General features: G+C 69.5%; 61 protein-coding genes and 1 tRNA gene (1 of these 62 only partly in view). 25 read left to right on the forward strand and 37 right to left on the reverse strand.

Going from position 1 to position 55860, the window contains the following annotated elements:
• Positions 1-629: 629 nt before the first annotated feature.
• Together CIB93_RS15940 and CIB93_RS15945 are read left to right on the forward strand one after the other, a co-directional pair.
• A tRNA-Lys gene (locus CIB93_RS15940) sits at positions 630-703 on the forward strand.
• 155 nt (positions 704-858) lie between these two features.
• A complete protein-coding gene (locus tag CIB93_RS15945) occupies positions 859-2373 on the forward strand; it encodes a gamma-glutamyltransferase (RefSeq protein ID WP_257002213.1) in 1515 nt (504 codons plus the stop codon).
• An 86-nt stretch (positions 2374-2459) separates the two neighbouring features.
• On the opposite strand, the gene CIB93_RS15950 is transcribed toward CIB93_RS15945, so the two are convergent.
• The 3 genes from CIB93_RS15950 to CIB93_RS15960 all read right to left on the reverse strand — a co-directional run bounded on the left by CIB93_RS15950 (position 2460) and on the right by CIB93_RS15960 (position 5137).
• Complete coding sequence (locus CIB93_RS15950) at positions 2460-2786, reverse strand: hypothetical protein (RefSeq protein ID WP_096627500.1); 327 nt, start codon at positions 2784-2786, stop codon at positions 2460-2462.
• A 138-nt stretch (positions 2787-2924) separates the two neighbouring features.
• A complete protein-coding gene (locus CIB93_RS15955; RefSeq protein ID WP_096627501.1) occupies positions 2925-4502 on the reverse strand; it encodes a site-specific integrase in 1578 nt (525 codons plus the stop codon).
• Positions 4503-4504: 2 nt separating this feature from the next.
• Positions 4505-5137: a helix-turn-helix domain-containing protein gene (locus CIB93_RS15960; protein ID WP_096627502.1), complete on the reverse strand. Its 633-nt coding sequence runs from the start codon at positions 5135-5137 to the stop codon at positions 4505-4507.
• Between the two features lie 116 nt (positions 5138-5253).
• On the opposite strand from CIB93_RS15960, the gene CIB93_RS15965 reads away from it, so the two are divergent.
• The 3 genes from CIB93_RS15965 (at position 5254) to CIB93_RS15975 (ending at position 7086) form a co-directional block, all read left to right on the forward strand.
• Positions 5254-5481, forward strand: a complete 228-nt coding sequence (locus CIB93_RS15965; RefSeq protein ID WP_179500131.1) for an integrase — start codon at positions 5254-5256, stop codon at positions 5479-5481.
• A 115-nt stretch (positions 5482-5596) separates the two neighbouring features.
• Positions 5597-6304: a nucleotidyltransferase domain-containing protein gene (locus tag CIB93_RS15970; RefSeq protein WP_096627504.1), complete on the forward strand. Its 708-nt coding sequence runs from the start codon at positions 5597-5599 to the stop codon at positions 6302-6304.
• Between the two features lie 152 nt (positions 6305-6456).
• Entirely contained in the window at positions 6457-7086 is a 630-nt protein-coding gene (locus CIB93_RS15975; RefSeq protein WP_096627505.1) for a hypothetical protein, read from the forward strand.
• Between the two features lie 177 nt (positions 7087-7263).
• Here the strand turns inward: CIB93_RS15975 and tyrS are convergent, their stop codons facing one another.
• From tyrS to CIB93_RS16020, 9 genes are all read right to left on the reverse strand, one after another.
• Positions 7264-8667, reverse strand: a complete 1404-nt coding sequence (gene tyrS, locus CIB93_RS15980) for a tyrosine--tRNA ligase (protein ID WP_096627506.1) — start codon at positions 8665-8667, stop codon at positions 7264-7266.
• A gap of 98 nt (positions 8668-8765) precedes the next feature.
• On the reverse strand, positions 8766-9683 hold the full coding sequence (locus CIB93_RS15985; protein WP_096627507.1) for a glycosyltransferase family 2 protein: 918 nt from the start codon (positions 9681-9683) through the stop codon (positions 8766-8768).
• A complete protein-coding gene (locus CIB93_RS15990) occupies positions 9680-10768 on the reverse strand; it encodes a hypothetical protein (RefSeq protein ID WP_257002214.1) in 1089 nt (362 codons plus the stop codon). Before CIB93_RS15990 ends, CIB93_RS15985 begins: the two co-directional genes overlap by 4 nt.
• Complete coding sequence (locus tag CIB93_RS15995; RefSeq protein WP_096627509.1) at positions 10765-11475, reverse strand: bifunctional 2-polyprenyl-6-hydroxyphenol methylase/3-demethylubiquinol 3-O-methyltransferase UbiG; 711 nt, start codon at positions 11473-11475, stop codon at positions 10765-10767. The genes CIB93_RS15990 and CIB93_RS15995 overlap by 4 nt, the downstream gene beginning before the upstream one ends.
• Before the next feature lie 14 nt (positions 11476-11489).
• Entirely contained in the window at positions 11490-12506 is a 1017-nt protein-coding gene (locus tag CIB93_RS16000; RefSeq protein WP_096627510.1) for a hypothetical protein, read from the reverse strand.
• A complete protein-coding gene (locus CIB93_RS16005) occupies positions 12503-13399 on the reverse strand; it encodes a radical SAM protein (RefSeq protein ID WP_096627511.1) in 897 nt (298 codons plus the stop codon). The genes CIB93_RS16000 and CIB93_RS16005 overlap by 4 nt, the downstream gene beginning before the upstream one ends.
• Positions 13393-14544 carry a hypothetical protein gene (locus CIB93_RS16010; RefSeq protein ID WP_143660057.1) on the reverse strand — a complete coding sequence of 384 codons (1152 nt, stop codon included), beginning with the start codon at positions 14542-14544 and terminating at the stop codon, positions 13393-13395. Before CIB93_RS16010 ends, CIB93_RS16005 begins: the two co-directional genes overlap by 7 nt.
• Before the next feature lie 17 nt (positions 14545-14561).
• Positions 14562-15563, reverse strand: a complete 1002-nt coding sequence (locus CIB93_RS16015; protein WP_096627513.1) for a zinc-binding dehydrogenase — start codon at positions 15561-15563, stop codon at positions 14562-14564.
• Positions 15560-16369 carry an HAD family hydrolase gene (locus CIB93_RS16020; protein WP_096627514.1) on the reverse strand — a complete coding sequence of 270 codons (810 nt, stop codon included), beginning with the start codon at positions 16367-16369 and terminating at the stop codon, positions 15560-15562. Before CIB93_RS16020 ends, CIB93_RS16015 begins: the two co-directional genes overlap by 4 nt.
• Before the next feature lie 451 nt (positions 16370-16820).
• Here CIB93_RS16020 and CIB93_RS16025 point away from each other — a divergent pair, with 451 nt between their 5' ends.
• From CIB93_RS16025 to CIB93_RS16040, 4 genes are all read left to right on the forward strand, one after another.
• Entirely contained in the window at positions 16821-18059 is a 1239-nt protein-coding gene (locus tag CIB93_RS16025) for a helix-turn-helix domain-containing protein (protein WP_096627515.1), read from the forward strand.
• A gap of 108 nt (positions 18060-18167) precedes the next feature.
• Positions 18168-18608, forward strand: coding sequence for a hypothetical protein (locus CIB93_RS16030; protein ID WP_039649455.1), 441 nt, complete (start codon positions 18168-18170; stop codon positions 18606-18608).
• On the forward strand, positions 18608-18802 hold the full coding sequence (locus tag CIB93_RS16035) for a hypothetical protein (protein ID WP_096627516.1): 195 nt from the start codon (positions 18608-18610) through the stop codon (positions 18800-18802). Before CIB93_RS16030 ends, CIB93_RS16035 begins: the two co-directional genes overlap by 1 nt.
• 54 nt (positions 18803-18856) lie before the next feature.
• Positions 18857-19735, forward strand: coding sequence for a GNAT family N-acetyltransferase (locus CIB93_RS16040; protein ID WP_096627517.1), 879 nt, complete (start codon positions 18857-18859; stop codon positions 19733-19735).
• A gap of 128 nt (positions 19736-19863) precedes the next feature.
• Here CIB93_RS16040 and CIB93_RS16045 read toward each other — a convergent pair whose 3' ends face one another.
• Positions 19864-20304, reverse strand: coding sequence for a pyridoxamine 5'-phosphate oxidase family protein (locus CIB93_RS16045; RefSeq protein ID WP_096627518.1), 441 nt, complete (start codon positions 20302-20304; stop codon positions 19864-19866).
• A gap of 701 nt (positions 20305-21005) precedes the next feature.
• On the opposite strand from CIB93_RS16045, the gene CIB93_RS16050 reads away from it, so the two are divergent.
• The 3 genes from CIB93_RS16050 to CIB93_RS16060 are packed head-to-tail and all read left to right on the forward strand — an operon-like array spanning position 21006 to position 23879.
• Entirely contained in the window at positions 21006-21539 is a 534-nt protein-coding gene (locus tag CIB93_RS16050) for a hypothetical protein (protein ID WP_096627519.1), read from the forward strand.
• A 3-nt stretch (positions 21540-21542) separates the two neighbouring features.
• Positions 21543-22658: an MAB_1171c family putative transporter gene (locus CIB93_RS16055; RefSeq protein WP_096627520.1), complete on the forward strand. Its 1116-nt coding sequence runs from the start codon at positions 21543-21545 to the stop codon at positions 22656-22658.
• Positions 22659-22682: 24 nt separating this feature from the next.
• Complete coding sequence (locus tag CIB93_RS16060; RefSeq protein WP_096627521.1) at positions 22683-23879, forward strand: amidohydrolase family protein; 1197 nt, start codon at positions 22683-22685, stop codon at positions 23877-23879.
• Between the two features lie 39 nt (positions 23880-23918).
• On the opposite strand, the gene CIB93_RS16065 is transcribed toward CIB93_RS16060, so the two are convergent.
• The gene (locus tag CIB93_RS16065) at positions 23919-24821 is read right to left on the reverse strand and encodes a helix-turn-helix transcriptional regulator (RefSeq protein WP_096627522.1); all 903 of its coding nucleotides are present in this window, start codon (positions 24819-24821) and stop codon (positions 23919-23921) included.
• A 498-nt stretch (positions 24822-25319) separates the two neighbouring features.
• Here CIB93_RS16065 and CIB93_RS16070 point away from each other — a divergent pair, with 498 nt between their 5' ends.
• The 12 genes from CIB93_RS16070 to CIB93_RS37945 all read left to right on the forward strand — a co-directional run bounded on the left by CIB93_RS16070 (position 25320) and on the right by CIB93_RS37945 (position 39625).
• Positions 25320-25676, forward strand: coding sequence for a hypothetical protein (locus CIB93_RS16070; RefSeq protein ID WP_257002215.1), 357 nt, complete (start codon positions 25320-25322; stop codon positions 25674-25676).
• 2 nt (positions 25677-25678) lie between these two features.
• Positions 25679-26620, forward strand: a complete 942-nt coding sequence (locus tag CIB93_RS16075) for a hypothetical protein (protein WP_096627524.1) — start codon at positions 25679-25681, stop codon at positions 26618-26620.
• On the forward strand, positions 26620-27333 hold the full coding sequence (locus CIB93_RS16080) for an ATP-binding protein (RefSeq protein ID WP_096627525.1): 714 nt from the start codon (positions 26620-26622) through the stop codon (positions 27331-27333). Before CIB93_RS16075 ends, CIB93_RS16080 begins: the two co-directional genes overlap by 1 nt.
• 102 nt (positions 27334-27435) lie before the next feature.
• Positions 27436-28029 carry a WhiB family transcriptional regulator gene (locus tag CIB93_RS16085; RefSeq protein WP_096627526.1) on the forward strand — a complete coding sequence of 198 codons (594 nt, stop codon included), beginning with the start codon at positions 27436-27438 and terminating at the stop codon, positions 28027-28029.
• Complete coding sequence (locus CIB93_RS16090; RefSeq protein ID WP_096627527.1) at positions 28026-29054, forward strand: DUF2637 domain-containing protein; 1029 nt, start codon at positions 28026-28028, stop codon at positions 29052-29054. Before CIB93_RS16085 ends, CIB93_RS16090 begins: the two co-directional genes overlap by 4 nt.
• Before the next feature lie 102 nt (positions 29055-29156).
• Positions 29157-29381 (forward strand): hypothetical protein, encoded by a 225-nt coding sequence (locus CIB93_RS16095; protein WP_096627528.1) that lies wholly within the window; start codon positions 29157-29159, stop codon positions 29379-29381.
• A 227-nt stretch (positions 29382-29608) separates the two neighbouring features.
• Positions 29609-30001, forward strand: a complete 393-nt coding sequence (locus tag CIB93_RS38860; RefSeq protein ID WP_257002216.1) for a MobC family plasmid mobilization relaxosome protein — start codon at positions 29609-29611, stop codon at positions 29999-30001.
• Positions 30002-30005: 4 nt separating this feature from the next.
• Positions 30006-31754 (forward strand): relaxase/mobilization nuclease domain-containing protein, encoded by a 1749-nt coding sequence (locus CIB93_RS16105; protein WP_257002217.1) that lies wholly within the window; start codon positions 30006-30008, stop codon positions 31752-31754.
• A gap of 77 nt (positions 31755-31831) precedes the next feature.
• Positions 31832-32230 carry a hypothetical protein gene (locus CIB93_RS16110; protein WP_096627530.1) on the forward strand — a complete coding sequence of 133 codons (399 nt, stop codon included), beginning with the start codon at positions 31832-31834 and terminating at the stop codon, positions 32228-32230.
• A gap of 287 nt (positions 32231-32517) precedes the next feature.
• Positions 32518-33687 (forward strand): hypothetical protein, encoded by a 1170-nt coding sequence (locus CIB93_RS16115; RefSeq protein WP_143660058.1) that lies wholly within the window; start codon positions 32518-32520, stop codon positions 33685-33687.
• Positions 33684-37046: a hypothetical protein gene (locus CIB93_RS16120; protein ID WP_096627532.1), complete on the forward strand. Its 3363-nt coding sequence runs from the start codon at positions 33684-33686 to the stop codon at positions 37044-37046. The genes CIB93_RS16115 and CIB93_RS16120 overlap by 4 nt, the downstream gene beginning before the upstream one ends.
• Positions 37043-39625: an RNaseH domain-containing protein gene (locus CIB93_RS37945; RefSeq protein WP_179500132.1), complete on the forward strand. Its 2583-nt coding sequence runs from the start codon at positions 37043-37045 to the stop codon at positions 39623-39625. Before CIB93_RS16120 ends, CIB93_RS37945 begins: the two co-directional genes overlap by 4 nt.
• A 207-nt stretch (positions 39626-39832) precedes the next feature.
• On the opposite strand, the gene CIB93_RS16130 is transcribed toward CIB93_RS37945, so the two are convergent.
• The 3 genes from CIB93_RS16130 to CIB93_RS16140 all read right to left on the reverse strand — a co-directional run bounded on the left by CIB93_RS16130 (position 39833) and on the right by CIB93_RS16140 (position 40893).
• Positions 39833-40084 (reverse strand): esterase, encoded by a 252-nt coding sequence (locus CIB93_RS16130; protein ID WP_257002218.1) that lies wholly within the window; start codon positions 40082-40084, stop codon positions 39833-39835.
• Between the two features lie 167 nt (positions 40085-40251).
• Positions 40252-40476, reverse strand: coding sequence for a hypothetical protein (locus tag CIB93_RS16135; RefSeq protein ID WP_096627533.1), 225 nt, complete (start codon positions 40474-40476; stop codon positions 40252-40254).
• Between the two features lie 42 nt (positions 40477-40518).
• On the reverse strand, positions 40519-40893 hold the full coding sequence (locus CIB93_RS16140; RefSeq protein ID WP_096627534.1) for a DUF317 domain-containing protein: 375 nt from the start codon (positions 40891-40893) through the stop codon (positions 40519-40521).
• 206 nt (positions 40894-41099) lie between these two features.
• On the opposite strand from CIB93_RS16140, the gene CIB93_RS16145 reads away from it, so the two are divergent.
• Positions 41100-41264 carry a hypothetical protein gene (locus CIB93_RS16145; protein ID WP_257002219.1) on the forward strand — a complete coding sequence of 55 codons (165 nt, stop codon included), beginning with the start codon at positions 41100-41102 and terminating at the stop codon, positions 41262-41264.
• A 14-nt stretch (positions 41265-41278) separates the two neighbouring features.
• Here the strand turns inward: CIB93_RS16145 and CIB93_RS16150 are convergent, their stop codons facing one another.
• The 20 genes from CIB93_RS16150 to CIB93_RS16235 form a co-directional block, all read right to left on the reverse strand.
• Complete coding sequence (locus CIB93_RS16150) at positions 41279-41779, reverse strand: hypothetical protein (protein WP_096627536.1); 501 nt, start codon at positions 41777-41779, stop codon at positions 41279-41281.
• A 360-nt stretch (positions 41780-42139) separates the two neighbouring features.
• On the reverse strand, positions 42140-42805 hold the full coding sequence (locus CIB93_RS16155) for a DUF317 domain-containing protein (protein ID WP_096627537.1): 666 nt from the start codon (positions 42803-42805) through the stop codon (positions 42140-42142).
• A gap of 15 nt (positions 42806-42820) precedes the next feature.
• Positions 42821-43006 carry a hypothetical protein gene (locus tag CIB93_RS16160; protein WP_096627538.1) on the reverse strand — a complete coding sequence of 62 codons (186 nt, stop codon included), beginning with the start codon at positions 43004-43006 and terminating at the stop codon, positions 42821-42823.
• 31 nt (positions 43007-43037) lie between these two features.
• Entirely contained in the window at positions 43038-43898 is an 861-nt protein-coding gene (locus tag CIB93_RS16165; RefSeq protein WP_179500133.1) for a DUF317 domain-containing protein, read from the reverse strand.
• Between the two features lie 41 nt (positions 43899-43939).
• The gene (locus tag CIB93_RS16170; protein WP_096627540.1) at positions 43940-44416 is read right to left on the reverse strand and encodes a hypothetical protein; all 477 of its coding nucleotides are present in this window, start codon (positions 44414-44416) and stop codon (positions 43940-43942) included.
• On the reverse strand, positions 44413-45222 hold the full coding sequence (locus tag CIB93_RS16175) for a hypothetical protein (RefSeq protein ID WP_096627541.1): 810 nt from the start codon (positions 45220-45222) through the stop codon (positions 44413-44415). The genes CIB93_RS16170 and CIB93_RS16175 overlap by 4 nt, the downstream gene beginning before the upstream one ends.
• A gap of 1 nt (position 45223) precedes the next feature.
• A complete protein-coding gene (locus CIB93_RS16180; RefSeq protein WP_096627542.1) occupies positions 45224-45832 on the reverse strand; it encodes a DUF4913 domain-containing protein in 609 nt (202 codons plus the stop codon).
• 93 nt (positions 45833-45925) lie between these two features.
• On the reverse strand, positions 45926-46846 hold the full coding sequence (locus tag CIB93_RS16185; protein WP_257002221.1) for a DNA cytosine methyltransferase: 921 nt from the start codon (positions 46844-46846) through the stop codon (positions 45926-45928).
• Positions 46839-47129 carry a DNA cytosine methyltransferase gene (locus tag CIB93_RS38440; protein WP_218839784.1) on the reverse strand — a complete coding sequence of 97 codons (291 nt, stop codon included), beginning with the start codon at positions 47127-47129 and terminating at the stop codon, positions 46839-46841. Before CIB93_RS38440 ends, CIB93_RS16185 begins: the two co-directional genes overlap by 8 nt.
• Positions 47119-47721, reverse strand: a complete 603-nt coding sequence (locus CIB93_RS16190; RefSeq protein ID WP_096627543.1) for a hypothetical protein — start codon at positions 47719-47721, stop codon at positions 47119-47121. Before CIB93_RS16190 ends, CIB93_RS38440 begins: the two co-directional genes overlap by 11 nt.
• Positions 47718-48896 carry a DnaB-like helicase N-terminal domain-containing protein gene (locus CIB93_RS16195; RefSeq protein ID WP_179500134.1) on the reverse strand — a complete coding sequence of 393 codons (1179 nt, stop codon included), beginning with the start codon at positions 48894-48896 and terminating at the stop codon, positions 47718-47720. Before CIB93_RS16195 ends, CIB93_RS16190 begins: the two co-directional genes overlap by 4 nt.
• Positions 48893-49129, reverse strand: a complete 237-nt coding sequence (locus CIB93_RS37950) for a hypothetical protein (protein ID WP_179500135.1) — start codon at positions 49127-49129, stop codon at positions 48893-48895. The genes CIB93_RS16195 and CIB93_RS37950 overlap by 4 nt, the downstream gene beginning before the upstream one ends.
• Positions 49130-49232: 103 nt before the next feature.
• Entirely contained in the window at positions 49233-51026 is a 1794-nt protein-coding gene (locus CIB93_RS16200; protein ID WP_096627544.1) for a type IV secretory system conjugative DNA transfer family protein, read from the reverse strand.
• A gap of 77 nt (positions 51027-51103) precedes the next feature.
• Positions 51104-51541 (reverse strand): hypothetical protein, encoded by a 438-nt coding sequence (locus CIB93_RS16205; protein WP_096627545.1) that lies wholly within the window; start codon positions 51539-51541, stop codon positions 51104-51106.
• Between the two features lie 29 nt (positions 51542-51570).
• A complete protein-coding gene (locus CIB93_RS16210; RefSeq protein ID WP_096627546.1) occupies positions 51571-52278 on the reverse strand; it encodes a hypothetical protein in 708 nt (235 codons plus the stop codon).
• A gap of 16 nt (positions 52279-52294) precedes the next feature.
• Positions 52295-52792 carry a hypothetical protein gene (locus tag CIB93_RS16215; RefSeq protein WP_096627547.1) on the reverse strand — a complete coding sequence of 166 codons (498 nt, stop codon included), beginning with the start codon at positions 52790-52792 and terminating at the stop codon, positions 52295-52297.
• Positions 52793-52826: 34 nt separating this feature from the next.
• Positions 52827-53600: a hypothetical protein gene (locus CIB93_RS16220; RefSeq protein ID WP_096627548.1), complete on the reverse strand. Its 774-nt coding sequence runs from the start codon at positions 53598-53600 to the stop codon at positions 52827-52829.
• A 26-nt stretch (positions 53601-53626) separates the two neighbouring features.
• On the reverse strand, positions 53627-54085 hold the full coding sequence (locus CIB93_RS16225; protein ID WP_096627549.1) for a hypothetical protein: 459 nt from the start codon (positions 54083-54085) through the stop codon (positions 53627-53629).
• 88 nt (positions 54086-54173) lie between these two features.
• Positions 54174-55538, reverse strand: a complete 1365-nt coding sequence (locus CIB93_RS16230) for a hypothetical protein (protein ID WP_096627550.1) — start codon at positions 55536-55538, stop codon at positions 54174-54176.
• A 287-nt stretch (positions 55539-55825) separates the two neighbouring features.
• Positions 55826-55860 carry the 3' portion of an ATP-binding protein gene (locus CIB93_RS16235; RefSeq protein ID WP_096627551.1) on the reverse strand. Its footprint extends 1471 nt past the window's final position, so the window shows 35 of its 1506 coding nt (coding positions 1472-1506); the start codon falls outside the window, past its right edge — the gene reads right to left on this strand; its stop codon occupies positions 55826-55828.

Consider the following 55860-nt stretch of genomic DNA (forward strand, 5'->3'; position numbering starts at 1 on the left):
CCCCCGCCCGGCCGACTCCCGGCCGAGCAGGTCCGCCTGACAGACCGGCAGGGCCCGTACGCCACCGAACCGACTCGGTGACGTACGGGCCCTGTTGCTGTCCTTCATGTTCCTCACTGTTCCTCCGGAGCACACAACCCGGAGCGAAACGGACACGGCGCGGGGCGTGACAGGGCCCGACACCGATACCGAATCGGCTGCCGGGACCGGGCGGGCTATGCTCGTGTGTGATGTGACCGGGGCCGTTAGCTCAATTGGTCAGAGCAGCGGACTTTTAAATCATTGGGTGGACCTGGCTGCCGGGGTGCCGGGGCGCCGTCGAGTAGCGCTGAAACCCCTCTGACCTGCTGCTAAGCGGGAATGTCGCCGCACTGTCCGATCGCTCTGCCGGGCGCCCGAAGGCCAGGGGAGCGCGAGGGGAGCGCATTCGGACAGGGGGCGCGCAGAGGGAGCGCGCGGCCGCATGACCGAGCGCCCTCGCTCCCGGTAGCCGCTCAAGACACCCGCTTACGTCTCCGTTGTGGAGCCCCAACAACAGCTGATCGCGGCGAGGAGCGGGACTCGACTCGCGTGATCGTGGATAAGGCTGTGAGAGCGGCCCGACCATGCAGCTATGCTGGGGGCCGCGCGGGCCGCTAGCTCAATTGGTCAGAGCAGCAGACTTTTAATCTGTTGGTTGTGGGTTCGAGTCCCACGCGGCCTACCTCGTAAGCCCCCTGGATCCGGTGATTGGACCGGATCCAGGGGGCTTCGGCGTTCGGCGAGAGGGAAGACGGGGCTCTCCCGCAGGACGCGCAGGGTTGATGTGAGGCGACTCAAGTTGGGGTCGTACGGACGGCCACTGCGACAGTGAGCTGCGTGATTTCCGATGACGTGACCGACGCCGTACCCCTGGTCTATGCCGACAGCGTGGACATACCCGTGCTGTTCCGTGACGGGCCGGCCAAGCGACCGTTCAAGCAGTGGCGGACGGCCAAGCACCGGGCGTGGACCACACCGGGAGCGTTTCCAGACAAGGACGGCTGGTACGCGCCGACGACGACATGGCGGGAGATCGTCAAGGCCGCCACCGAGGTAGGCCGAGACGTCACACCCTGGCTGCACCAAGCTCCGCAGCTGGCGCGGGGAGAACTGGTCGCCCGCGTCTCCCCTCTGTACGCCTATCTCGGCATCCACGACGTCACCCCCAAGCATCCGCTCCCGCACACGTCGGGTCGGCGCCTGACGGTCAACGCCGTCTACGAGCACGGCACCGAACGCTCCGCCAAGAGCATGCTCGGATACCGGCTGGGCATGACGATGGCGGAGTGGGCATGCCGCTCGTTGATGGGGCTGGGCCAGACCTGGCACATCGAGGATGGCGGCCCCGTACCCGCCCTGGAGAGTGCCTTCAAGGACCCCGTCCGCACCCTTCCGGACCTGTGGGGGCTGCACGAGGCGGAGAACACGTACTGGTTGATCGAGGCCAAGGGCGGCAACGTCCGCAAGAACCGGCTCACCGAAGGGTGGGAGCAGCTCGAGGAAGGGACCAAGGTCCTCCACGCATATGATCACCGCCGCATCCTGTGCGGTGCCTCCGTCCAGCCCCAGGGCGACCTGTTCGTGACCATCGACCACGACCACCACCCCGGACAGCCGGCGCTCCCGGTCAATGGGAAGCCCGCTCCAGCGCCCAGCAGCCCCGAGGACCACCTCGGTGAGAGCGACGACGCGCTATTGGCAACTGCTCGCGCACAGATGCTGACCTGCCTCGCCCTGCGCTCCGCGCCCCCTTCCCGCCTTCGGACTGTCGCCCTGACCGCGGACCGCTCCACCCGCCGCCGGTCTGCTGACGGGTTGACGACCCCGCTGGAACGCGACCCGATATCCCGTGCCATGCGCGCAGCCGTTCGCGCCGAATCGCCATCGGACGACGAACAGGCCCGCCGTACCATCACCCGCGCGATCGGCCTGGACGACTTCCTCACCTACCGCATCCCCGGAACCGAGTTGCACCTGGGGATGTCACGCCGTCTGTTCGCCGCCTGCGACCAACTTCACTACGAGGACCAGGCCATCGCCGCGCGCACCCCCGGCCTTCGCGCCGAGGACCAGCGCATCGCCGACGAGCCCGCCGACGAAGAAGTCGAGGAACAGCGCCGCCGTACCCAGCGGCGCGTCTTTCGTGAAGCACAGGAGCAGGAACGCGAGCTCATCCAGGAACGCCTCCGCGACGCGTACGTGGACGGCGGCGACCGCCAGTGGCGTGACCTCCTGCCCGGTCAGCAAGAACCGAGACTTGACCTCGACGACCAGCCGGACCTGCTGGAGGCGGCAACCCCGGAGACCTACCTTGCGCTGCGCCGAGACGACGTGCCTCACCACCGCCGCTGAGCGGAGAGCCGACCACCTCCGACGATTTATGTGTCGTCCACGCAGCGACGCTAGAGCGCCATCCGGTGGCCTGACGGTGAGGGCGCTTATACTCGGCCGTTCGTGTCGGGGGCTGCCTGCAGGGCCTGCTGGATCTGGTTGACCTCGGGCGCACCGGCCAGCCCGCCCGGGGTGCGGTAGATCCGGCAGGCGACCGAAGGTGAGGCGCCCGGCTCGGCGAACGGGTCGCGACCGTCGATCAGGATCGTCGGGGAGCCGGTGAAGCCCGACCGCTCGGCCTCGCCCTGGTCGGAGATCACCCGCGTGGTGAAGGTGGTGACGGGCAGCCCGGCGTCGTCCAGCGCCTGCCGCAATCGCTCCTCCACGAGCTTCTGGTTCGGGCAACCCGGGACCACCAAGACCTCGATCTCCATATCTCCAGGATCGCGCGCCCGGCACTGTAGGGGCCGAAGGGCCCGGTCCGCTGGTGCGAGTCCACCTGCCTTGCGGTGCAGCCCTCTGCCTCGGCTATGAGACCGAGACAGAGGGCTTCGTGGTGGTCAGGTGTGACGTCAGGCTGTTCGCCCGGCCGCTTCGTGCGGCGGCTCGCCTTTCTGCGTTGTACGGGTGCGTCGTTGGCGGGGGACGAGCTTCACGACCGCCTCGGCGGCCTCGCGGGCGAGGTCGTCCAGGACGGACTGGTAGATGTCCCGGGTGATGTGGGTGTCAGAGTGGCCGAGCATCTCCGACACGATCTTGATGTCCACTCCGGCGGCGAGCGCGAGCGTCGCGGCACCATGCCGTAGGTCGTGAAGGCGGACCGGAGGCAGGCCGGCGGCTTCGAGCTCACGCGTGAACATGAGCGAGACCTTGGCGGGGTGGAGGAGGGCGCCGTCCTCGTCGGTGAAGACACGGCCGGTCGTCTTCCAGGCAGCACCCCAGCGAGCCTGCTCTTTACGCTGGCGCTGCTGGTGCTCGCGGAGCGAGTCGACCGACTCGGCGTCCAGAGCGACCAGGCGTTCCCCGCTGTCGGTCTTCGGGGCCGCCTCGTGCACCTGCCAGCCTGACTGGACGAGTTGGGTGGCGACGGTCATCGAGTGGTGGGCCAGATCGATGTCCATCCACCGAAGCCCGCAGGCTTCACCACGGCGCAGCCCTCGGAAGGCGATCAGGTGCCAGAGGGTGTAGAGGCGGTGCGTGGCGACCTGGTCGAGGAAGGCGCCGGTCTGCTCCGGCGTCCAGACCATGACGGGGCTGGGCTTTTCCCCGGTCCGCTTCCAGTGGCGTACCCGCTCGGCGGTCCAGACCATGGCCTTCGCGCGCGCGGCCGGGTTCAGTTCAACATGCTCGGCGGGGTTGAAAGGCGGGATGATCTGCTGGGCGATCGCGGTGTTGAGGGCGGCACGCAGGGTGCGCTTGATCGTGTGCTGGCTGTTGGTACGGGTGGGCTTGCGGAAGGGCGGCATCTCGTCGATGGATGCCTTGAGCCACTTGCGGCGGGCTCGGTTCTCCGCGCCCTTCCAGGGGATGGTCTTCAGCTCGTTCAGGGCCGCCCGCCGTAGGGCGTTCTGCTCGATGATCTCGACGTTCGCGTCGTTGATGGCCTCGAACATCCTGTCCAGGTCGGCGACGCGGAGCCGGTCGAGCCGCAGGTGCCCCAGGTGGGGCTTGAGGTGTACCCGTACGTCGCTCTCGTAGCGCTTGAGGGACGTGGAACGCAGCCGCTTCTTGCCCGCCAGCCACTCGTCGAGCCAGTCCCCGACAGTGATCTTGGAATGGAGGCTCTGGCCTGTGGCGTAGCGCCTCCGCGTCTCGTCGTAGTCGGGCAGCGGCTCCTTGTTCTTGGCGCAGGTCTCCAGCATGTCGCTGACCGCGAGATGACCGGCGGGGTCGTCCTCGTCGGGGATGGCGAGCAGCGCCCGGACCTTGTTCAGCTCCTTGGTGGCCTCGGCGGAGGACTCAAAGCCGCTGCGGCGGAACTCCCGGCGGGTGCCGTCGGGGCGGTTGACCAGCTCGTGGCGTATGGACCAGGTGCCGTGGCGCCGGTTGGTGAGCTTGGGGCACGACTTGCCGTAGTTCTTGCCGGTCTCGGGGTTGCGGCAGGAGCAGCGGCGCGTGACGGCGCCGCCGGACGTGGTGGTGCTCGGCAACGCTAGTCCTCGGGGTTGTCGACGAACGTGAGGTCGGCGGGCAGAGCAGGGGGAACCAGCCCGCGCTCACGCATCGCGCTGCGGAACTCGCGGAGTTCTCTGCAGTCGTCGAACGCGAGGTGCTCGTACGAGGTCGCGGTTTCGAGGAGGGCGTCGCGGCGGACGGCGTCGAGGGTGATGCTGGCCTTCCGCCGCCGTTCCTTAGCCAGGCGGGTGGACGTCAGGGCGGTGGTCACGGCGTCGCTGTGGGCGCGGTAGGTGTCGAGCACGTCCCGGGCGGACCCCTCGGGGGCGGGCTTGTCGAGGGGAGTCTCGCCCGTGAACCAGGACACCGCCTCCCATGTCGGGACCTCCCTGCCGGGGAGTACGGCCACCGAGGCGTCGGTGCCCAGCGGGAACAGCAGACTGATCGGCGGAACCTTGTAGACCTCGGCCAGGACGAGGAACTCCGCCAGGTCGATTGAGCTGCGTCGTCCGGTCTCCAGGTTCGTGATCGTCGTCTTCGGGACCGCAAGGCCCAGGGAGGCGCACGCCTCGGCGGCCTCCGCCACGGTGAGGCCGGCGGCCTTGCGCGCCCAGCGCATCTGCTCTGCGACGCGGGCGGTGAAGTTCGGAGACCAATCGGTGTTCGTCATGACTGCAACTTACGTCGCAAAAATATGTGGCCGCAACATCCGTGGTACTCATTCTGCTGTCAGAACAACTTTTGATGATGGGATGCATCATGGCTGCGTGCAAGGTTGTCAGGGGGATGACCCGCGAGGAACTGCTCGCTCTGCCTGTCGCCGTCGACCTCGACACGGCGAACAAGGCGCTGACGATCGGCCGCAGCACGGGCTACGCGCTGGCGAAGCGGGGCCAGTACCCCGTCACGGTCCTCAAGCTCGGTAACGCGTACCGCGTGGTCACGGCGGACCTGCACCGGCTCCTCGGGATTGACCTGGCACACGCTGTCGGGAGTGTTGAGCTCTGCTCGTAGCTGGGACGCCCCGGTATCCGCCTCTTCCGGGGTGCCGGGATCCCGTTCCAGGGTTACCAGTGTGCTGACGAAGAAACCCCGTGCATGCTGCTCACTCGGTGTGGATAGTGACTGCATGGATGCGATTGGCGCCGCACGCGCTGTTGTCGAGGAGCACCACCCTGACGCTCGGGCAGCGTTCTTGGGAGGCAGCGTCCTGACGGGGCGCCGCACGGCGACGTCGGATCTCGACATCGTGGTGCTCCTGCATGGGGCCCCAGCCCCGTACCGTGCAAGCCTCCGGCACGACGACTGGCCGGTGGAGCTGTTCGTGCACACCGAGGCGAGTTGGCACGCGTACGTCGAGCGGGAAGTGAGCAGGCGCCGGTCACCGTTGCTCTGGATGTGTGCAGACGGGCTGCTGCTCTTCGACGCCGATGGAGTCGGTGCCCGCCTCGCCGCTGAAGCCGAGAGGCTGGCTGCCGCGGGACCGCCGACCGTTTCGGCCGAAGAGATCGATGACTACCGCTACGCGATCACCGACCTCCTAGACGATCTCTCGGGGAGCGTGGACGGGGGCGAGCGGCTGTTCATTGCGGCTGAACTGGCGCGGCGAACCGGAGAGTTGGCACTTGCCGCTGGTGGGTCTTGGGTCGGAGGCGGGAAGTGGCTGGCACGTCGTCTCGAGACCACGGCGCCAGGGCTGAGCATGCGCCTTCACCACGCGGTCCGTGAGGTGCTGGAGGGTCAGGTCGAGCCGCTCGTCGGTGTGGTGGACGAAGTGCTGGAGCAGACTGGCGGCCGGTTGTGGGAGGGCTACAAGCGCGGCGGCAGAACGCCATGAGAGGCCCGGCTACCCGTGCCTGCTGGTATTCGTGACTGCGAGCGGGCTCGGCTCTGGCTGGGTACCCTGCAGCCTCGCTCGGTACACGGCGGAGGCTGCAGGGGGCGCAAAACGGGTCGAGAGAGGTACTGAGGCGCTGGCACCCTGGGGCGATGTTGTTGAAGCTCACCGGGTCCAGCTGCTCGGGCAAGACGACGCTCGCCTACGCCGCAGCCGACAGGCTCCGGCAGATCGCCGTGCACGACTTCGATGAGCTCGGTGTGCCGGAAGGCGCCGACCTGCACTGGCGCCACCGCATGACCGAGATGTGGGTGCGACGCGCGCTGGAGTACCAGGATCGCGGAATCGACCTTCTGCTCACCGGGCAGTCCCCCTTGGGCGAAGTTCTCGCCGTGCCCTCCGCCCCACTGCTGGACGGCATCGCCGTGTGCCTGGTTGACGTCGCCGACGAGGTCCGGTGCGTTCGCCTCGCCGAGCGCGACCCCGGTCGGTGGGACGCCCCGGCGGTCGATGCTTTCCTCGGCTGGGCCGCGTGGCACCGGAAGCACGCTCTCGACCCCCGTCACCGGCCCGACGTCGTCATCGACAACAGCTGGCCTGAGATGGTCTGGCACCGCTGGATCGGGTGGCACGCCGGTGATCCCCGATGGCGCACTCAACTGCTCGACACCACGGATCAGCCCGTCACGAAATCCGTGGACCAAGTCGAAAGGTGGATCACCGCGCAGCGCGACGCGTATCAGGCCGGCCAACTCGCCCTGAGCCGAGGCTGGGCTTCTTGATCCGTTCGCGCAGTCCGGACGGGTCATCGACGATCCTGCTCCGGGTCGACGCCGAGCGAGGGTGCTGTCCCGTCCCATGACCACCGATTACGGACGTGGCAGCGCGCCTACCAGTTGCGCCGAGGCAAAACAGAACGGCGCCGACCCGGACGGGTGGGTCGGCGCCGGGTCTGAGTCTCAGGCGTCGATGCGGGCGACCTTGCGACCCACCTTGAGGTAGAGCTCGGCACCGTCGAGTGCCCCGACCTCGCTCACGACCGCGCTGAGCGCCTGCTGTACGGAAGCCTCCGTGAGCTGCGTGGTCTGCTGCTCTCCATCCGACTCAAGGATGAGGCGGAGGCCGTTCTGCTGGGCCACGCGGCGCACGGCGGAGATGCTGGGAGCGAAGTCCAGCGTGTGGCTGATCAGCGCCCCGAGCGTGTCCTCGGCGTGGTCCTTCAGGGAGACGACGGGGAGGTTCTGGGTGTCCCCGAAGGAGCGCTTGGAGAAGCGCGCCGTGAACTCCGCGCGGGCGGCGGCAGCGGCATCCAGGCCGTGGAGAGCGGCCACCACCTCGCCGGCGAGGATCCGCTTGATCGCCATCGGGTGCGCGGTTCCCTCCTCCAGGCGCTTGGTGACCACGCGGATCTCGTCGTCCGTCCACTCGGTGAGCAGCTGGAGGTACGGCTCGGTGAGGTGGTCGGGGATGGACATCAGTCGGCCGTAGACGTCATCGGGCGACGCCGTCAGGCCCACGTAGTTGCCCTTGCTCTTACTCATCTTGGTGCCCGAGCCGTCGGTGCCCTCGATGAGCGGGGTGGTGATGACGACCTCGGGGGACTGGTCCGAGATCTCCATGACCTTGCGGCACATCTGGAGGTTCAGCAGCTGGTCCACGCCGCCGAGCTCTACGTCGGCGTCGATGGCCACCGAGTCCCACGCCATGACCACGGAGTAGACGAACTCGGCGACCGACAGCCCGTGGCCCTCGGCGAGCCGGGTACGGAAGTCCTCGCGCTGGAGCGACATGGAGACCGGCACCCGGGCGAGGACCCCGACGAGCTCCGGCAGGGTGACCTTGTTCAGCCACTCGCCGTTGAAGCGCAGGTCGGCACGCTCGAAGTCGATGAACGGCGTGACCTGCTGCTGGTAGCCGCTCAGGTTGCGGGCGATGTCCTCGTCGGTGAGGGCCGGCCGCTCCGAGGAGCGGCCCGACGGGTCGCCGATCTTGGCAGTGACGTCGCCGATGATGAAGACGACGTGGTGGCCCATCCGCTGGAAACGGCTGGCGATGATGATCGGCACCGCATGGCCGAGGTGGACGTCGGGCGAGGTCGGGTCGATGCCGTACTTGACGACGAACGGCCGTCCCGCCGCCTGCGCGGCCTCGATCTTCTCGGCGAGCACCGCTGCCGAGGGGATCAGGTGATTCGTGCGCCCCTCGACCAGGGCGGCCTGCTCCTGGGGGGAGAGGTCGGAGAGGTCGAGGGAGCGCCGCGCTGTTGTCTCGCTAAGCAGCTGAGCGGCCGTATAGTCCGCGCCCAGGTCCGCTCCATCGAGGATGTGCATGACACGGGTGACGGACTCACTCAAACGGCTCATGGCGCCTATACGCTCCTGCGTCGGACAACTGGCCTGACCAGTATGGGATTGGAAGCCGCGATCTTATCATCGCCGCCCTCGGCGCACTGCTGGATTGATCATGAATGCCCCGGTTGTTCCGGGCTCGGCGTCAACCGCACCAGCGGCCGTCCCGCGACCGTGCTGCAGAGGGACCGGAGCCACGGCGCTATTGCGTCACGGGAACGGAGCGTGCCCATGAGCATTCCTGGAATCAGGAGCATCGCGGACAGACGCTTCTCCCGCTGCATGGCCGATTCCACCTTGTGGCCGAAGGCGAGCGTGCGGAAGTGCCAGGAGATCCTTCGTAGCCGGCGCCCGCTCGCCCACGCGGGAGGATTCCAATACATCGCGCGGAGACGGTCCGAGAGCGCGACGCAGACCTCGGACCGGTAGTCCTGTGAGACGCCGGGCGTACCGCGGTCGGTCATGCTGCGGGGGTGGACCCGGTAGAAGGTCAACGGGTCCCCGAGGGCGATGCCTCGGCCCGCCTCGCGCAACGCGTGGAAGAAGATCTCGTTGCTTACCGGAAGGAGACTCAGGGCGGCATCGCGGTGGACCACCAGGGTGCTCGTGTTTCCGCCTGGATGCGGCTCCTCCAGCATCGGGTCTCCGTCGGAGTCGACCACGTGCTCCCAGTGCTCGATGAACAGCGTCTCACCTGTCATCGCCTCGGCGCATGTACGCAGCTTCGACGGGTGGAACCAGTCGTCGGCGTCGAGCGGAGCCACCCAGTCACCGCTGCTGACGAGAAAGGCGTCGGTCAGGGTCTGTCCGAAACCCTGCTGGTCCCTCCGAATGACCTTGACCTTGTCGTTTCCCTCGTGGCGCAGGCACACCTCTTCGGTCTCGTCAGCGGAACCGTCGTCGATGACGATTACCTCGTGCAGGACGAAGTCTCCGGGTTCCTGCTCCAGGCAGCTGGTTATGGCCCGGTCGAGATACCGGCCGTAGTTGTGGCACAGGATCACGCACGAAACACGAGGCGGGCCGTTCATCGGTCACCTCCGTACACGCGGGCGTATTGCCGCAGAATCACCTGATGTTCCTGACCCCTGTAGTCGAGGAACTCACGATCCAGACGGCGTGGCCTGGAGTCGAGTCGAGCCGCCGCGTTCTCCAGTGCGGTCAGGAACTTCTCTCCGAAGAGATTGGGGTGCCCCTGCGACCAGTCGAACCATTCGGGCTCCTCGACCAGCCCCTTGTGCTGCTCGTACTGCTCGGCCAGGTGCCCCGTGAGGGAGCAGACCGGGAGCAGGTTCAGGTCAAAGGCCAGTTCCAGCTGGCCGGAGTGACTGCCCCAGAGATAGGGGAGCAGCAGCGCGTCCGAAGCAAGGCCGGCTCTCACCACTTCCTCGTCGGTGGGATACGGGCGCATCGTCAGGCGGATACGGGGATCGCGTCGGGCCGTCTCCAGAAGCAGCGGGGCACGGCCCCCGTCGGCGAAGTCGGCGGGGCTGAACGCGCGCAGAAGGACGTGGAGGGTGCTGTCGGGGTCGGTGATCCCAAGGCTCCAGTTGGTCATGGTGGACAGCTGGTCCCGGCTGGCGCGTGAGGCCCCGAACATGAGGTACCGGGACGAGACGCCGGGCTCGCGCTCCAGGCCGGCCAGTTCCTCCGGGGCCGCGACGTACCCGTGGGGGATGACGGCCGCGTCGGGACGCTCGCCGAGGACCTCGGTCAGCTTGGTGACCGAGCCTTCCGTGAGGCAGACCCAGCCCACCTCGGCCGAGTGGAGCATCCGCAGCCGCGTGGTGAAGTCCTCGGCGCCGCCGACCATGGGCCGCGTGTCGTGGGCGGTGAACACCACGTGGACTCCGTCGCCTAAGCACGCGTCGAGCAGGCGTTCCAGAGTGGCAGGGTCCTCGAAGTCGATGTGGTGCAGGTGCAGGACGTCGAGCCATGTGAGAGGGCCGTGTTCGAGAAGCCAGCTGGCATCGACCGCCGCCGGCACCGTGTGGCCGCCGGGGATCTCGGTTCCGTTCAGGATGTGGAAGTCGCGGCTCCGCAGTTTCCACGCGTACGGGGTACGAGCCGGGAGGTGGACGACACGCATACCCTCGGGCCGGGGGGCCGCTGTCACCGCTGTTCCCCCTCCGCCTCTTCCGCGCCGACGAGGATCAGCTGGGTGGACATGCCGTTGGAGGCGTCGTCGCTTCGCGTGAGCCCGGCGTGGTGGATCTTGAATCCCGACGCCTTCAACAGCGCCTGGAACTCGTCGCTTGCCCACTCCCGGACGTGGCTGGGGTTGCGGGGCGGTCCGGGAGTGTCGTAACCGCTGCGGCACTCGCGGGCCGGCGTGGACAGTACCGCGGCGGCGCTGCCCTCCACGAGGAGGCCACGGATCAGGGACAGGGCCGGCGTCGGGTTCACGAGGTGCTCGATCACGTCGGAGCAGACGACTATGGATCGGCGTACGAGGGCGGGGGCGATGGGCAGCCGCTCGGCCGACTCGAGGTCGACCTCGATCCACTCGCCGAAGGGGTGGTTGTCGCGGCACCACACGAGGTTGTCTCCGAAGTCCACACCGATGTAGGACCAGGCCGGGTACTCGTAGGCCAGCGAGGCCAGCTTGCCCGCCCGTCCGCAGCCGATGTCGATCACGACGTCGCGGCCGAGTTCCAGGGCGCGGGCGGCGGCGTAGGGGTAGACGTCGGGCTGCCAGGTCACGGTGTCGTCCGTCTCGTCGAGGAAGTACTCCACCCGGTCCCGGCTGCGGTAGCCGCTCCTGATGAAGTAGGTCTCGGCGCCGCCGATGGGCTGGCGGGAGGTCGTGGTGTCTGCGTGCACGAGAGGCTCCTTGCTTACTTCGGCCAGTGGGAGAACAGCGAGAGCATCCGCTCGACCAGCTGCTCGCGTACGGTCTGCCATTCGGGGCCGCCGGCGCGGCGCACGGCCGAGGCTCGGTCGTACTCCCGACCATCGACCTCGGGCAGGCACGCGTACATCTGGAGGAGTGCCGAGCCGTCGTCGGTGGGCGCGGTGTCGGTGTCCGCCCTGAGAAGGGCGCGGATGTCCTCGGCGCACATGGAGGCGTCGATCCCCGAGCCGGGGATGCTCTTGCTCATCTTCGGGAGGCCGCCGAGGCCCGGGATCATCTTGGTGTAGATGCCGGACAGGCGATCCGCGGGCAGGCCCCAGCGTTCCGCTCCGCGCCGGGCGAGTGCGACGTACTTGTGCTCGTCGACCCCGAGGGAGACCAGGACGTGACGTCCTTCGCGGAGGAGATGGACGAAGTCCGCGGCCATGAGCAGGGTGGCCTGCTTCATCCCGTAGTTGAGATGGTCGAAGACACCGTGGTTGCGGTAGAGCCCGGCGAGGTCCTCCTCCGCCCAATGGAAGTCGTCATCGTCCAGGTGGCGTGACAGCAGGAACGCGGTGGCCAGGACATCGGTCTCGCCCTCCTGCCTGCGCAGCACACCCCGCTCGGCGTCGAATCCGAGACGCAGGACGAACTCCTCGTACTGGTCGGCGAGTTTCCGCACGGAGTCGAGGGGCGTACGGCGCGCGTTGTAGGAGTCGAGATCGCCCAGCACGATCTGCACGTCGAGCCCGCACTGCTGCAGCTTGACCGCGCGCAGCAGCTGGAAGAGGGTGCCGGCGTGGGGCGGCCCGCCGAGTCCGACCCCGGTCGTGACGATCGCGGGCTGACCGTCCGCGACGGCCTCCGCGAACTGGCGCGCTCCGGTGTGGCACACCCATTTGGTGTGCAGGTCGTCGGGGCTCATCCCCGCGAGGCCGAAGTCGATGGCGCCGAGCCCCAGGCGTTCGTAGCTGTGCTGGTCGATGACGCTCTCGTAGTACGCCGTGTCGAACTTCATGCGATTCCTTCCAGCTGAGTCTGCTCACGAAGGGCGAAGGCATTGCGGACCAGTGGCTCGAAGCCGTCGGTCAGGAGGTTGCCGAGTTCCGCGTTGCGGGGCGCCGCGACGCTGCCGAGGTCCGCGGTGACCGTTCCGTCGGCGAGGACCCAGACACGGAACGGGTACGGGTCCTCAGGGGCTCGCGTCGGCTGGGCGTAGATCGTCACTCCGTCGACATCGCCGCGTATGTCGTCCACGGCCCGTACGAAGTCGTCCCGCTCGAAGCCGTAGATCTCCGCCTTGCGCGTGTTCGCGCGGCCGATGGGACGGTACTGGGAGATCAGCCAGTACTCGACGTCCGTCCGCTGGTCCACTCCGGCGATGAGCCGTGCGAGGCGCGGCAGCTCCTTCACGGAGCCGGCCGTGGTGAACGTGTTGAACGCCAGCCGCCGCTGGTCGGCGGTGAGGAGTTCGACGTTGGACAGGAACCGCTCGAAGTACCCCTGCCCGCGGAACCAGTCGGCCGTCCCGGAGTCCGGGCCGTCGACCGCCAGGGAGTACACGGTCACGTAATTGCGGACGCCGGCGTAGCGATCGCTCAGCAGTAGCCCGTTCGTGTGCAGGTTCGTCTCGAAGCCGACCTCGGTGGCGTGCCGCAGGGCGACCTCAAGGTGGTTGTCGTACGGCATCACCGGGTCGCCGCCGGTGAAGACGCACCGATGGGCCTCGGACTCCGAACGGACGCGGTCGATGACGCGCCGGACCGTGTCCGCGTCGGTCTCGACCCGGTTGCGCTCGCGGTAGCAGAAGCGGCACACGCCCGGTGAGGTGCTGGTCGGTGCCAGGTCCCAGGCGTTGCAGTCGGTGTTGAGGACCAGGTGGACGATCGCGAGTTCTTCGTGCGTCAGCATGGTGCTGTCTCCTTGACGCCCTGGCTCACCAGGAGGGCCGTCGGGGCGATGGGCCGCAGAAGCGAGCGAAGCTGATGTGGGGCGCCGCCCGTGAGCCGTACGAACTGCTGGAGCGTGTCCAGAGCCGCGCCGGAGTCGATGATGGTGAGTGCCTTGTCGATGCCGGACCGGATGGTGGGGGCTGCCTCGGACATCACCATGAGCAGGGCCGCGTTGAGGGCGACCGCGTTCCGCGCCTGACTGGTGTCCCGGCCGGCAAGCACGCGGACCGCAGCGGCGACGTTCTCCCGAGGGTCCTCGCGCTGGGTGACGGACGTCAGGTCCTGCGGCATCGAGGCCGCACTCCCGCGCACAGCGTCTTTGAAGGCGAGGTCCTCTCCGCTGGCGCTGACGCGGCAGGCCCGCACCGTGCTTCCGGGGATCAGCTCGTCGACCTGGACCGCCTGGCCGACGCTGGAGTTGATGACCGTCACGTCCGGCAGGCCGAGCCGGGACAGCAGGCGGGCGGAAGCGCCGACCGCGGGGTGCGAGAGGCCGTACACGTAGGCGGGGCAGGTGACCGGGCTCAGGAGGGCGGGGAACGCCAGGCTGAGGGCGTGCACGGCCTGGAACCTGCCTCCGTAGCGGCGGTCGAACTCGGGTACGCGGTTCTCGATGGAGAAGAACCCGAAGCCGACCTCCGCGGTGATGTCCACCATCTCCTGGTGCGGCACCGTGTCGCTCGTCGCCCCCACGAGGTCGACGAAGTCGCGGGATCCGGTCCTCGACGACGCACTGCGCGACCCGAGTTTCGCGACGTGTGCTCCCCCGGTGGCCGCCACCAGGGCGGCGGCGGTGCTGAGGTTGATCGTCTTGAAGGTCTTCTTCCCGCTACCGGTGTAGCCGACGAACCGCGTGCCCGCGGGCGGCTGGTGGAAGTCCCAGCCACTTCGGTCGAGGGCCGTCGCGGCCCGGATCGCGGCCTCGACCTCCTCTAGCCGCGGTCCCCGCAGGAGCAGCCCGGTGAGGACGCTTCCGAGCATCACGTCGCGGGTGTGGCCCTCCGGTAACGCGAGGATGCTCGCGATGCCGTCGTGGACGTCCTGGGGTGCGATGTCGGCGGGCGAATTGATCTTCTGGGCCAGCAATGGCGTTGTCACCGCCACGGTGTTGGCTCCTTCCTTCAGATGTCGGACGTGAGCAGGACCTTGAACGGACGATGGCGGGTGCCGCTCCGCAGCGCCGCCAGCCCTTGTGGCAGGTCGCTCAGAGGGAATCGGTCCCGGGTCATCAGGGCAGCCCAGTCGCCGCCCTTGGCGAGCAAGTCGATGGCGTCACGGAAGTCGTCATGGCCTTCCGCGCGGCAGTACGAGAAGGAGCCGCACAGAGTGATGGAGCGCCGGAAGACGTCCCGTAGGGGGACCGAGAGGTGCACCCGGGGCGCGTAGGCGTTCTGGACGAGAACCGTTCCACCGTCACGAACGGCGCTCAGTGCCTGACGTATGGGGGAGTCGCAGTCGCCGGACGCGGCGTCCACGACGACGTCGCACGGCGGCAGGTCGGCGGAGTGGAGCTTGATGCGCGAGTCGAGGACGTAGCTGAGCTGATGCGACCGCGAAGGCTCCCTGACCAGCATATGGACGTCCCACCCCGCCTCCGCCGCGCAGATCGCCGTGCACACCCCGATGACGCCGCCCCCGATGACGCCGAGCCGTCCCAGGGGCATCCGGAGGCCGCAGCGGATCCCGTGCAGGGCCACCGCCATCGGATCCGCGAGGACTCCTTGTACGGGGTCTTGCAAATGGGGCAGTGGGACGACGTTGTCCCGGGGCACCCTCACGGCGTCGGCGAGACCCCCGGGCAGGTCCCATCCGATGCGGCGCAGCTCCGCGCAGAGGTGGACGTGGCCGCGGTCGCAGTAGTGGCAGGAGCGGCAGGGCACCAGCGGGTCGACCGCGACCCAGTCACCCGTCTCCGTGTCGACCCCGACGATCTCGTGCCCGGGGTACCAGGGCTCCGGAAGCTGTCCCTGCCATGGCTGGTTGAGCTTCGCGACGTCGCTCCCACAGACGCCCGTGCAGCGGATCTCGACGAGCGTCGTGTCGCCCATCGGAGGCATGTCGGTCGGCATGGGGAGCTGGCGGAGGGCACCACGCTCAACCGCCCAGGCGTACGGGACCTTCATCGATCCCTCCACGTGCTCAGTAAGGACGGGAGAGCCTCTACCTCGGGTATCGCCCGGCCGGGCCAGGCGGTCTCGCCGAACACAAGCCCCTGCGGCCCGCCCCGGCGTTCCACCCGAACCGCACGCATCCCGGCGCGCTCGGCGCCGGCCAGCTCGTCACCGCCGCCGTCACCGCAGTAAAGGGCCTGCTTCGGACCGACACCGAGGGCTTCGAGTGCCGAGCCGAAGAGCTGAGGAGCGGGCTTAACCGCGCCCACCCCGCAGCTGAACACGGCGGCGTCGAAGTGCGGCGCGAGATCGCTGTGGCTCCAGGCCTCTTCGATGTCAGGGGACGCGTCGCTGAGAACCGCCAGCCTGACCCCGCCGTGTCGAAGCTCCTTCAGGGCCCGCAGGAGAGAGGCGTCGGCCTGGAGCCGGTCGCGGGCGAGTTCCGCCAGGAGCTGCTCCACCTTGTTGATGTGGGACGCGGGAGCGTCGCAGCGTGCGACGAGGTGTGCCGCGACCTCGGTTGTCGACCTCAGCTTCCCGTCGTGCCTCGCCCGCCAGCTGCCGGACAGCGCGGACTCGGCGACCGCCGGCGACACGCGCATGGCTCCGGCGAACCGGGTGACGGCGACGCTCCGTTCAACCGCGCTCGGGGCCGCGACGAGTGTGCCGAAGAGATCGAGTATCACCGCGGTCAGCCTGGGAGCCCGAGACGCGGAGGTCTGCCGGAGGGAGCCACCAAGCAGGACGTCGCTCACGGGGTGTGCGTTGATCGCGGACAGGCTCGTCGATAAGGCGGTGCTCTTCGGCGGATATCGCATGGCGAGGCTCCATCAGTAGATCGGCGATCTCGTGCAGACCCCAGTCCTCCGGCCGATTGGGTATCTGCGACCCGTCGACGAGCTGGTCGTCGAGCGACGGAAGGGCGGGTGCCTTCCTGGGAACTGGCCCACGGGCTACGTGCGTTGTGTACAGAACAATCCCACCGGGAAGGACACGCGAGCGGACAGACTGTCCGCCCCTTCTTGGTGCACGGGTCTTGACTCACGTACTGGACATCGGTAATGCGCGCGGAGCCGGTGAGAGGGTGGCAGGGGAGGGGATTCGCGCGATTTGCATCGAATTAGACGCACTTGCGTGCAGGGTCCGCCGGGTGTCCGAGCGTGCACCGGCCGACGACGTTGCTGTTAACACTTGGCGAGCAGCTCTGTGGGACTGGACATTGTCCGTACGCTGAGCGCAGTGCTCCGTCGCGAAGGGATCGATCCACCGATGAGTGAAAACCTGACGCTGGGAGATCGTCTCCGTATAGCCCGCCGGACACGGAAGCTGTCTGCCGCTCAACTGGCACAGAAGGTCGCGATATCGCCCAGCTACGTCCAGAAGCTGGAGTCCGGCGCGCGCAAGGCTTCGCCTTCACTGGTCCTGGCGCTCGCCAAGGCACTCCACTTCGGCCCCGAGGTTCTCACCGGCCAGCCGTACTACGGCGAGCCGGAGGCCGAGGACGGGGTGCACGCGGTGATCCCGGATCTCCGCAGGATCATGCTGTGCTACGACACTCCGGACGAACTCGAGATCGCCCCCCGGCCGCTGTCGGTCCTGGCGTCCGAGGTCGACCAGGTGGCCGCTCTCCGACGGGACGCGCGCTACGCCCCCATGGGGCCGCTCCTGCCGGCCGTCATCACGGAGCTGACGCATCTCGCCCTCACCAGCCGCAACGGCGACCAGGCCAAGGCGTTCTGGCACCTTGCCCGCGCCTACCGAGCGGTGAACTCCCTCGCCCACAAGATGGGGCATCACGACCTGTCCAACACGGCGCTGGAGAGGGTGCGGTGGGCGGCGGACCAGTCCGGTGACCAGCTGATGAAGTTCACCGCCGGATATCTGGTCGCCGGTGCGATGCTCCGCCAGGGGGCCTACTCATCCGCTCGCCGCAAGCTCCAGGCGCTGCGCCAGGAGCTCGAACGGCTCCAGCCGGAACGCTCCTTCACCAACGACGCGCTCGCCGTCGACGGCGCGCTGCTGCTGAAGCTGGCCGTACTGGAGGCCAGGGAGAACAACCCGGACCGAGCGGACGACTACCTGCGCGAGGCCGAGGCCGTGGCCAGGATGGCCGGCAACCGTGACTCCCTCGCCTACGAGATGTCCTTCGGGCCGACGAACATCCGCATCCACGAAGTGCACGCCATGATCGACATGGGGGACACGGAGCAGGCTCTCGCCCGCCTCACGGAGTGGTCCGCCGTGGCGGGTGAGGAGTGGGCGCCCCCGGTCTCGACGGTGGGCGAGCGATCGAGCCACCACTTCATCGACGTGGCCTCGGCGAAGCTGGCCGTGGGGGACAGGGCAGGTGCGTTCGGGGACCTGCGTCGTGCGCGTAAGGTCGCCCCCAACCACACGCGATTCCACCCCTCGGCCCGCGAGACGGTCGCGGCGCTCCTGCGGATGGACGCGCACCCTTCCAACGAGCTGTCCGCCTTCGGCAGTTGGGCTGGGGTTATCACAACCTGACGTCAGGTCAAGGTACTTCGCGAAGAAATCCCACGGACAGACTGTCCGTGCACGGAGCCAGCAGAGTGGAAAGGTCTCCTCACAGATGGTTCTGAGGAGGCCGTTTCCATGTCTGACGTCACCCCGCGCGTTCCCGCGCTGCCGCCTCGGTGGATGCCGATAGGCGACGATCCCGAGCTGTGCTCAGCGGGCCAATGGTGGGATGCCATACGCGCTGTGGAGCTCACCGGCCGGCGCGCGATCGAGCTTCTCCGCGAGGACCGCGCGGCGGTCGGTCCGGTCATCCTTGACCCCGGAGGGCCGGAGCCTCGCCTGTACTTCCTCGTGCCGCCCGGCACGGCCGCCGACTGGGAGGAACCGGGGACGGTTCCCCTCGGCCAGAAGTGCCACGTCGTCGTGCCGCCGGCCGGGGCCACGGAGCCGCCCGGCCTGCACTGGCACGTCCTCCCTCGAGGCCCGAGGTCCCTGACACAGCCCGGTCCGCTGCGCAAAGCCCTTGGTCAGGCGCGCAGGGAGCGGAGCGGACCGGCGGAGGCCGCGGATTCCTGATGTTCCTGAACATCTCCCTCGTCCTGCTGCTCGGGATCCTCCTGGTCGTCTTGGTCCGGCGCGGCTCTCTGAAGGCCGGGCCCGCGGTCGTGAGCGTCCTCTTCGGGTTCTTCCTGGCCAGCACATCGATGGCACCGGAGATCAATCGGTTAGTTTCCGGTGTTGTGGACATGATCGGACAGATTCGGTTCTAACGCCCCAGCGGGAAAGCCGCGGGCGCACTCCGACAGCACGGGGGATCACGAGGCATGCGTCCGGATGACTGGCACGTCACCGAAGACCTCGACGGCTTTCTCGCTCACGCCGAGGACTTCCTGCACTCGCGCCCTGCCCTGCACACCGTCCCGCTGACGGTGACCGAGGCGTTGCGTACGCGTGGGGCGGACGCGTACGGCGCCGAAGCCCCCATCTTCGGCTGGTTGGATCGAGCGGGTGAGATTTGCGCGGCCTTCTTCCGTACCCCGCCGCGCCGTCTGTACCTCACCCCGCTTACCCCTGAGGAGGCCGATACCCTCGCCGCCCACTTGGTCGGCCTCGGCCGCTCCCTTCCAGGCGTCAGTGCGGACCACGACACCGCCACCGCCTTCTCCGAGGCTTGGCAGCGGCACACGGGGGCGACGCCGACGCTCCATGAGCGGGAGCGCCTGTACCGCCTCGGCACGCTCACACCGCCGGAGCCGCGCCCGGAGGGCCGCGGTCGAATCGCGCGCGAGCAGGACCGCGAGCAACTCATGCTCTGGCACCGTGAGTTCGTCGCCGACATCGGAGGAACCCCCGCTGCGGACAACAGCTCATGGGCGGACACGCGCATCGCCCACGGACGCGTCAGGTTCTGGGAGACCCCGGACGGCACCCCCGTCTCCATGGCCGGCATGACCCCGATGGTCGCCGGTCTGATCCGGGTGGCCCCCGTCTACACCCCGGCCCACCTGCGCGGCCGCGGTTACGCGGGCGCCGCGACGGTCGAGGTGAGTCGGGCCGCTCTTGCCGCGGGCGCGGAGGAGGTCCTGCTGTTCGCGGACCTGGCCAACCCCACCAGCAACGGCCTCTACCAGCGGATCGGATACCGCCCGGTCGCCGACTTCGCGGTGTACGACTTCGAGCGTGCCGAGCCGGAGATCCGTTGAAGTACCCCGTGGCGGCAGCACAGCGAACGCCTCTGCCATCAGGGGACTTCGCCGTCAGCGCCTCCCCTCGGCATGGCCTGGCTCTCGTGCCACCCACGGCTGCAAGGGCTCGATCAGATACTTGATCCCTAGGCCGCGGAGTTCGAGACCTTGGACTTGGGCACATCGACATGCCCCATGGCTCGGTCGATCGTGATCTCGATGACCACACGCTCCGGGTCCGGAGCCGGCGTGCGCCGGTACCGCTTTCCGTAGCGCGTCACAGCGTCGCCCACTGCGGCTGCGTCCGTGCGCACTTCGGCCGCGCCTTCCAGCGTCGCCCAGCGCCCTCCGTCCACCTGGCAGACGGCGACGCGTGCTTGGCCGGGAAGCGCCGCCTGCACGTTGGCGACTTTCCTACTCGATTTGCGGGTGATAACCCGAGCGATGCCCGCGTCGGCGTCCACGGTGACCCCAACTGGCGCGACATGCGGTCGGCCGTCTGGGCGGAGCGTGGTCAGAGTGCACAAATGGTACTCACTCCAGAACTCCAGGTAGCCAGTTCCTTTGCGGTGTATCTCGGCGCGCATGCCCGGAAGTCTAATCGCGAATGATGTCCCGACTGTCCGAAAGTGGCCATGGCCACACCTCTCCTCCCGTCACGAAAGACGGGGTTTTTGGTGCTTGATATACCTATTTGGCGCATTCGCTCGTGATGAAGGTGTCTCGGATCGATAACGAAGGCAACCCCTCTTGAGGTGCTTGGCGTGGCCGCTCCGCTCGCGAGAACTGCCAGCTCAAAAGCATGATCTACAACTCCGTGTGCTGATTTAGTGCGATTTGGTGCGTGAGTGTCGCTGTGGCCCGGTAGGTGTTTTCCAGCCGGATCTTGACGCGGCTTCGCGTACTGTCCAATGGAGTCCCCAGAGCCTGCCCGGGATGCTTTGCGTCGTGTCATTGCTCGTTCGCGTCAGTGACTTCGGTGTCTGAGGAGTCTTGGGTGCGCGCCTGCGTGGTTCACGGATCAGGCCATTCGCGGCCTGGATCGACGTACTGCCCTCGATGCCCGTGATCACTTTCGGCTGCGACGTGCTGCGGGACTGGACATGGTCGGAACGGGCGCGGCCGTCGCCCGGCTTCGTGTCGGAGCAATCCACGGCTGGTGCGAAGGGGATTACTGATGTGGCCGGGAAGAACTGACCGCGACACGACTGAACACAGCAAGGTGCCTGCGCAGGGCGGACTGAGCCGTCGGCGCTTTGGGCGCTGGCGTACCGCTCAGAAGCGGACGGTGGAGCGCGACCTGCACCGTCGGCTACGTCGCGAGCTTCGGGACCTCGGCGTCCAGCCGCCGCTGGACGTGAAGGAGCTGTGCCGGGCGCTCGGCGAGAGGCGAGGACGGCCGATTGTCCTGCGGCCCTTCCCGCTGGAGAAGCCCGGACCGTCGGGGCTGTGGGTCGACACGCCTCAGATGGACGTGGTGCTCTACCAGCAGGAAACGACCCCCTTGCATCAGGATCACATCATCCTGCACGAGGTGTTCCACATCATCGTGGCGGAGGACGAGCAGGCCGAGGAGGAGCAGGAAGCTCCGGACGATTTCGTCGAGGGCTGGGCCACGATGATCCCAGTGCTCGATCCCGCGCTGATCCGGCGTGTGGCCCGCCGATGCTCGTACGACGACGGGGAGGAGTGCGCCGTCGAGCTGGCGGCCACGATCATCCTGGAGTGGTCGTCGGTGCTCGACCATGTCGCCCCGATGCCGGAGGACCCCACGGTGCAGCGAGTGCAGGCGGCCCTCGGCGACCGACGAGGATGGCTGTAACCGATGACCGAACTGATCCTCCTGGGCCTCGCCGCTGCCGTGGCGTGGAAGCTCTACCAGTGGTCGCGGGCCCCGCAGGACGCGCCGCTGCGTTCCGTCACCCTGTGCCTGCTCACCGCCGTGCTGTCCTACCCCCTGGCCATGCCGGGTGGTGCTTCGGGCGTCGACACCGTGGCCGGGCATGGCACGGCGAAGCTCGTGCAGAACGTGCTGCTCCTGCTGACGGTCTACTTCCTGATGTGCTTTTACCTGTACTCCGCCGACGGGCCGGCCGCCCGTCGACGGGCCCGACGAGAGGCCGTCGTCGTCGCACTGGTGGCCGTGGCCATCGTCGTGGCCGCGGAGACGGTTCCCCATGACGTCTTCGCCGGCTCCTTCAGTACGGCGGACATGACGATCCCGCAGATCGCCTTCTTCTACGGCGTCACCGGCCTGTACCTCATGTACGCCCTCGGGGTCACCGGTCGGTGGACCCGCCAGTACGCCCGCATGTCGCGTCGCCCGCACGCGACGGGGTTGTGGATGGCCGCTGTGGGCCTGAGCGCGATGGCGGTGGCCTGCGCGGTCCGCGCGGTCTTCGTGGCCGTCCGCTGGAGTGGCAGGACCGTGCCGCATCCGCTCATGGCCTGCGTCGCGGTGTTCCTCGTCGTGTCCATCCTGCTCTTCGTCGCCGGAGTCACCTATGCGGGGGCCCGCGCGAGGGTCACCTCGGCGCGGCTCTGGCTGCGGCGACGCCGTGACCACCGCCGCCTGGCCCCGCTGTGGCAGCTGCTCACCGACGCGTACCCCGAGAACGTGCTGCGGCCGGCTTCTCCGGCGCTTTGGGACCGTTGGAGGGCGCGTGGCGTGCACCGGCGCTACCACCGGCGGATAGTGGAATGCCGGGACGGGTTGGTTGACATCAGCCCGTATCTGGTCCGCGAGGGTGAGGGCGCCGAAATCCTCTCCCTCCCCCCGGCTGTGCTGGCGGACCGCCTCCGCCAAGCCGTGACCACGATCGGCATGGACGCCAGCCCAGCGCGTCAGGCCGTCCCCTTGGCAATGCCCCAGGCGGATGACCGGGACGCGGACGTGCGGCAGCTGATCGCGGTATCGGACGCGCTGCGCCTGTCCGCCTGACCACCGACGAACAAGGAGGCCGAGATGCTGATCACCGCCCGCCGAGTCCTCGTGGGCCCCGGAACGTATCTGGACGATGGCGCGGTCCTCGTCGAAGGCGACTCGATCACGGCGGTAGGGCCCCGCGCGCAGATCGCGGCGCGGGCCGGCGCGGACGACACGCACCTCGCGTTTCCCGAGGGCACGGTGGTGCCCGGTCTCATCGACGCCCACGTGCACCTGGTGTTCGACGGCGGTGCGGACCCGGTGGCCACGCTCCAGGAGTCGAGCGACGAGACCCTCCTGAAGGACATGCGCCGCCGCGCGGAACAACTCCTCTCCAGCGGTGTGACGACGGCGCGTGACCTGGGAGACCGCAACGGCCTCGCCCTCCAGCTGGACGCGGAGATCGCCAGCGGCAGGACTCCCGGTCCCCGGATCGCCTCCGCCGGCACACCCGCGACCCCGCCTGGAGGCCACTGCTATTTCCTCGGCGGTGAGGTTTCCGGGGAAGCCGAGGTCCGCGATCTCGTGCGGCGCAACATCGAGGCGGGCGCCACCGTGATCAAGGCGATGGTGACCGGGGGCGGTCTGACCAAGGGTGGGCCGCAGAGCTGGCAGAGCCAGTTCTCCCCGGAAGAACTCCAGGCCCTGGTGGACGAGGCCCACCAGGCCGGCCTGCGGGTGGCCGCCCACGCACACGGTACGGACGGCATCACCGCGGCCGTCGAGGCCGGGGTGGACACGATCGAGCACTGTACGTGGATGACGAGCGACGGCTTCGACCTGCGGCAGGACGTCCTGAAGCAGATCATCGACCGGGGCATCGCTGTCTGCCCGGCTGTGAGTCCCCACTGGCAGATGCTCCCCCGCTTCTTCGGCGAGGAGCGGGCGGCGGCCATGTTCGACCTCGTACGGCAGATGGCGGAGGCCGGAGCCAAGCTCATCGCGGGAACCGACGCCGGAGTCCAGCGCACAGGGTTCGACGGACTGGTGCCCGCCCTGTCGTTCTACGCGCACCTCGGGCTGCCGAACGGCAGGATCCTGGACATGGCGACTGCCGACGCGGCCGATGCGCTCGGACTGGGCGGGACGACAGGTCGGATCGCTCCCGGGTTCCGCGCGGACCTGCTGGTGGTCGACGGAAACCCCGTCGAAGACCTCAACGCGCTGAAGGCGGTCCGGGCCGTCGTCGCTGAGGGGCGCCTACACGAGCCGGGCAAGACGCCGGGGCACGAGTAGCCACGCCGCCTGTCCGCAGCGTAGGAGGGCGGACAGGCGCTACTCGCCAGCGTCCGCTTCCTTCTCCTCCAGCTCCGCCACCAACTCGTTCACCAGTGCCATCGCCTTCGGTGACAGCCCCTGAGAGCCCAGCCCACGAGCCCTCACCCGGCCCACGGCGCCCTTCTTCGCGGCTGCGAGGAGGTGAAGACCCTCATAGACCTGAGCAGCCACGGCGGCGTCTGGCTCGAAGTACATCCGCGAGACGCCCACGACGACTGAGAGCGCGTCCAGAACCGCCGGCGACGCGGTCCCGGTGATGCCCGTACGGAGATCCCGGAAGCCCTCCTCGGTGATGATCTGCGCTCCGGCGTGAGCGTTCACCGCGTTCGCCATCTCCGCATCCGAGGGGGGCCCCTGGGGGCCGGGATACGAGCTGTTCAGGAGCAGGGTGATCTTCTCGGCCAGCGATTCGGGAGGGGTGCCGAGGGCTGAGGCGCTCCCGGTTCCCGACGGTGCGGGTTCGTCAACCTGCACACCCCGCGCCTTGGCGACCGACCGGGCCTCCGCTCGCCGCAGCTCCTCCGGGCTGACCCCGTACGCCGCCGCCAAGGCCGGGACGTACTTGTCCTTGAGACGTCGCTCTCCGCGTTCGGCCGCCGCTACTGGGCCGGCGCTCTTGGTTCCGATCAGCTCAGCCGTCTCGTACTGGTAGTAGCCGGCATCACAGCGCAGGTCAGTCAGATCGGGCGGCCCAGACCGTGGGAACAGGTCGTTCACGTCCCGTCCGAGCGCGCGCGCCAGCGCGGGCAGTCTCTCCGGATCGGGAGTCTGCGCGCCGGTCTCCCAGCCGGCGACCGCCGAGTCGGACACTCCCAGCGCCTCGCCAACGGCAGCCTGGTAGATCTCGGCGGCTCGCCGTACCGCACGTAGACGGCTTCGGTCGAAGTGACGAGCAGGCATCGGACCTCGTTTTTTATGCAAACTGGAGTCGATCCAGTACGTTGACTTTTTCTTCGGTCGGGAATAGTTTCAGCTTAGCGAAGGGCGAGCGGCGTTGCACGCTTGCTCGATCTTCGTCTTCGAACCCTTCCAAGGCTCTGGGCCGCGGGGCGGGTCATGAGCCACGACCGCCCACTGCTCCAGCGGTGTATGTCGAGTTGGCGTCGAATCGGCTCAGCACCCGCTGCCAGCTGGAGTGTTGACCGCTGTCTGCATATGTTGCTGGTCCCTCGGCGGAAACGCCGACGCCAGGCTCAACGCATGGGAGGGAAGTAGGAGTTACCCCAAGCGCCGCAGACGCGCTTCCTCTAGGGGAAATGAAACCGGCGCCCAGAAGTTAGCCGCTTCCGGACGCCGAGCCCGCCACCCGAAGGGGGCGGATCCATAACTGGAGCGGGTCGGCTGACCTTTTCGACGAGAACGGCCGTCCCACTCCACCTACGAGTGAGGAATTCTCGCATGCCCGAGTCCCGGCACGGAAGGGCGAACACCGCCCAGCCTGTCCAGGCTCCCGACCCCGCCGGATCCCGCCGGCGCCGCCTGGCCACCCTCCTCGCGGACATGGTGCCCGGTGCCCGCACCATCCGCGTCTCGCAGCGCGAACCCGAGCGGACCTGGCCCAGCCCCCACGCCCGCGCCTACGACGAGCAGGGGAGCCCTGTCGCCCTCAACCGGGCCCAGGGCCTGACGGCCGCACGCTGGGTGATGCGCACCCACCCCGAGGTGAACTGGAACGAGGCATACGACCTCGACCTCACCAACGGTGTCCTGCGCCCCGCCGCCGAGGCGTACGCGGTCGCGGACGGGAGGCGCTGAGCGTGGCAAGGATCCGAACCTTCAAGCCCGAAGCCTTCACGTCCGAGTCCCTGGCGCAGGTGAGCGTCTACGCCGAGCGAACCTTCTTCGGGCTGATCAGCCGCGCCGACGACCACGGCCGCCTCCGTGACCAGCCCGCCGCGCTCTGTGGAGAGCTCTGGGCAGTCCGGGGCGGGCGCACGCCGGTCGACGTCGAGGACGACCTGATCCAGCTCGCTGCCGCCAACCTGATCTGCCGCTACGAGGACGACGAAGGCAAGCGGTACCTGCACATCGTCACCTGGCACCGGCACCAGAAGATCAACCGCGCGAGCCGCAGCCGACTCCCCGAGTGTCCGAAGCACGCCGCCGGGAAGCCGAAGCCGGATGCGCCGCAGACTCACGGAGACGTCCCGGAATCCGCGGTGAAGGCTCACGGAGGACTCACTGACGACGCACGAATCCGCGCCGAATCCTCCGGATCGCACGAAACCGCAGGTCGCGAGGCATTCAGTGAGTCCTCACTGAACACTCACGGAGGGAGCGCTGAACCCGCGGTGAGCCCTCACCCCCTGGATCTTGGACCTAGGAACCTGGATCTAGGAACTTCTTCCCCTTCGGGGGGCGCGAGCGCCCACGCACCGGAGACCACCTCGGCCCAGCAGCTCATCGCCGAGTACGCCGCCGCCTGCGCACATCGCCCGCCCAGCGGCGTCCTCGGTCACCTCGGCCGCGAGACGGCCAGGCTCCTCGCCGAGGGCATCGGCCCCGGCCACATCCGCGCCGGCCTGGCCCTCCACCGCGCCAAGGGGCTGCACCCCAGCACCTTGCCGAGCCTGGTCCACGAGGCCATGAACGCCACCCGCGCCGGTTTGGTCCGGCCGGAATCCCGGCCTAGCGTGCCCGGTCACCGGGCCTGGGCCAATCCCGCCGACCCTGCCGCCGCCTACGCCGAGGAGCTGTGATGCGCGACTACGACGCCCAGCCCGTCGGGGGCATCGCCCGCCGACTGGCGCACATCCTCACCTCCCGGGGCATCGACCCGAACAGCAAGCTCACGGACCCGGTCGAGCCCGTCCCCGCCCTCCAGGCGGCGCAGGCCCGTATCCCGGCCCGCTACCGTGCCGCCGTCGCCGACCACCCGGCCGTCGCCGCCTGGGTCCGCGAGGTCGCCGAGCGGGGACGCCCCGGGCCCGAAGGTGCCCCGGGACTCGCCGAGGGCCGCTCGCTGCTGATCGTCGGCACCACGGGGACCGGCAAGACGTACCAGGCGTACGGAGCGGTCCGCTCGCTCCTGATCGCCGGGGTCCGGCTGCGCTGGAAGGCGATCACGGCCGCCGACCTGTACGCCGAACTGCGGCCCCGCCCGGGACACGACGGCGAGCGCGAGCTGATGGACCTGGCCCGTTGCCCGCTGCTGATCATCGACGACCTCGGGGCGGCGAAGAACAGCGAGTGGACCGAGGAGATCACGATGCGGCTCATCAACCGCCGCTACAACGCGATGCTCCCGACGCTGATCACCACCAACCTCGGCATGTCCGACCTGCGGGCCCACATCGGCGACCGCGTCGCCTCCCGGCTCACCGAGATGACCGACCGGGTCATCCTCGACGGCCCCGACCGCAGACGAGCCCTCGCGGCCGAGCGACGCGCTCTCGCCGCCGCCAGCGCCTGACCCTGCCCCGTGACGGCCGGCACCGGCCCGTTTCTCATACCTGCACCAACCCCCAGGTCGCCCCTGCCCAAACGCGGCCCGGGGGGATACGGAGACACCCCCATGCACCGCACTGACACCGCGCAGCCCCGAGCCCTCGGCGACCACACCTGGCGCGACCGGGCCGCCTGCCGCTCGACCGCGCACCACCGGGTCGACCCCGAACTCTTCTTCCCCGAGCCCGACGAGGTCGACCGCATCGCCGCCGCCAAGGCCCTGTGCGAGCAGTGCCCGGTCAGCAGTACCTGCCTCGACGCCGCCCTCGAGAACGGCGACCGCGACGGCATCCGGGGTGGCCTGACCGAGGAGGAGCGAGAGCAGCTGCACGGCAAGTTGGGGCAACGCCTCAACTACGCACGCGTCAACGAAGCCCTGTCCGGACGCGACATCCATCTCACCAAGGCCGAGCGCCGCGCCGTCGTCCGCGCCGCCTACCAGGCCGACATCCCCGCCGAGCAGCTCGCCCGGATGCTCAAGGTCACCGAGGCACACGCCGGGAAGCTCTACCGTCGCACTCGCCGAGAGATCCGCAACCGTGCCGTCGACCAGCAGAAGAAGGCGAACGAGGCATCGAAGACGCCCAACAACGCCCCCCAGGTCCTGAAGAATCCCGCCGCCAAACTCCCGGCCCGCGACGACCTCGGGACGGCGGCGTGAGCCACATCGCGCCCGTACCGGCGCGGATCAACGGCTGGGACCGGGCCGCCGTCGTCGCCCTCGGCGGCGCGGGATGCGCGCTCTCGTACGACGCCCTGCAGCAGATGGCCACCGCCATCCACGTCCGAGGACTCCTGACCTTCCTCTTCCCCCTGGTCATCGACGGATTCATCGCCTACGGAGTACGAGCCCTCCTGGTCCTGCGCACCGCCCCGCTCGCGGCCCGCTGCTACGTGTGGACGCTGTTCGGCACCGCGACCGCCGCCAGCATCTGGGCCAACGCTCTGCACGCTGTACGCCTCAACCAGCAGCAGCACGACGGTGTGGGCCTCCGGCTCGGCGACGTCACCGTCGGCGTCCTGTCCACCCTGGCCCCGCTCGCCCTGGCCGGCGCCGTCCACCTGTACATCCTCATCGCCCGCCGGGCCGCCGAGGCCGACCTGTCCGGACACCAGGAGACCGCCGGTGTCCGGATGGAGCGGGTCACCGATGACCGTCCGGATAACCACCTCGGCTGGGGCGTACGAGGTACAGCCCCGGTCATGTCCGGACACCCGGCCGAGTTGCCCGGTCCGGACACCGGCCGCCCGGCGGTCACCCAGCGGCCGGACACCTCGGAGACCACCCCGGACACCGTGTCCGGAGCGCGGAAGAAGCCGGTCGAACCGGAGCCCGAGCACGGTGGCCGCGACGCTGACCAGGGCGGACACCCCGCTCCCAGACCTCGCCCGGTCACCCACCCCGCCGACCCGGCCAAGCGTCCGGACACCACTTCGGGCCCGTCCCCGAAGGCCCGGCCCACCGACCCTCCGGACACCGAACCCCGCAGGTCGGCCCCGGTCACCGACGAGCAACTCCTTGCGATCGCCCGACCGGCGGTCACCGAGGCCGGCGACCTGACCCGCAAGGTCGTCGCGGACGCCATCCGCGGTCACGGACACGGTCTCGGCAATGACCGGTTGACCGTCCTGATGCAGCACCTCCGCAAGGAAGCGGACAAGGCTCCGGACACCCGGACCGGCTGACCGGACAGCCTGCTCGGCGGGTGTCCCGGCCCGGACATCCGGACCGGCGCACCCGCCGAGCAACGACCCCCTCCCACCTCGCACACGCACCGGAGCCACCACATGCGCCCCACCACGGCCACCCGAGCCGAAGCCGACGCCTGGATCACCGTGCTCGGCCGGTACGGACACCTCCATCACGCCGAACCCGGTCCCGACGGAGCCTGGACCGTCCAGCGCACACCCACGAGCACACCCCGCACCCTCCACCACCCCGTCCTCGCCCTCGACTTCGTCGCCGAAGTCCTGCGCGACGTACGTCGCGACACCTCCGGACTGCTCCGATGACGCCTACCGATCCGCCCTCCGCCCCCGCTGACCTGGGCGAAGGCCACTGCCCGGCACGAGGCCGAGCAAGCTGTACCTTCCGAAACTCCTCCGCAGCCACAGGCCGCGGAGGAGTTTCGGAAGGGCTTGCCCCCGCCCCCGAGCGGGCGGGGGAGCCCCGGCACCAGGGGGCGCCAGGCCATGGGGCTGCGACCGAGGGCGGATCGCAGCCAGGGGGAGAAGAAACCGTGCGTCCCGAGTCGCGTACGCGCCCCCGCCTGCGCCAGAGCGTGCACCGCGACCAAGTCCGCAGCGTCCGCCTGACCCGCGACGAACTCGACGTCGTGAAACGCGCCGCCGAAACGGTCGGCCTGAAGACCGCCGGCTTCCTCGCCGACGCCGCGGTCGCGGTCGCCCAAGCCCAAGGCGGCCCCAAGGCGTGGCTGATGGACCAGCGCGGTCGCGTCGAGGAGCTGATGGCCGCCAGCGCCCAGCTCGCCCGCGCCGGCAACAACCTGAACCAGGTGGCCCGCATCCTCAACTCCGGTGGACATGCCGAGTACGCCGACGACGCGGTCGCCCGAGTCTTGCGCGCCGCTACCCGGGTCGAGGCCGCCGCCATCGAGATGGCGAGGCGCTGACGCCGTGGTCCCGGACGTCTCCACCGGCAGCCGCACGTACGGCCTCCTCGCCTATCTCTACGGGCCTGGCCGCCGGGACGAACACACTGACCCGCACCTCGTCGCCGCCTGGATGCCGGAGCTCGCACCCGACCCCGGTCGTGACCCGAGCGCCACCCTCAAGCAGCTCACCGACCGGCTCGACCTCCCCGTCCTCGCCCTCCCGAAGGACCGCCGCCCGACCCAGCACGTCTGGCACTGCCCCGTCCGCACCGCCCCCGGCGACCGGCACCTCACCGACGCCGAATGGGCCGAGGTCGCCCGCCGCATCGTCCACGCCACCGGCATCGCCGAGGAAGGCGACGACAAGGCGTGCCGCTGGATCGCCGTACGCCACGCCGAGGACCACATCCACATCGTCGCCACGCTCAAACGCGAAGACGGACGAAGCCCCCGCCGGCACCAGGACGGTATCCGCGCCCAGGCCGAATGCCGCAAGATCGAAAAGGAGTGGGGCCTGCAGATCCTCAACGAAGGCGACCGCACCGCCGCCCAACGCCCCACCAGCGCCGAACGCGCCAAGGCGGAGCGCACCGGCCGCATCGAACCGCCCCGTGAAACGCTGCGTGAGCACGTCCGCCAGGCGCTGGCCGGCGCCGCCGACGAGGACGAGTTCTTCCGTCGTCTCACCGAAGCCGGCCTTCGCCTCGAAAAGCGTGTAGCCCCCTCCGGCGACATCCTCGGATACAAGGTCGCCCTGCCCGGCGACCGGAACCGTGACGGCGAGCCTATTTGGTTCCCCGGCTCCCGGCTCGCCCCCGACCTCTCCCTCCCCAGGATTCGCCAGCGCCTTGCGGACGAACCGCCCGAGGACGAGCCGACGACCGTCACGGGCCCCGCCCCACGGGCCGCTCGCCCAGCCGGTGCTCGCCGAGACGCCACCCACGTCGCGGAGCAGGCCGTCACCGTACTCGCCGGGGACGACGACGCGGCAGGCGCCGCTCAGCTCATCGGCGTGGGCGAACTCCTCGACGCCGTCGCTCAGACCTCCCCGGCCTCCACCCGCAAGGAACTCGCCGAGGCCGCCCGCGCCTTCGAACGCGCCACCCGCTCTCACACCCGCGCCGAGCACGCCGACCACCGCGCTCTCCGCTCCGCCGCGCGTGGCATCGTCCGGGCCGGCAACGCCCTCGGCAAAGGCGAGGACGGCGGCGCCACCGCGATGCTCCTGTCCACGATGGTCCTCGTCACGATCGCCGCCATCCACTGGCACTCCGCCCGGGGCCACGCCCAGCAGGCCGCTGCCGCCCGACAAGCCGCGCAGCACCTGCGCGCCGCTTACCAGACCGCGTCCGCCACGCCCATGAAGGCGATGCGCGAACAGGGACGCCGACTCCCCGCCCCCGTACGCGACCGCTATGCCCACACCATGGAAGCCGCACTGCCCGGACAGGCCGACCACGTCCTGCGCGAGCCTGGCTGGGACGCGCTCGCCGCCACCCTTGCCCAAGCCGAGCGCGCCGGACACAACCCCGACGCACTGCTCCAGCAGGCGATCGAGTGGCGCGAGTTGGAGACCGCCGACAACGTCACCGATGTACTCGTCTGGCGCCTGCGTCGCATGGGGAAACTGCCCGCTACCGCGGACTTGCCCAGCACGCGCGCGCACACGCGGACACCCCCGCCGCAGCCCCGATCACCGAAGCCGCCGGCACCTGAGCCCACGGCTCACCACGACACGAACAGCACCCGCAGGCCGGGCCCACGGCGCTGACCAGCACCTCAAAGCGCTGGACACCCATGGCCGACGCTGTTAGGGCTGGTCAACAACAGGACGAGGAGACGATGCCAATGCTCAGCGAAGACCTCCGGACCCAGAGAGCCGTGCTGCCGGAGACGGCAGCCGACGACCCCTTGCTGAGGCTCCAGCAGGAGACGCAGCTCGGCGACGGCATCATCCGTCTCCGCGCCACCACCCACCCCGAGGAGATCCGCATCGGCGGCATCCTGGTGATGTGCCCGAACTGCGGAGCCCGGCGCGACTGGATGGTCATCTGCGACCGCAGCCAGATCAGCATCCGCTGCCGATGTGCGCACCAGTGGGTCGAGCCCGAGCTGACGCGTGCAGACTACGAGGCGATGATCGACATCGGTGGCCAGGACTACCCGAGCTTGGAGGCCGCGGCCCAGGCCGTGGGGTACGACGGCACGCTCGCCGGCACCTACCTGTCGGAGCCGAGGCCCGAGTAGGTCCTGGTCAGCGGCATTCATGCCCTCTGGCTGAGACCGGCAGCGACATTGACCGGGGGATGGTGTTGCAGCCAGAGTCGCGCCGACCGTCAACTCGGTGCATCGTTGCTCACCGATCCTGATGAATTCCAATTACGCCGGATGCACCCTCACGTCGCAGTTGTTGCAGGTCAGCACCTGATGTGGCGTGTCGTGGCTTCGCTGGGGCAGCGTCAGTCTGCTGGCATCATCCCGTCATCACAGAGAGCTCTGTCGTGGTCACTTAATGATGTGAGATGGAGAGCCGGATGACGCTGTCGTCTGACGTTTTGCAGTATCACCGCCGGGTGCTTACCAGCGCGGCCGTCCGTGCCGGGTACGCGCACACCTGCCGCTACGAGGAGCCGGCCGCCCGCCGGGAGATCGCCCGCATGACCGGGGTCGTCATGTCGGTGTGTGGCCCGGGCCAGGGCCCGAACACGCCGACCATGCTCATCGAGGCGTTGCATCATCCCCTCGCGCAGATCGCTCCCGAGCTCTTCGCCGACAGCACGATGGGCTCGCTGAGGGTTCTCGACGGCGGCGAGCTCAGCGACGACGTGTACGCCGAGGGCTGCGAGGACATCGTCGAGTTGTTGAGCGGGGGCGTGGATCCGGCGCGCCGCTGGCTCCCCACGTGGGCGTGGATGCACGGCGAGTTGGTGGAGCGCGAGGCATTCCAGCAGATCAACGAGGGGGCGAGCGAGAAGGAGTACACCGCGCACCGGTATTTCGTGGTGAAGCAACCCGCCGGTGAAGAGAGGCAGCTGGCGGAGCTGTTCAGTCAGGCGGTCGGCATGCGTAAGTCCGTGCGCTACGTGCCGATCCCGGCCGATCAGGTGTTCCGGGGAAGGTACTGGTGGCCGTGCCCGGTGTGCCAGTGGCCGATGCACGTCGACGGTGAGCAGGTGCGCTGCCGCTTCCCCCTGCACAACGCGGCGTACTTCGTGCGCGCAGACTCCGCCAAAGGGCGCCCGAAGCTGCAGCGACGTGACGGCGGCGTGCCCCGGCAACCGGCGGCCCGGTCCTTTCACCGCGAAGGGCCGAAGCGAAGCATGTGCGTAGAGACTGCGGTGTGGCGCCACATCGTCATCTCCGGGGTGTCCGAGATCTACCTCTTCGAGAGGCTGGACGCGCTCAGGGAGCGGGGTGTCGAGGTTCAACTCTGGCCGGGCAAGGACCGCTACGACCTGCTGGTCCGCGTCCCTGCGACAGGCTGGGAGCTGCGGATCGACGTAAAGGACTACGGGTGCGCGGTGTCACTGGTTGACCAGTTACGCAGGAAGCCGCCAGCGGCACGCACCATCGTCATTCCCGACTACCGGGGCGAAGCGCAGCGGGACGAGCTGGCCGAACGGCTGCCGAATCTGACGGTCCTACTGGTGAGCGAGGTCCTCAAGGCGGCCAAGGCTGAGGTGCGAAAGGCCGGTCGGCGATGACGGTACAGCTGGTGGAGAAGGACAGCGAGCTGGACCGGCGGATTCTGCCGAAGGTCATCGCCTGCGCGTGCGCACTCGCGCAACAGCACTTTCCGCTGCGGACGGGGGACGGCAGCGCCGGTACCGACCTACAGCGCGTGTCTTACCTGCTCACGGGGCAGTACGACGCGTGGACCGAGTATCCGCAGCTCTCGGGCGACGAGCAGCGGCGGATCAGCCGCATGCTGCGCCAGCGCCCCAACCGGCTGAGTAACGAGGAGTCGCTGCGTACGGACGCGGAGCGGTTCCTGGCCACGGGGGCGATCTGTGAGTACGTCCTGCAGGACGATGAGGTGCTCGCCGCCCGCCACGGCATGTTGCCCCAGGAGCTCGCCGACGTGCTGCTGGAGGAGATCGACCGGCTGCGTGCCGAGAACTCCGGTGCGCTGCCCGGCGCCGAGCCCGGCGACTACGTGACCACCCTGCGGGTGCCGATCGCCGGTCACGACTCCACGTGGGCCGTTCAGGCCCACTACACGCTGGAGGAGCGGCATGCGGCACCGGAGGTCGAGCCTGTCAGGGTGCGCACCGCGCCGGCGGCCGGGCAGTTGACCCTCAAGGTGAACGAGTTCCTCGCTCTCAACAGGGTGCTGGACCAGGAAGCCGGTGAGTCTTTCCGTACCGAGTCCCTTGAGCCGCTGTTTGCTCAGCTGCGCACCGGCGACGACGTCGAGCTCGGTGAACTGCTGCGAGTGGAGGCAGGGAATCTGCGGGTGCTCCAAGCCCCGACCGGGTTCGGCAAGAGCGTGCTGATGCGCAGTCTGGGCTCCTGGGCCCATGAGGAGGGCGTCACGCTGGGGCTGGCCGTTCCCACCACCATGGCGGCGCTGAAGATGGCCTACGGCATCGAGAAGGACCTGCGCTCGCGCGGAGTTGAGCATCCCGAGCGACTGGTTGTGCCGCTGATGTCGCCGAACAGCATGATGGTCGCCCTGGATCAAGTGGCAGCGGAGTCGAGGGACCGGGCCTTCATCAAGTGGGCGGAGGACCGGCTCGGCTACGGCTGTGCCCTGCCGTCGCTGGCCACCGTCGACGACGAGGTCGATGCTTGGGTACCCGGTCATGAGGCATGCATGTCCCTGGTCCCGTATCGGCCCGTCGGTGTCCCGGAATCAGGCCGGGGCTCGAAGGCGCGGCGACTGGGGACCTGCGCCTGTCCGTTCCGTGCGGTGTGTGGGAAGTTCCGTCTGGCCCGGCAGGCTTGCACCGCGCAGATCATCGTCACCACGCACGCGAACTTTTACCAGGGGCATCTGCACATCCCGGTCCAGGTCGACTCCGGGGCCATCGTCGAGCGGATGACGGTGGAGGAACTGATCCTGCGGCGCTGCCAGCTCACCGCCCTGGACGAAGTGGACGCCTTCCAGTCATTCGTCCTGGGCCGGGCCGGCAGGGGACTCACTTTGGCCTGGGGTAACCGTCAGGACCAGCGTCCGCTACTGAGGCTCGACGGTGAGTTCATCCAGGCATTCGGGCGGGTGCGTCCGGCCCTGGACGAGAGTATGCGCAACACGCTGATGCGTACCCGCTGGCTCGCCGAGACCTACACCAGCCACCTCGCCCACGGTGCGCTCGGCCCCAGCGACCGCAAAGAGGTGAAGAAGAGGAGTCGCAGTCCCAAGAAGTCGGGGCGTCCGGCTCAGGAGCGACGGTGGATCATTCCGCAGCGCTGGGACGGGTGGATCAGTACGCAGCTGCGTGCCCTGTTCGCCAACGACGACCAGCAGGTGACCACGCAAGAGCGCGGTTTCTCGCCGGATACGGCGGAGCGTGGTCTGTTCGCCGCCCTGTACGAGCGCAAGATCAAGATGACGGCGTTGCCCGAGCACCTGCATCCGTTCGCCGAGCTCCTGCGGGATGTCATCGACCCTGACGCGGATGCCGGATCACTGTCCCACGTGCGCAAGCAGCTGGAGCAGCGGCTTGCCCCGTGGGTGCCCAATCAGCAGGTCCGGGCTGACGTGCTGGACCGGATGCTGCGCCGAGCCTTCCTCGAACCCCTGCGGCTGCTGCTGTACCGCTTCGTCCACAACGCACAGCAGCTCAAGCTGGCCGGCGTCGAGGCGGCACGGGACATCGCCGACGTGCTCGGGCCCTTCAGCGCGTGGCGGGCCATCCCGCATGGTCCGCAGGGACGGCTCATGTTCGCCTTCACCGAGGACGTCAGGACCGGGGTGCCGGAAGACACCCGGCTGAGCGTGGCGGCCTTCGGCGGGGACCCGCACACCTACGTCACCACCCTGGGCCAGATCACCGCCCTGGCACACAGCGGCCACAAGCGTGTCGTGCTGGGCCTGTCCGCCACCGCGTACGCGCCCGGTGCACACCGCCACCACGTGCACACCGTCCCCACCTGGTGGGTACCCGACGACGTCGATCACGGGGTGAGCATCGAGGCCGAGCTCTTCCCCGGCCTGGGCGAAGAGATGCTGAGGGTCTCTGGCATCACGGGCAAGGACCGGATCGAGGCCACGCGTCTTCTGGGCCGACGCATGTGGCCCAGGCTGCGTGGCGAGCTGAAGGATCTCGGAGGTCTGAGCAAGCGCCGTGTTCAGGACTCCATCCTGCTCGTCACCACTTCCTACGACAGCTGCCAGCACCTGCGCGACGGCCTGCTGGCCGCCGGAGCCGAACCCGGTCTCATCGCGGTTGCCGTCAGACCCCGTCCGGACGACGAACCCGTGGCCCGTCACGACGAGACCGGCGAACTGCTCTGGCACGAGATCCCCGGCGACCAGCTGGAATCGTTCACCCGTCTGCCCAAGGCCCGGATCCTGATCGCTCCGCTGGGCCGCGCCGAACGAGGACTGAACATCCTCGCGCCGCAGTCCAACAAGTCCGCGATCGGCTCCATCTGGCTCGCCATCCGCCCCGTCCCGCTGGTCGACGAACCCGACGAACTCCTCGCCCACGTCGGTGCCCGCGCCCTGGACGAGAAGGAGACCAGCAGTGAGCCCTGGACCGAACTCGAGCGGCGCCGCGCGGTGGCCGGCCACTACTTCGAAAAGCTGATCACCAGCGAACGCTACTTCCGCTCTCTGCCGCTCCGGGCCAAGAGAGCCATCGCAGCCGAGCTCATCATCAGCCTCATCCAGCTCGTCGGCCGCGCCCGGCGCGGAGGCACACCGGGCCGCATCAAACTCGTCGACGCCGCCTTCCTGGACACAAGCGGCAACTCCGACCTGCCCTACCTCATCCGCGAGCTGCGCACCCAGTGGGCCCGGAGCAACGAGTTGCCCCTCATGCGCCGCTACTACGGCACCACCCTGAACGCCTTCTTCCGCTTCGCCGATCACCACATCCGGGAGACCACCCGATGATCAGCACCCTGGCCTTCCTCTTCCCGTACAGCGGGCTCGGGAAGATCACGCTCTACCCCCTGAATCGCGAGTTCGGGGAGGCGTGGAGCTCCCTGCCCAGCTACGGCGACGCCAAGAACGGAAAGCCGCGCCGCCCTCCGTATGCCGGGCTGGCCGCCGCGCTCAGCGCGGTGTCGGGCCAGCCTGTCGTTCTCATGCCGCACAGCTACGAGCCCGTCGACGACGAATTCGCCCAGCCCGCCGTCGCCGTCACCACTCGGCCCTTCGACCCCTGGATCTTGTCCACTGCGGTCAGCGAGTGGGAGCGGTGCGTACGCAAGGGCGAGGACGCCAACACGCTCGCCCCCCTGCTGGCTGCCGCCGAAGTCGAGCACCCCGATCTAGCCTCTTACGTCCGCGGGGCCGAGGACGGCACTCCGCACGCCCCGGGCTGGTTCTACCGGGTCGCGGCCTGGAACTTCGCGCAGCGCCTGGCCCGCACATCCCTGCCCGTCCCCGACGGCCCCAGGATGCGCCGAATCCGTTGGCGCATGGACACCCAGGGCAGCCTCATCAGCTGGGACGACGTCACGAAGAGGACGACCCTGAAGCCCAAGCGCACCGGATACGCCCTGCACAAACTGGACTTCCGTGTCGTCACCCAGCCCGGCGAGCCTCTGTTCGCCCTCCACGTGCTGCCCACGTTCAGCCGCCTGGCCACCCACTGGGCCAGCACCCGCACCGCCTTCATCGAGCACGGCACAAACAAGAACACGCTGTTGCGGATGCCGATCGGCCACACCAAGAACAACGACGGCGAGTGGGTGCCCTACGCCCGCAACTACGCCGCCGAAGTCCTCGACGCCTGCGGCATGGACTTCACCGCCTGGCCCACCAACGACGATCTCGCCGCGCTCCGAGGCCAGATGCGCGCTCTCGTTCCGGGTCCCGTGCCGCACGTCCTCGGCAAAGGTGTCGGAACCCGCTTCAACAAGATCCTCGCCGACCACATCAACGAGACTTTCAAGCGCCCCAAGATCATCCAAGTCGGCTTCGAACCTACCCCCATCGAGCTGACCCGCCCGACCAAGGGCTCGGTCGCCCGCGCCGATCTCGACCACGCCCTCGCCGCCACCGGCAGCGAAGCCGTTCGCATCATCGCCCTCTACAGCGACGGCACGACGCGCCGGAGGATGACCGAGGCCCTAGCCCCCTACACGAACACCCCCGACCAGCCACTGGACTGCAGCGACCACACCGACCACCGCCTCAGCGAACGGCTCTTCGTCCGCTTCCACCGCCTGCCTGCCCTCGACCGCGCCGACCGCGTCGACTGGCACGACGAACTCGCCTTCCTGGACCAACTTGAGGACGGCACCCTGAACGGCGCCTGGGTCGAGACCATCTGGAACCCCAAGCCAACTAAACGCGAACGCGAAGCGGGTCAGCACCGCCACGACCACAAACGCGACCTGCGCCGTGCCCTGTACGAGCGCGACATCGTCTCCCAGTTCTTGGCTCGCCAGACGACGCCCGAACCCGACGACGTGGCCGAGACAGAAGCGGACGACGAGGCCGAACCTCCCAAGGACTACAAAGCGATCAACGCCCTGCGGGATCTCATGTTCCGGCTCGGCTGCGTGGACGATCGTCTCCGCCACGTCACCGACCTGGCCGACGAACCCATCCTGGTCGGTATCCACCTACGCCAGCAGCGCATCAGCAATCGCCGGTCCGGCGCCGCCGACCGCACGCAGATGGTCGAAGTCCTCACAGCGCTCCACACCAGCAGGGATCCCGACCACCCGTGGCACATGGAGTCTTACGACCACAGCACCCATGACTGGCGGCCCCAAGCTGCAGCAGAAGCGGCCTTCGGCCGGGGCGCGATCGGCCGCGAGGGGCACGCGCGTCACGAAGAGGGCGCCTTGCTGGCGCGTCAGCACATCGATTCCGCCCTGAAGATCCTTCCCTCCGATCGCCCGTTGATCATCTTCGTGGACACGGAAGCCTGCCGCACCATCTGGCCCGGCCTCCAAAACGTCCGCTTCGGCAGGGGGCCTCTGCCGGGGGATGACCTGCGCACCCCCACACGGTCCGTCGCCGTGATCGCCGTCAACACCTCCTACGGCGAAGTGCCCACCCCGGTGGAGAACACCGCCAGCCCGCGCAAGAGCCCCAAACGCCCGCCCAAGCCCCAAGACCGCCTCTACAAGCGCACGACCAGCACCGGCCTCACCAGCTGGTACATCGCCCAGGCATCCCGTACCTACGAGGGCTTCGGACAAGCCGGCAGCATCGGCGGCGTCTACACCCGCTTCACCCTTCCCAAGGACGACTGGGCCCTCCAGCGCAAGGACTGGCACAGTTTCACAGCTACTCAGCTTGCCGTCCCCCACGCCGGAGGCCGGGACCCGCAACAACTCGCTGCTCTCGCAGCACAGTTGTGCCACCAGTCCCTGGCCTGGGATGCGCGTACCCGCCACCCGTTCCCGCTGCATGTCGCCGGCGCCATGGACCGCGCCCACCCCGAATTCCGCGGCCCCAGCATCGAGCCCAGCATCACCCCCGAGGCGGACGAAGCGCAGGACGACGTGTAGGGCGACAGGCAGTCAGCACGGGGCAGTCAGCCCTTGCGTCGACCGCGCGTGAGGGGGCTGCCGAGGCCCTTCGCCCTGCCTCCTCGGTCAGGGCAGCCCAGGGTCCCTGACGTGGTGGCGCTGTACCCCGGTGCGCGGGCAATCACGCACGCCGAGGGGGCCGCCTGGTTGAGGCAGCTCCCTCGGCGTGCGACGTGCGTCATCGGGTCAGAAGTCGGCGAGGTGGTTGGCGAGGTGCAGCGCCTTGGCGGCCACGGACAGGGCGGCGTGAAGACCGATGGTCTCCAGGAGCGTGGGATGGACGACGCGAGTCCAGTTACCGGGAAGGTCCGGCCATGTGGCCAGGGGGACGTCCGTCGAAGCCAGGCCCAGGCGGGCGACGACGTTCATCCCGCCCGAAGGGGTGGGTTCCCAGTGCAGCAGCACCGAGCCCGGACGAAGGTGATGGGGATCTCGCACGAACACCCAGGTCGTTGGGATCGGCCTGGCGGCGGACTGAGGCACGGAGCGGACGAGAGCGCCGCGTACGTCGGGAGGCATGGGACGGTGGGCGACATCACCGAGGAACAAGGGCGGATGCAGAGGGTTCTTCGCGTCCGTCGGGAACCGCGAGCGCGACCGGCGGTTCACACGTCGGCCCAGTCGAGCTGACAGCGGACCGCGGGCGGCAGCACGCCCTCTTGACCGTTCTCGGCGAGGTAAACGGCGCCGTCCGGGCCGCTGACCTCAACGACGCGTCCGACGCGGTGGACCTGGGGCCAGTCCGGGTTGATGGCGAAGTACAAGGGGAGATCCGGGTCGACCGCCTGGAGCTGGCGGATCAGCTGACGAACGGTGATCTGATGGGGCAAGACGGTCTCCTGAGCTGGTTGAACGGGGTGGTCTGGCGTGGATCAGACGCAGGGGCAGCCGCGGTTGGGGGAGGCGATGAGCGCGGCGAGGAATCCGGCCACGGCCTGGGCCGGGACACCGGGCCCGAAGGTCTCGCTCCAGGCCACCTTGTCGTCGGCGTCTTTGACGTGGATGTGCCAGAGCTCGCCGCGCGCGGCCTCCTTGGTCTCGGGAAGGAACCCGACGTACACCAGCTGATCGGGACTGGAGCAGTGGACGTTCGCGTACGGGTCGGAGGAGACGTCCCAGCCCTTGTGCCGGAGCAGCTCGACCACCGGGGTGGCGCAGTGGCAGTCGAGCAGCCATTTGCGGTCGCCGAGCGTGGCGTGAGGAGGGGCGACGGGGACCTGGACCGGTGTAGCGGCGATGAGCGTCATGAGGAGAAGACCCTTCGTTGACCTGGGGTTTTCGAAGCGGTCGTACGTTGACATGGTTGGCCGACAGGTCTCCAGTCCTGCCACGGGGATGGGCGTCTGCCGTGGGCGAACTGGGTCGGGAGAGCGATCGTTGGTGAGCCCTGGAGGAATGCAGCGGTCGCCCCGGGAGCTGTTCCCGGGGCGACCAGAGGAAGGAGAGGAGGGGCGTGCTGAACAGGACGATGCGTACGTACGACGAAGCCGTGGACGATGTGGTGGCGGCGTCCGTGGGGCGATCTCGTATGGCAGACGGCAGGCGGATCGAGCTGAGCGTCGAGGAGCTCGCGCTGATGGTGCGAGGCGCGGAGGAAAGGCCCGGCCAGGAGAGTTGAAGGGCCGACGGGCATTAACGGCGACTCGTACGAGTCGCCGGGTTGGTGGGCACCACCCGGCTGGTGTTCTGGGCAACTGGCGGACCGTTCACCGTTTCTGTAGCTGAGTGGGCGCGGGCGGCTTCCGCTCGTGGTGTGGCTGATCGTGCCAGTGAGCGCGTGAGGCCGTCGGCGAGGTAGTTCTCGGGGTAGGCGTCGATCACCGAGCGGATGGCGTGGAGACGGGCCTGGCTGCCTGCGCGCGCGCTGAGCAACTTGGCGGAGGACGTACTGACCTGCGTGAGCTCGTAGAAGAGTGGGGCACGGTCCGGGCGGGTGAGGCGGTGAAGGCGCTGCTGATGGGCCGAAACGTCGCTGTCGTCGATGACGAGTGCTGTTCGTATCCTGAGTGCGGCGACCAGCGCGGGGTCCTGGACCTTTCCCTCGCGGAGAAAGTGGGTCAGCTCGTCCACGGGATGGCCCCAAGCGGCGTGGATCATGGCGTCGGCGGCAGCGAGATCGGATTCGTCGGTCACGGGTGGTGTCGACGGTCAAGTAATTCCCCAGTCGGGGCGTCACGTTCCCCAGACAGACGTTCGGGCTGAGTGGGTAGCGGGTGTCGGGCCGCCCGCCTGAAAATTGTCCGGGACGCCGCAGCCGATCAAGGACGCCTGCGGCGCCGCTAACGCGGTGAGCTGCGCTCATCCTTGACAGTCCGCCGCGTCCCTCAAGATCAGGCTGGCTGTCGGGCGGCCCGGGGAAGAGCGGCGTCATCATGGGTATCGCGACGCAACGTCAGGATCCCCATGGGGAGTGTTTGACGTTTCGGCTGGGGAATTACGTGACGTTCCACACGGGTGGCTCCTGGGCACGGAGATGGGGCTGAGATTTGTCGGTCATGACCGCCCAGCCGGGGCTCGTCGGCCGTGGCTGGGGCGGGCTGGCAGGAGGGCGGTGGGGCTGCACGTGGCTGCCGGCGCGCGGCTGACAGGGCGAGCTGCGTGGGAGCGTGCGCGTGCGGCTGTGGCACGCCGGACATCCAGTGGTGTTGGGACCGGAGGTGGCACCGGGCGTATTCGGGCGACGCCGCGGTTTTGCTCGGGGACCTCGGACTCGTAGCGGAGTACGGGGGCGGGGTCGGCCAGCCGGGCGGTGGTCGCCGCGATGAGGTCGACGGGGACCGCGGTGGTGAACGTGGCGTACCAGCGTGAGCTGTAGCCATCGCGGCCACCCCAGAGCAGCCAGCGGTCCTCGTCGCCGCGGAGTTCAGCGTGGGGATTTAGGACGCCGCCCCTGTGGGTGAGGCCGGCGAGTTCGTCGGGCGCGGTGAAGAGGGTGGTGAGCTGCCAGGTACCTCGCTTCCATCCGGCTTCTTTCAGGGGCCGAAAGCCTTCCTCGGCTGGACGGCGAACGCCGGTCAGGACGGTGTCCGGGTCCTCGGAGTAGCGGGCGGCGAGGGTGGTGGTGAAGGCCGTCACCAGCTCCGTCGGTGTGTTGGCGTCGAAGGTGGCGAGCCAGTCGGGCGGTCCGAAGGGATCGCTGTGGGCGGCGACCTTCCACAAGGTGTTGTCGGGGCCCTAGGGCAGGAAGCCGAGCCGGACATGCTGGTCCAGGGAGGAGACGTAGACGTTCGCCAGCTCGTCGCTTTGAGCCGTGAAGCCGTGGTTGAGGAGCGGCTGCAGCGCCGGGTCGCCGATGGTGGTGGAGCCGGCCAGGTACAGCGGCGCGACGTGGATGTCGCCGTCGAGCGGGCGGGAGGGCATACGGGGATCTCCGGGTGTAGGCGGTAGAGCGTCAGCGCTGACGGCGCGAGCGACCGTGCGCGGCAAGGGATGCCGACGGGACTGCGGCCTCCGGTCCGGGCGCGGGCGTGTGGGCTGCGTACGGCCGGCGGGCCCGCGCCGCTTGGGCCCGGGGCACGGTGGCCGCCGGCTCGGCGAGGCGCACGTTCGCCAGGGCGCGGTGCCGGTCGGGGATGTCGCCGACGAAGCGCGGTACGGCGTCCGGGCTGGCGAGGGCGCTGGCGGCGGCAGCGCGCAGGTGCTGCGGGGTGCTGCCGCTGAAGAAGGCCCTCCAGCTCGGCACATGGACGGGATCGACGCCGCCGGACAGGCGCCACATGGACTTCTCCGGCGTCTGCAGCTCGGTGTACTCGTCGAGCCACCCGCTTCGCGTGCGCAGGGCCGCGTGCTTGTCGGGTGAGACGGTCCAGTACGGGCGACTTCCATGGACCGTTCGCCAGTTGCCCTTGCGCAGTACGTCCTCCGGGCCGAGGCCGGTGTAGCGCTCGCCACCGCTGAGGTAATCGCGGAAGTGGTGGGGCAGGCCGTGGACGAGCGTCTCGGTGAAGGCGGTGACGATCTCGTGGGGTGTCTCGCGGTCGAAGGTGGCGATCCAGTCGGGAACGCCGAGCGGGTCCTCGGCGTAGGTGATCGTCCAGCCGCCGTAGTGGCTCTCCACGGGGTTGGCGATGCGGACTCGCTGGCACGGGCTGGTGTAGTACGTGTCCGTGCCGAAGGCGACGGTCTTCGTCCAACCCGAGGCGCTGTCGAGGACGCCGAAGACAGCCTCCCTCGGTCCGGGACCTGCGAGGTGGACTGGTGCGACGAGGACCTCCGTATCCGGGGCGAGGCCGTCGAGGTCGAGGGGCGACATGGTGAGGCACCTCCGAGGTGCGGTGAACGAAAGGCTGGGCTTCATGGCCGACGGCGAGCTCGCGGCGCGGCGGAGGAGGCGGCGGCGGGGGCTGGCGAACCGGCGTGCGCCGAACTCGCGGTCCCACGCGTGGACCGAGACCGCGCTGCCTGGGCACGGCGGTCGTGCGGTGGCGCTGCCCCTGCGGATGCCTCGCGTTCGCGCTCCAGCCGGTGAGCCGCGGTGCGGTACGCGGCCTGGTCCTGGCGCTCGCCGACCGCTAGGAGATAGATCTCCCTGCGGTGCTGCGAGGACGCTGGGGCGTCGCGGTACTGGATGACCATGCGCCAGCGGGTCTCCGGATCGACGTAGATCTTGTGGCAGCCGGCGAGCTCGCGGGTCAGGGCGGCGCCGCGCTCATTGCCGTGGACCAGGTGCTGCAGTTCAAGCAGGGCCAGGTCGCGGATGCTCTCCGGGGCCGAGCGCAGGTCGGCCAGGGCCTCGGGGTGTGCCGCGAAGGCGTACCGCGCCCGGCTCACCGCGCACCCCGGCCAGAACGCGTCACGGATGGAGACGTGGGATGAGAGGCCGTGACAGTGCCCGCGGGGACCGCGAGGCCGGCGGCTCCGCCGAGCGGCGAACGAGTGCGGGCGGCCTGCGCCCTGTGGACGACGGTGCTCTCGGGAGCCGGGGACTGCGGGAGGGGAGCACTGCGGTCCTTGACCCAGGCGTCCGCCGCCTCGGCGCCGGTGAAGGCGCCTTCGCGCAACGTGTAGGAGTGGAAGTCCTTGGCAGTCTCTTCCAGGAAGAGACGGTACGGGGCGTGCGCGGAGTCCGGGTGGCTGTCGTAAACGAGGGTGCGGACCTCGCTGCCGAAGTCGAAGGAGCCCAGGTTCTCGGTGTGGTGGTCGATGACCTCGTACCGGCCGTCGGGGTTGGTCCGGAGCAGGTCCTCCAGGTGTGAGGTGAGCGCGTCGGCCGGGCCCGGCCCGTGGTTGCGGGTCGGCACGGTGCCGGCCGGCGGGCAGCCTCGGCGGACGAGCCAGTTCTGGGCGAGCGGCACGATGGGGGCCCGCTCGTACGCGAAGGTGAACGTGCGCTGCTCCGTGTCACGGGTGAGGTGGAATGCCACGTATTCCGCTGTGCCGGGTATGTCCCAGGTGGCCGCCTGGTCATAGAACAGCAAGTAGCTGTCGCGTCCGTCGTCGCTGTGGTGCTCGGCGAGGGGGACGAACATGTCGTCCGAGATCGTGACCGAGTAGAAGTCCTCCTCGATCGCCTCGGTGGCTGCTTCGAAGCCGTCGATCCGGTAGTCCGATGCCTCGGGCTCGTGCGCGTGGGTCATGTCAGGCTCCCGCGGGCTCGGGCGAGGCCAGGAGCCGGTGGTTGGGGCGGTTCGGGCTGGTGGTGCATGCGCCGAACGGGCCGTCAGGAGTGCGGAGCTGGAGAAGGGTCGGGTCGAGATGGTCGCGGTGCCATGTCGATGGACCCGTCAGGCCGGCCTCGGCGTCGGTGAGCTGTTGCCAGGCCAGCCACAGGGCATACAGGCGGGCCACGGCCTCGGGATGCTCCTGCCACTGCTGGCACCATGGGCGGCCGGTGGTGATCTCCCGCCCGTAGACCGGCAGCAGCAGGTCGTGCACCCAACGTGTCAGCGCCGCGAGCTCCTCGGCGTACGCCGTACCGTCGAACGCCAGGATGAAGGCGGACGCGGGGCGTTCCTGTGAGCCGTCCGGCTCGGCCGCCGCCGCCGACGCGGCGGCCGAGCCCTCAGCGGGACCGTGCCCGGCTTCCCCGCCCTCGTCGTCCGAGGGCGGGGCGTCGTCGATGAGCCGGGCGAGCGTCTCGCCCTGCTTACGGCTCTCCGCGACCAGCCTTGTGACCGTGGCGACCAGATCGTTCAGATCGTGGTCCGCCACGCGTATCGGCTCGCTGTCCTGAGCGGGTTCAGCCATCGCTACCCTCCGCAAGATCGGGTGGTTGGGGTGGCGAGGATCCGGAGAAAACCGGGTTTGGCCAGGCCGGGAATCCGGTGTAGAGAGTGCTGTTCACCGCGAGCGCCGATGGCTGCAGACCGCGACGGGAGGAGCGAGGATCTCCAGCGCGCGAGCCGCTTGCTGCGGCACGACTCCGTTGCCCAGAGCGGATAGTTGGGCTGGGCGTCCCAGTCCCGGAGTGGCCGTTACCCAGCCCGGTTCAAGCCCTTGCATCCACTCCACGAACAGCGGGCTGAGGCGCCCCGCGTCGTCGGTCGGCCGGGGTGCCGTGCGCGTGGCCCTCTCCCATCGGGCGACGGCGGCGGCGTACGGGCCCCACGTTCCCTGTCCGTCGACGTGTGAGGGGCGAACAAGGGAAGCACCACCGCCGAGAGCGGGGGCCGGAAGCCCGTGCCCGGTCGGCGTCCTGGAGTGCCGGTGTCGCTCGCCCGTGGGGTCGGCAGCAATCGGGCCGCCGCCGAGGGCAGCGTCAGGTCCCCGTTTCCGTGACGCTGGTTGGGTGACCCCTTGGTGCCGTCCGACGCCTTCGGTGTCGGCAACAACCACTCCACCTCGTCCGCCAGATTCGGGCCGTGCCCGCCCTGTTTCCTCTTGGTCGGGTGCTGACTGCCGCCGTTCGTCCCCAGGTTGCTCGTAGGCGTCTTCAGCAGCGGCGGTCCGCCAGGCGGGCCAGGCGACGAGGAAGATCCGCTCGCGACGGTGCGGGGCTCCGACGTCAGAGGCGCGAAGCACGCACCAGCGCGCATCGAACCCGAGGTCGGCCAAGGAGCCGAGTACGGCGCCGAGTGCGCGCACAGCAGGCTGGCCTGCGGCGTCTCCCAGACACCACGGACAGGGTTCCACGTCGCCAGGGGAACCGGCGGGGGAGGTGAGGAGTCCTCGGACATTCTCGATGACCACCAGGCATGGGTTGAGGGCTTCGATGGCGCGGACGATGTTCAGCCACAGACCGGACCGGGTGCCGTCAGCCAGCCCGGCGCGGCGGCCGGCGACCGAGACGTCTTTGACAGGGGAACCCGGCCGTCAGGACGCACACCTCCGGGACATCAGCCCAGTTCACGGCCGTGATATCGCCGAGGTTCGGCACGCCGGGCCAGTGGCGGGACAGGATCCGGGCCGGGCCGGGATCGACCTCGGCATGCCAGGCGATCGTTCCACCGAGGACGGCCTGGACGCCGAGATCCAGACCGCCGTACCCGGAACACAGACTCCCGATCGACGGCCCCGGCGCCGCTGCCTGAAGGTCAGCGCGCATGGCGGGGCGCCGGCATGTACGCGAGACGGGTCGGCTCGGTCGCGGGGGCCTTGGCCGGGACACGGTAGATCGAGTTCGCTGGGCGTGCCGAGCGGCTGAGCGCGGCGAGGACGCGAGGCGGGGTGCCGTCGATCCGGTCGGCCGCGTGCCGCAGGGCGCCGACCGTTTCCTGCAGCGAGTCCACGGTGAGGTCGAGCCGGTCCTGCGCGACACCGAACGCGGCCTGGCGGGCATCGCGAAGGTCCGCTGATGGTGGGGCTTCCGCGTACCTGCGCAGGAATCCGAGCTGCTCGAAGGCTTCGGTGTAGTTGGTCACGGCCCTTCCCGCCGGGGCGGACGCGCTTGTGTACGCGGCGATGACCGGGCCGAAATGGAGCCCCGGGTCGTTGTCGTTGGCGCGGAAGAGGACCTCGTCCGACAGGTCCTTCACCAGTCCCGTCAGCGCGGTGAGGTGGTGGGACGCGGTGACGAGGTCGGGCAGGGAGTTCGTCGTGTACGACCCGACGATCGAGTGGCGTGCCTCTTCGAATTCCTGGGCCACTGCGTACAGTTCGTTCTTCTCCATGCCTGCTCGGCCGGTGTGGTCGGTCATGAAGGACTCCGATGGTTGTGGCGGGAGGGAAGCGCGGTGCAGGAGGCCGCGGCCGGTGCCGCGGGGGCCGTGGTGTTCGCGAGGCGGCTGCGGGCGCGGGCGGCGTCGATGCGGGCGGCAGGCGGGGGCGCACCGGGCCGGCTGGCTGGCCGCCTCGGCTCGGGTTCGGCTTCGTGTGCGAGGCGCAGTCGGCGGCGTACGTCGTCCAGCGGTTCGAGCGCGTGCAGGGCGTAGCCGATGAGCTGCCCGGGCGCGAGCGCGTCGCGGTCGGCCAAGGCGCCGACCTGCCGGGCCGCCGAGGCGGCCGTGCGGAGGAGGGAGGCGTGGACGACCTGCTCGCCGAAGTGCTCGGCGGCTCCGCCCACGAGCGGATCGCAGACCCGCCTCACCCGCTCGGTGTCGAGCGTCCCGTCGGCGAGAGCGCCGCGACGCTGGGTCTCCCACAGCACAGTCAGCTGGTCGATGGGTTCGCCGCGATGGTGCAGGGCCCCCAACGCGCGGTAGATCTGCTGATGGCCCGGGTCGGCGAAGTCGCCGGGGCGGAGCCAGCGCACCAGGCCGAGCAACTGGTCGGGGCGGGAGGTGAGGCAGCCGAGGAGGAACTCCTCGTCGGCCAGGACCTGCTCGCCTGCCGGCTGAAGGCGCTCGGCCTTGGGCGCGTGCGCGGTGGGCGGTTGCACGGGACGTGCCTCGGCGCCCCAGCCGCGAGCCAGGTCGGCGAGTACGTCGTTCAGGACTTGGGCGTGGTGCAGCGTCTCTTCCACGGTGCCGGTCCGGCTGTCGGCGAGCGCGGCCTGGTGGAGACGGGCGGCGTGCTGGGCCACGCTGCGGTGGATGGCACCTTCCAGCACCATCCGCCCGTACACCGGGCCGTGACCGGGCCGCGGGCATGCCGACGCGAGCGAGTGCAGGTACGAGGCGGTGAGCCCGCGGGTTCGTGTGCCCGCCTCCCGTAGCGTGTCGGTCACCCAGGCCAGCGGGACGGGAGCGCCGGCCTTCGTGGCCGCCGCTGGGTGACCTTCGGCCTTGAGCTTGAGCATCGCGGCGTAGATCGCCGTGTGCGCGGGACGGGAGAAGTGTTCCGGCCGCAGCCAGGGCGTGAGCCGGTCGAGCTGGCCGGGCTCCAGGAGGACCGCGCCGAGCACGGCCTGCTCGGCGTGGACGAGTGGCGTCACGACCGAGCCTCGCAAGCGGCCGTGTCCTGGGCCCGGATCTCGGCGACAGCGCGGTCGGCGGCGGCCAGGTCGGCGGCGAAGCGGTCCAGTTCACCGGTGAAGACGGGGTCCTGGGCGAGCAGGGAGCCGGAGGGGGACACGAGCCACCAGTCGGCACCGCGCCGTACGACGGGTGTGCCGGCGAGGCGTTCGGACCGGCGGACGAAGGCCCAGGACGGGGCGGGGTGGGACATAGGGACACCTCAAGAGGACGGGGCCGAGAGCCCGGAGGGAGTGGGGGTAGCCGGGGGTGTGCGCCGTCACGTCTCGCCAGCCGGGAACCTGGCAGCACCGGGGTCATGCGGCCGGACCGAAGTTGTCGCGGCGCAGGCTCTTGGCCAGCGCGCGCTCGGTGATCGCCGCGGTCTCCGTGGCGGACGCGGCGCCGAGTCGGTCGGCGTCCTGCTCCCGGTACCAGGGCTTGAGGTCGAGGAGCGCGGGGCGGATGCCGGTGGCCAGCAGCAGCGCGGAGCCCTTGCGCAGGGCGCGGATCGCGTCGGCCGGCAGCACGCGCTCCTGACGCATGGAGACCGATGTGGACTTGCCCGACTCGCTGGTGGACACCGAGACCGTGCGGACGTCGTGGTCGCCCACCAGGCGGCTGAGCTTGTCCGCGAAGTCGGCGTCGTCGATGCCCGATCCGACGAGCTTGATCGTCGCGGCGGACCACAGGGCGTCCATCCCGGCCTCGCCCCACACCCGGACGCCCTGGCGGTAGGACTGCAGGATCGTGATCGGGATGACACCGCGGGAGCCGAGGTGCGAGTACAGGTCCGGCAGGTCGGCGATCTTGCACACGTTGGCGGCCTCGTCGAGGATCGCGAGCAGCGGGGCGTCCAGCCGTCCGCCGTCGCGCTCGGCCTGGATGACGGCGGCGCGCATGACCGCGTCGGCAGCGGCGGCGATGATCGCCGAGGCGGAGCCGCCGCCGTCCTTCGACAGCAGGAACAGCGTGTCCTTGCTGGTGGCGAACGCCTGCGGTGTGAACTCGCTGATCTTGCTGAGGCCGCTGGGCGGCGTGACCCATGCGGCGATGGTCGGGTCGAGCAGGCAGCTCGCGTACTGCCGCGCGGTCTCGAAGATGCCGTCGCGGGTTTCGACGGCGCCGGCCACGGTGCCCTGGAGCTGGGCGGCGACCGCGTCGAGTCCGGCGTCCTGGAGCAGGTCGATCGGTGTGCGGTCGGCGGGCGAGGCGAGCCAGGCCAGGACGTCGGTGATCGGCCGACGGTCGCGGGCGGCGGCGAGGAACAGCGCGGTGAGCGTGTTCGCGGCGGCGGTGGACCAGAAGTCGCCCGCGTTCGACTCGTCCACGGAGGCGGTCACGAAGTGCCCGGCTAGACGGCGGGCCCCGGCGAGATCGCGGGCGTCGGCGAGGATGTCCCACCACATCGTCTGGGGCGCGTGGGCGATCTGCTGCGGATCGAGCGTCCATACCGTGCCGGCTTCGGCGCGGGCCGCGAGCGTGGCGGTGTAGGCGTCGCGGGCAGCCTTGTTGGAGGTCAGCAGCACCGGTCCGGGCGCGCGCAGGATCGCCGGGATCGCCAGACCGGAGGTCTTTCCGGAGCGGGGCGCCATGATCGCCAGGATCACGTCCTCCCACGAGGAGCGGACCTCGTGCGCGCCGGGCGCGAGCGTGCCGAGCAGAACACCGCGGTCGTCGGGCGCGACAGCCTTGGGCTTGGTGCCCTTGAGGCTCGGACGGAGATCGATCGCCTTGACCGCGATCTTCTTGGGCATCAGGTCGGCGAGATCGCGTTGGTCGGCCAGTCCCTTGGGGTTGCCGCGTAGCCACAGCCACACCTTCGCGCCGAGGAGAGCAGCGGCCAGGAGGACGAGTGTGGGCAGGACGTAGCAGGCGCCGACGAGGACGGGCTGCGGAAGGTGGGGCCAGAGCTCATGGGGGTGCAGCAGTGCGTCGGTCGGCTCGTACGGAGCCCAGGGGCCGGACCTGGTGAGGGCGTTGGCGGTGTTGCCGAACAGCCAGACCAGCGTCCCGGCCCCCATGCCGAGGCCGGCGACGGACAGCATCAGGTACAGCAGGAAGTCGGTGCCGGTGGTGGTCGAGGGTGTGCTGGTGCGTGCAGGAGACAAGGCGCAGTCCCGTTACGTGGTGCGAGAGGGGCGATGGGCTGGGGCCGGCGGGTTCTTCTGGTGATCACGAGGGGCTCCTAACGGCCGCGGTGTGCGTAGGTGGAGGGAACGGCGGGGGATGCCGGGGCTGTGGTGTCCGGGCGTGCTGGTGGCGCGACCGGGCCGGCGGTCGGCGAGGATGACGTGGCCGCGCCGCTGATCCGGCGTCGCCGGACCTCTTCGCGTACGGCGGCGACGGCTTCCTCGGAGACCAGGTCCTCGGCGACGTTCGCGTCGAAGCCCCGTGCGCGCAGGAGGCACGCGGCGCGCGTGGCGCTCCGCTTCTGTTCCTCCTCGGACAGCCCCTCGGGGAGCTGGTGCCAGACGTAGTGCGGCGGGACGGTCTGCTTCACGAAGCCGCACGCGGCAAGCACCTCGTGGGCGCTCGGGTCGCCGCAATCGGCGATCACCTCGCTGCTGAACGGTTTGCGGTAGATCTCGGCGTCGGTTCCGTACTCTTCGTGCAGGAAGGACACGAAACGGCCTTTCTGATGAGGGGGATTGGTCAGCGTGTTCGGTTCGGCCTGGACGCGGGCGGTGGAGCGGCAGCAGGCGCCTCAGGCGTGACTGCGGCCGTTCCGGTGCGCTGGGCGGCCGGGGCGGTCGCGTAGTAGCTGGCGACCCGCGCCTGCCAGCTCGGCTTCGCCGACTGATCAAGCGCCCGGAGCTGGTCGGCGGCGTCGTGCAGGGCTTCACCGAGGGAAGTGAGCGCCGCCGCCGCTTCCGCGAAGTCGTAGGACAGGTCCCAGCCGGCGTCGGTCCCGGATGCCTTAGCCTGCTCGGCGGCGGCTTCGAAGAACTCGCTGAGCCGGACGAGCACCCCGTCGTTGGGGTCGAGGACGTGGTCGGTCAGGCTGGCCGCAGTCGCGTAGGTCTCGGCGCCGTTGAGCTCGTCGGTCAGCCGCAGGATCTGGTGGCCGTGGACACGTGTGCCCCGGGGATCGGAGGGCGTGGTGAGGGGGCCCACGTGCAGATCTGGGCCGAGGTCGACGCGGTAGCCGACGGCGGTGAGCATGCGGGCCGCGTGGCTGGCCATCTGGTTCTCACGGGCTTCGCCCATGTCCCAGGGCAGGCGGTACCAGAAGGACCGTGGCGTCGTCTCGATGACGAAGCCCGCGCGCTTGAGGAGTGTGGTGGCGAGTTCGTCTCCGCCTTCGGCAATGACATTGCCGGTCGGATGGCGCGTGATGACGACGTCGGGCGGGGTGGGCATCGTGGGGGTGGTCCGTTCAGAAGTGGGGGTTCTCGGTCGTCCGGTCGCTCGCGGAGGCGGCGTCCAGCAGCTCGGGCAGGTCCGCGGGGTCGGCGTCGCGCTGGTCGAGCCACCAGCTGGCGCGGGTCAGCAGCCGTACGACGTCCTCGGTCGCCTCCCACTCGGCCTCGCCCGTGGTTCCTTCGACGACGAGCGCGGTGTACGCGGAGGAGACGAGCTGGTGGCGACAGCGGGTGGCCCATGCGACCGCGCGATCGGTGCCGTCCAGCGGAGGCATGCGGTACTGCTCGGACCACGCCTCGGCCTCGGCCTGCTCGGTCGCCCTCTGCTTCGCGAGCCACTCGGCCGTGGCCTCGGTGGCCTCCGCGCGGGAGGCCCGCCAGCAGTCGGCGCAGTCCCGGCCGGCGAGCCAGCGGGCGTATCCGGCACGGCGGTCGGCCGGACGGTCGGACAGATCGGCGTCGACCGTGTGACCGCAAGCGTGGTCGATGGTCCAGAACTTCTTCACGGCCATGAGCCGGACTCCTTGAACGTCGGGAAGGGGCGGATCAGCGCGTACGACTCGGGGCGGGCTGCGCGGCCTGGAGCCGCGGCCCTCGCTCGTCCCGCGACTTCGGGGCGTTGGCGGGGCGGTTGGGGGACGACGCCATGGCGGCGCGCGCTCGCGCGGTGTGCGTGACCCGGAGCCACTCCTGCCGCTCGGGCAGCGGTACCTCGGCCAGGGGTGGAGCGTTCTCAGGGGTTACGTCGGGCATGAGGGCCAGTTCGAGCTGGGCGCCGACGAGCTGGTCACCGAGGAAGGCGACGTGATGGGCGATGGTGCGCAGATGAAGGCCCAGCTCGTGACCATTGGGGGTGTCGAGCCGCTCGCACCAGGCGGCGGCCGTGTCGATGAACTCCTCCAGGTCGAGCACGACGCCGTGGTGCTCGTCGAGGATCTCGCCCAGGACCTCGGAGACGTCCGCCGCGCGACGCAGCTCGTGCAGTTCGCCGGTCAGCGCGGTCAGGGACTGGCCGGGCCGTGTCACCCGCGCAGGCACTCCGTCCGGAGTCGGGACCGGCGGTGGAATCATGATCCTCGGGTCAGCCGCGACGGAGAGACCAGCGTCCTGGAACTCGCGGGTCGCCCTGGCCACGGTCCGTACAGCCGTGTTGTGGGGCGTGTTGTCCGCCAGCAGGTAGACGTCGAGGTACTCGCTGTAGCGGAAGTGGTGCTTGCGCAGGACCTCGTCGAGGAACGGTCGGGCGTCCGCGACGGCGGCGGCCACCCCGTAGTCGGGGTGCATCCCGAAGGCGACGTCCGGTTCGAGTTGCAGAGTCATCGCGTGGGCTCCTTGGTGGGTGCGGTCTAACGGCTGCGGACCGGCTGCGGGGCGGCGGGGGCGGGGCGGTACTCGATCGCGGCGGCGGGCCGCGCCGACGGCGCACCCGCGCGGGCCGGGGAGATGGCGGTGGCGGCCTGGGAGCGGCGCTGCTCGGCCGAGGGCGTCACCGTTGAGGCGGAGGGTTTCTCCAGTCGCTCCAGGAGGCCCCGGCCCGTGCCGAGCCGGGTGTGGGGCTGGAGGTCGTACGCGACATCGGCTTTGACCCTGTACTGCGCGGCCCGCAGGGACTGGACCGCCTGCGCCCCGCGCCGTACCGGGTCACGCTGCGGATCGGTCAGCCCGTACAGAGTGCTGCCGGGCAGCCGCTCGAAGCCGACGAGCCGCAGGATGTGCTCGGCGACGTGGTTGTCGTGGGACGTCGCTGCCACGACGCCGTACTGGTCGTGATGGCCGACGGTGATGTGCGGACGTGTTTCCGCCACGAAGATGCACCTCGCAGAGGTCGGGGCCGTGCGGAGGACGAGGATGCGGCCGGAAGGCGGATTTGGTGCGGCCGTGGATTCGCGCTAGTCAGCGCGAGCGCGGCGGCCTGCTGGAGTTGAAGAAGCGGATGGCCGGCGGACCGGCGTTCTTCTCGATCGCCGCGGTGATCTGACGAGCGGCGTGTGGTGACCAGGCACGGGCGGCGTCGGCCCGTGCCGACCGGACCCGCTGCCCACGGAGTGGTCGGGTCGGTGGCGTGGGTGGCGCCTTGTCGGCGCGCGCGATGTCGACGAGGACGCGGGCGTTGTCCATCCAGGTCAGGGAGTAGTGCCATCCCTCGGCGTTGCGCATGGCGACGGCGTCCGCGAACACCGCTTTCGAGCGGGGATGGTCGGGCAGGAGCGCCTCGGCGACCATCTGGAACTCGGCCTGTACCCGGGCGCCGCCGCCCAGTGCCTCGTGCAGGGCATGGAGCCGGTACGCCCAGCGCCCGGCCAAACGCTCTGTGGGGTCAAGGAGAGGAAGCGTTTCCTCGGCGTGCGCGACCAGAGCCGGACCGTGCTCGAGGAAGGGAGCGAACTGCGCCCACATCTCCGCGTCCCGGAGCTGCTGGCGCAGGCCGTACCGTTCGTCGAGCGGCCAGTGATCGGCGTCGCACAGGCTGTCCGAGACCGCGTCCCATTCCGCCAGGACGCGCTGGCCGGCAGTCACCGACGTGGCGACTTGACTGAGCCGGATCTCGCGGACGGCCTCCTGGTACCGGGGCAGCAGGCGGGTTGTCACCCGGGAGGCCGCTCGCACCGGGTCGTTGCTCACGACGATGCCGTTGGGTGTCTTGGTGGTCGCTTCGGACTCGGTGCTTCGTGGCTCGAACGCGGCAACCAGGAACTCGTGCTCGCGCAGGGGACGGTCCGTGACCAGGAACTCGATGCCTGAGTCACTGGTGAGCACCGCGCTTCGAGGCGTGGTGAGTTCGGAGAGGGCCCAGCTCACGTGCCCGTAATCCCAGACCCGCTCGCTGAGCGGGATCGGGCCCTCGTCGGCCTCGCCCCCGTGGACAGCGACAGTCCAGGAGCCGGGGAGCCGGGCCGACAGCCCCTCGGCGAACTCCGCGAGGTCGGCCCGCCCGTCCGGCTGGCGCGGTGCCGGGGCCAGCTGACGCACGGGCTCCGAACCACGGGGTGGCGCCAGGTTCTTGGACATGCCTTCGTCGAGCAAGGCGTCGTCGATGGCGACGTAGTGGCTGGCCACAGCGCTGTAGAGCTGCTGCAGGGTTTCCCCGACCTCGTCGGGATGGTTGTTGCCGAGTACATAGGCGAAGTCGGGATGCCCGGTGGAGAAGCCAGCATCGAGCAACAGCTGGTGCGCGGTGCCGAACTCGTCGTGGACCGTGGAGGCGGTGAGTCCGAGCTGCCGGTGCTTGCCCAGCGTGATCCAGGCCAGCTCAGCCACGGCGAGTCTCGCTCTCATCGTGCGCGGCAGGGCGCCGGTCGGTCCCTCGCCGTGTTGCGTTCACGGGATCGTGCGGGCTGGGGGTTACGGAGGCATGGCCGTGTGCGGTGTGGGCGCGGGCGGCGTCGGCGTAGAGCTGGACGAGGCGGCGCAGGCCGCGACGGATGGTGCGCTTCAGGTGCATGGTGGGGCGACTTCCTGTGCGGAGGGCGTGATGTGACGACGGGCGAGGGGGAGCCGGGGCGGCGCGGGCCGGCTCCCCCGGGGCGTGAACGGGAGCGGACGGCTCAGGTATGCATCCGGGCGTCCGTGTCGAACAGCT

The organism is Streptomyces sp. WZ.A104 (assembly GCF_002382885.1).
In the GTDB taxonomy this organism is placed as follows: Bacteria; Actinomycetota; Actinomycetes; order Streptomycetales; family Streptomycetaceae; genus Streptomyces.

Coding starts and splice junctions, on each gene's coding strand:
- CIB93_RS16215 (WP_096627547.1), bottom strand. CDS start 52,792: ATGGCCGTGAAGAAGTTCTGGACCATCGACCACGCTTGCGGTCACACG.
- CIB93_RS16095 (WP_096627528.1), top strand. CDS start 29,157: ATGCGCCCCACCACGGCCACCCGAGCCGAAGCCGACGCCTGGATCACC.
- CIB93_RS16005 (WP_096627511.1), bottom strand. CDS start 13,399: ATGCTGACGCACGAAGAACTCGCGATCGTCCACCTGGTCCTCAACACC.
- CIB93_RS16065 (WP_096627522.1), bottom strand. CDS start 24,821: ATGCCTGCTCGTCACTTCGACCGAAGCCGTCTACGTGCGGTACGGCGA.
- CIB93_RS16180 (WP_096627542.1), bottom strand. CDS start 45,832: ATGGCTGAACCCGCTCAGGACAGCGAGCCGATACGCGTGGCGGACCAC.
- CIB93_RS37945 (WP_179500132.1), top strand. CDS start 37,043: ATGATCAGCACCCTGGCCTTCCTCTTCCCGTACAGCGGGCTCGGGAAG.
- CIB93_RS16070 (WP_257002215.1), top strand. CDS start 25,320: ATGCCCGAGTCCCGGCACGGAAGGGCGAACACCGCCCAGCCTGTCCAG.
- CIB93_RS16220 (WP_096627548.1), bottom strand. CDS start 53,600: ATGACTCTGCAACTCGAACCGGACGTCGCCTTCGGGATGCACCCCGAC.
- CIB93_RS37950 (WP_179500135.1), bottom strand. CDS start 49,129: ATGTCCCACCCCGCCCCGTCCTGGGCCTTCGTCCGCCGGTCCGAACGC.
- CIB93_RS15960 (WP_096627502.1), bottom strand. CDS start 5,137: ATGACGAACACCGATTGGTCTCCGAACTTCACCGCCCGCGTCGCAGAG.
- CIB93_RS16060 (WP_096627521.1), top strand. CDS start 22,683: ATGCTGATCACCGCCCGCCGAGTCCTCGTGGGCCCCGGAACGTATCTG.
- CIB93_RS16020 (WP_096627514.1), bottom strand. CDS start 16,369: ATGCGATATCCGCCGAAGAGCACCGCCTTATCGACGAGCCTGTCCGCG.
- CIB93_RS38440 (WP_218839784.1), bottom strand. CDS start 47,129: ATGCGCGCTGACCTTCAGGCAGCGGCGCCGGGGCCGTCGATCGGGAGT.
- CIB93_RS16080 (WP_096627525.1), top strand. CDS start 26,620: ATGCGCGACTACGACGCCCAGCCCGTCGGGGGCATCGCCCGCCGACTG.
- CIB93_RS16035 (WP_096627516.1), top strand. CDS start 18,608: ATGTTCCTGAACATCTCCCTCGTCCTGCTGCTCGGGATCCTCCTGGTC.
- CIB93_RS16000 (WP_096627510.1), bottom strand. CDS start 12,506: ATGAAGTTCGACACGGCGTACTACGAGAGCGTCATCGACCAGCACAGC.
- CIB93_RS15970 (WP_096627504.1), top strand. CDS start 5,597: ATGGATGCGATTGGCGCCGCACGCGCTGTTGTCGAGGAGCACCACCCT.
- CIB93_RS16110 (WP_096627530.1), top strand. CDS start 31,832: ATGCTCAGCGAAGACCTCCGGACCCAGAGAGCCGTGCTGCCGGAGACG.
- CIB93_RS16040 (WP_096627517.1), top strand. CDS start 18,857: ATGCGTCCGGATGACTGGCACGTCACCGAAGACCTCGACGGCTTTCTC.
- CIB93_RS16045 (WP_096627518.1), bottom strand. CDS start 20,304: ATGCGCGCCGAGATACACCGCAAAGGAACTGGCTACCTGGAGTTCTGG.
- CIB93_RS16115 (WP_143660058.1), top strand. CDS start 32,518: ATGACGCTGTCGTCTGACGTTTTGCAGTATCACCGCCGGGTGCTTACC.
- CIB93_RS16120 (WP_096627532.1), top strand. CDS start 33,684: ATGACGGTACAGCTGGTGGAGAAGGACAGCGAGCTGGACCGGCGGATT.
- tyrS (WP_096627506.1), bottom strand. CDS start 8,667: ATGAGCCGTTTGAGTGAGTCCGTCACCCGTGTCATGCACATCCTCGAT.
- CIB93_RS15975 (WP_096627505.1), top strand. CDS start 6,457: ATGTTGTTGAAGCTCACCGGGTCCAGCTGCTCGGGCAAGACGACGCTC.
- CIB93_RS15985 (WP_096627507.1), bottom strand. CDS start 9,683: ATGAACGGCCCGCCTCGTGTTTCGTGCGTGATCCTGTGCCACAACTAC.
- CIB93_RS16165 (WP_179500133.1), bottom strand. CDS start 43,898: ATGTCGCCCCTCGACCTCGACGGCCTCGCCCCGGATACGGAGGTCCTC.
- CIB93_RS16030 (WP_039649455.1), top strand. CDS start 18,168: ATGTCTGACGTCACCCCGCGCGTTCCCGCGCTGCCGCCTCGGTGGATG.
- CIB93_RS16210 (WP_096627546.1), bottom strand. CDS start 52,278: ATGCCCACCCCGCCCGACGTCGTCATCACGCGCCATCCGACCGGCAAT.
- CIB93_RS16160 (WP_096627538.1), bottom strand. CDS start 43,006: ATGCCCTCCCGCCCGCTCGACGGCGACATCCACGTCGCGCCGCTGTAC.
- CIB93_RS16175 (WP_096627541.1), bottom strand. CDS start 45,222: ATGACCCACGCGCACGAGCCCGAGGCATCGGACTACCGGATCGACGGC.
- CIB93_RS15965 (WP_179500131.1), top strand. CDS start 5,254: ATGACCCGCGAGGAACTGCTCGCTCTGCCTGTCGCCGTCGACCTCGAC.
- CIB93_RS16015 (WP_096627513.1), bottom strand. CDS start 15,563: ATGAAGGTCCCGTACGCCTGGGCGGTTGAGCGTGGTGCCCTCCGCCAG.
- CIB93_RS16140 (WP_096627534.1), bottom strand. CDS start 40,893: ATGACGCTCATCGCCGCTACACCGGTCCAGGTCCCCGTCGCCCCTCCT.
- CIB93_RS16055 (WP_096627520.1), top strand. CDS start 21,543: ATGACCGAACTGATCCTCCTGGGCCTCGCCGCTGCCGTGGCGTGGAAG.
- CIB93_RS16025 (WP_096627515.1), top strand. CDS start 16,821: ATGAGTGAAAACCTGACGCTGGGAGATCGTCTCCGTATAGCCCGCCGG.
- CIB93_RS16085 (WP_096627526.1), top strand. CDS start 27,436: ATGCACCGCACTGACACCGCGCAGCCCCGAGCCCTCGGCGACCACACC.
- CIB93_RS16190 (WP_096627543.1), bottom strand. CDS start 47,721: ATGACCGACCACACCGGCCGAGCAGGCATGGAGAAGAACGAACTGTAC.
- CIB93_RS15950 (WP_096627500.1), bottom strand. CDS start 2,786: ATGGAGATCGAGGTCTTGGTGGTCCCGGGTTGCCCGAACCAGAAGCTC.